This is a genomic window from Wukongibacter baidiensis (assembly GCF_050888315.1).
Taxonomy (GTDB): Bacteria; Bacillota; Clostridia; order Peptostreptococcales; family Caminicellaceae; genus Wukongibacter; species Wukongibacter baidiensis.
Map to the genome: position 1 here is coordinate 1,384,112 of NZ_CP138202.1, position 57,671 is coordinate 1,441,782.

Below are 57,671 nucleotides of genomic sequence, written 5' to 3' on the forward strand. Positions count from 1 at the left end.
GAACTTTAATGTAGATAATACTGGGTTAGGTGCTGTCTGCCCAAGTCCACATAATGATGCTGACTTGATTGTTTCTGCTAAGCTTTCTAGCTTATCAAGATCCGCTGGCACACCTTTCCCTTCAGTTATCCTCTCAAGTATCTCTAGCATTCTCTTTGTACCTTCTCTACATGGTGTACACTTTCCACATGACTCTTCTACTGTAAAGTCTAAGAAGAATCTTGCGATGTCAACCATACAGTTATCTTCATCCATTACGATCATACCACCTGAACCCATCATTGATCCTAGAGCTACTAGGTTATCGTAGTCGATTGGTGTATCTAGATGCTCTTCCTTTAAACATCCTCCTGATGGTCCACCTGTTTGTACTGCCTTAAACTTCTTACCGTTAGGGATTCCTCCACCTATTTCGAAGATTACTTCTCTTAGTGTTGTTCCCATTGGGATTTCTAGTAATCCTGTGTTAACTATCTTTCCACCTAGAGCAAATACCTTTGTTCCCTTTGACTTTTCTGTCCCTATTGATGAATACCAATCTGCTCCATTTAGGATGATTTGTGGTATGTTTGCGTATGTCTCAACGTTGTTAAGTAGCGTCGGTTTGTTCCAAAGTCCTTTTACCGCTGGGAATGGTGGTCTTGGCTTTGGCATACCTCTCTTACCTTCGATTGATTGTAGAAGTGCTGTTTCCTCTCCACATACGAAGGCCCCTGCTCCTAGTCTTACTTCTAGGTCAAAGTTAAATCCTGTTCCGAATATGTCCTTTCCTAATAGTCCATATTCCTTTGCTTGCTCTATTGCTATTTCTAATCTATTTACTGCTATTGGATACTCTGCTCTTACATATACGTATCCTTGGTCTGATCCAATTGCGTATCCTGCTATTGCCATCGCTTCTATTAATGCATGAGGGTCTCCCTCAAGTACACTTCTATCCATGAATGCACCTGGGTCTCCTTCATCGGCGTTACATGCTACATATTTCTTGTCATTCTTTGATCCGTATGCAAACTGCCACTTAAGTCCAGTAGGGAATCCTCCACCACCACGGCCTCTAAGTCCAGATCCCTTTACTTCTTCTATTACTTGCTCTGGTGTCATTTCTGTAAGTACTTTTCCAAGTGCCTTGTATCCATCCATCGCAATGTATTCGTCTATAATTTCAGGGTTGATTACACCACAGTTTCTTAATGCTACTCTCATTTGCTTCTTGTAGAATCCTACTTCGTCTATTGACTTTATAGTATCTTCTTCTACTGACTCTTGGTGTAGTAAGTCCTTAACTATTCTTCCCTTTAATAAATGCTCTTCAACTATTTTTTCTACATCTTCTGTTGCTATTTGACTATAAAATGATCCTTCTGGGTATACTATTACTATCGGTCCTGCTTCACAAAGTCCAAAACATCCTGTTTTTACTAGTTTTACTTCTTTTGTAAGGTCGTGCTTTTCAAGCTCTGTAATGAATTTTTCTTCTATGCTAAGAGATCCTGATGATGTACATCCTGTTCCTGCACAGATCAGTACGTGCGATCTATATAATTCCATTTTTTTACCTCCCTTTAGTCTTTGTGGTATTCCTTAAGGGTCAGCCAACAGCTAATTGCCCACAGCTGACAGCAAATTCTTAATTTCTAGGCTTTCATTCTGGTAGCCCTATATCATTATTTACTTCTCATATGCTCCAATTGTAAACTCTGATACTACTTTTCCGTTTACTATATGCTCTGCAATTACTCTTATAGCTTTTTCAGCACTCATATCTACGTATGTTACCTTTTCTTCGCCTTCTTTGTATACTTCTACTAATGGCTCAAGCTTACATACTCCTATACATCCTGTTTGAGTTACCTCTACGTCTGCTAGGTTTCTCTTATTTACTTCTTCTAATAAAGCAGTTAATACCGGTCTTGCTCCTGCAGATATTCCACAAGTCGCCATACCTACTACTATTCTTGTTCCTTTTCTTTCTTTTCTTATATCTACTTTCTTTAGGGCTTCTTCCCTTATCTTAGCTAATTCTGCTAATGATTTCATTCTTTAACCTCCCTAAGTAGTTATTTATTATATTTAGATTTAAACTCTATTAGTCCATTTCTCACATAATGTCTGTTTTTTTCTATGTTTTGCAAATTTTTTTCCTATCCTATTTAGCAGTTTGTTAAATATTAAATTAATATGTCTAAATGTTAATTAGTTTGTTAAATATCAAATTAGTATTTCTTTAAAATGTCAGGAACATCTGCTTCTACTAATTTACCATATACATCTTCATTTACAGTAAGTACTGGTGCAAGTCCACATGCCCCTATACATCTTGTAGCTTCTAATGTATATTTACCGTCCGGTGATGTTCCACCTACTTCTACATCTATGTCTCTACTAATTCTGTCGATTATAGCTTGAGCTCCCTTAACATAACATGCTGTTCCTAGACATACTCCTATTACATAATCTCCCTTTGGTTCAAGTGAGAATTGTGAATAAAAGGTTACTACACCATAAATCTCTGCTACTGGTATGTTTAGTGCCTTTGAGATTGTCTTTTGTACTTCTAATGGTACTGCTCCAAATATATTTTGAGCTTCATTAAGTACTGGCATTAACGCACCTTTTCTTCCTTTGTTGGCTTCGATCACTTCGTGCAATTTGTCGAAATTCTCTTTAGTTAAAATATTCTTAGCCATGTCACCTCTCCTTTCATATTTATTAAAAATAAAAATTAATCCTCTCCATCGTATACATTGTACTATTCCTACTACCAAAAATCAATTATAGATATAAAATATTTTTATGGTATATAGGTATACTTCTAGTATATTGTATACACGGAAATTCAAATTTTGAAACCTTGTAAAATAGTATTACATTACCCCATTGTCGTATTCTGTCGACTTTTGTTAAAATTATATCATTTCCCACTTTTTATTACAACTAGTTTTGTAATAAATATGTAGTAGAAAATCTTACTAATAAGAATTTATCAAAAAAAACACAAGGTATCAACTAAAAAATTGTTAATACCTTGTAATTTTTTCATTTTTTTTGCTTAATCTTGATTATGTTTTAATCATGGATATTATATAACTTTATTTAAAGTTCAAGCCAACAACTTTAAATCTTTACAATCTTCTATTTTCAACGCTTTATATATCATCTTATTGATATAAGATATGAATCCCTACTATAATTTAATATTCTTAAAAACTTTTAATGCCATATTTCAATAAGATACTCAATTAAAAGCATTACTTACGCAGCTAAGGCCTTCTTATCATCCTTAAGGAAAATCAGATAATAAAATATCGGCACAATTACGGCTCCACCTATTAAGTTTCCAATTGTTACAGGAATTATATTATTCATCCATATCTGAGCTCCAGTAATTTCTGCTCCTACAAACTTTCCTACATAGATGAAAAACATATTTGCTATACTATGTTCGTATCCTGATAATACGAATAACATTATTGGAAACCAACAAGCAAATATCTTACTAGTTATATCCTTTGCTCCTGTAGCTAGCCAAATGGCAAGTACGACTATAATATTACAAAGAATTGCTCTTGCTAGTACGGCTCCAAGGCCTAAGCTAGTCATAATAGTTGCTTTCTTAGTTGCAATCGCTATTGCCTTATCAGCAACTGCTCCTGTATAAAGCCCTGTCTTAGCAATAAGTATCGCTATTATTATTGATCCAATAAAGTTTCCTATATACACAAGTACCCAGTTTCTAAGCATATCCTTAAAATTGTATTTCCCCGTCATAAGACCTAAGGTCATCAAGTTATTTCCTGTAAAAAGCTCAGCGCCAGCCATAACAACAAGCATAAGTCCAACTGGAAAAACTGCAGCTCCAATTAATTTTGCTAATCCTATATCTCCTACTAAGGCTCCCATAGTAGTTGCACCAACAGCTCCAAAGGCAATAAATGCTCCAGCTAAAATACCTAATAAAAGTAGTGATAGCGATGATTTTGTTGCCTTAGCATATCCAACATTAACCGTTACTTCAGCTATTTCTTTTGAGGACAACATTCTCTTATCCATTAACAGTTTCTCCTTTTCGTTATTTAATTATCAATTTCCATCAAAAATTTAGGCATAATTTATTTATGCACTATTATAAATATAATTTAATGTCTTCTCTTTCAAATCTCATGGATTTTTCAGCTAAATCAACACGTCTGGTATCCATTCACGTAAAAACCATAACCTCATATTTAGCATACTCACCTATAGTCTTATCCTGCTCTATTTTTCGAATACTAACTTTCCATTATACTCTAAAATACTTTTTACATTAACATTTGAGATGTTGAAAAAGTCAGTCTCTGATATACATTAATAGTCTATAATATTCTTTCCTCATGGGAGTATATATTCATTTTTTTCCCTCTTGCAAAACCTACTAAAGTAATTCCAAGTTTATTAGCAATATCTACTGCTAAATCCGTAGCAGCTGATCTTGACACAACAACAGGTACACCTACCTTTGCAGACTTAAGTAACATTTCAGAAGATATTCTACCACTTGTTAAAATAATCTTATCCTTTAAGTCAATATCCTTAACAAAGGCTTCTCCTATGATTTTATCAATAGCATTGTGTCTTCCTACATCCTCATGGAATATAAGTTCATCTTCTTTACTGCACAAAAGGCAGCTATGCACCCCTCCTGTCTTAATAAACAGCTCTGACCTTTTATTAAGTCCATTTGAAATTTGAAAGATGTATTCCTTCTTCACATCAAAGTCATTATATATCTTTTTCGTCTTTAAAGCGTCTATTACGCTATAAAAAATTGTACCTTTTCCACATCCCGTCGTCATAGTTCTTTTCCCATACAGTTTCTTGGTTAATAAATCTTTTCCCTTTATCTCCACACGGGCTGTTCCTTTTATCTCATCAATTCTCATACTTTTTATATCTTCTTTTCTTTTGATAAGTCCTTCTGAAATCAAAAAACCTATTGTCAGATAATCTAAAGATTGTGGAGTACAAAGAAGGGTTATAAATTCTTCATCATTAATGAATATTGTTAGTGGATATTCCTTTATTACCATATCTTCTTTTTCATATATCTTATCATCTTCAATTTTTGTAATTGTAACTTCTTTATATACCTGCATACTTAGTCTCCAGTCTTTTTAGTTCTATATGACATCTTCTCAAATCTTCTTTTGTATTAAGATTTTCAAACATTCTCCAATCAGGACTAAAACATCTAGCTGCTCTTTCTTCAATGTAAGCTACGTTTAACTTTTTCATAAGAGAATATATACTTTTTTGATTAGATTTAATGTGATCCTCTATATTATTTACAATATTTTTTGAATAGAAACAATTAAAGGGCTCAATCCAGTCCCCAAATCTAGTAATTAACGCATCAGCTTTGTCACATTGCTTTAAAAACTTCTTCATATAATTTATATACTGGTTATTTATATAGGGCATATCACAGGCGATTACGTAGCTATATAAGCTACTGGCCTTTCCTAGTCCCGCATGCAATCCTCCTAAAGGCCCTAAATCTTTAATTTTATCTTCAACAACTGCTACATTGCGGTAATTATGAATACCTTTAACATTACTAACTACTATTATCTCCTCAAAGGATTTACTTAAATTTTCAATTATTATATCTATTAAGTATCTATCTTCTATCTTTATTAGCTGTTTATCAAAACCCATTCTTGAACTTTTTCCACCAGCCATAATAATAGCAGTACCTAACTTTTTCATATTTTCTCCTATCCTTTTATATAGACGTAATTATATAGAAAGAGTGGAAATAGGAAAGAGGCGAAATTTAATATTTTGTCTCAATCCTACTCCTTTTCCACATCCTGTTTTAACCCGAATTATTTATGAAAAGTTTAAAAGTGTGCAAGTAATTTTGAATTTTTCATGAATAATTTGAGGCTTAATTATATTTTCTCTACTTTCACAGCACAAACCTTAAGTTCTGGAATATTACATACATCATCTAGTGCCGTATTGGTTAGAACATTTGCTGCTCCTTCTGCGAAGTGGAATGGCATAAATACTACTCCATCATCAACAATGTCAGTAACATTTACCTTTGTCGTTATTGTCCCTCTTCTTGAAGAAACTTTAACCATTTCATCCATTTCGATCTTTAACAGCTTTGCTGTTTCAGGAGAAATCTCTATATATCCTTCAGGGGCAATTTTATTTAATCCCTCAACTCTACCCGTCATACTTCTTGTATGATAATGATATAAAATACGTCCTGTTGTAAGAATTAAAGGATACTCCTCGTCAATCTGCTCCGCTGCAGGCTTATATTGTATTCCAGTAAATAGCCCTTTCCCTCTAGCAAATTTACCTTTATGGAGATATTGGGTTCCAGGGTGATCCATAGAAGGGCATGGCCACTGGAGTCCTTCTCCCTCAATTCTATCGTAACTTATACCACCATATTGTGGTGTTACTGAAGCTATTTCATCCATGACATCACTAGGATGATTGTATTGACTTTCATAACCTAGTTCATTCATTAGTTCCATGAATATAACCCAGTCAGCCTTAGCTTCCCCTGGTGCCTCAACAGCCTTTCTCAATCTTTGAATCCTTCTTTCAGAATTCGTAAAGGTCCCATCCTTTTCTGCAAAACATGCAGCTGGAAGCACAACATCTGCAAATTCAGCAGTCTCTGTTAGGAATATATCCTGAACCACTAAAAAGTCTAAGTTTTTAAGAGATTCTCTTACATGATTAATATCAGGGTCCGATACCATTGGATTTTCTCCCATGATATACATAAATTTAACATCTCCATGATGGGCACCATCCATCATTTTCGGAATTGTTAAACCTACCTCATCGGAGAGGTTTGCTCCCCATGCCTTCTCAAACTTTTCTCTTACCTCTGGATCAAATACTTTCTGATATCCTGGGTAGTTGTTTGGAAGTGCACCCATGTCGCAGGCACCTTGAACGTTGTTTTGCCCACGCAGTGGATTAACTCCGGCCGATTCCTTCCCAATATTACCGCATATCATAGCAAGATTAGCTATACTTTTAACGTGCTCAGTTCCTGAACTATGTTGTGTAATACCCATTGCATAGAATATACCAGCTTTATCCCCTGATGCATATATTCTAGCAGCCTCTACTATATCATCTGAATTAACTCCGCAGATTTCTGCAGCCATTTCTGGCGTAAAATCCTTTATCGCATCAACTAATTCATCAAAGTTTTCAGTTCTGCTATCAATATATTCTCTATCGTATAACCCTTCCTTAAATATTACATTCATCATTCCATTTAATAAAGCTACATTAGTACCTGGTTTAATCTGGATGAATACGTCGGCATCCTTAGCTAAATCTATTCTTCTAGGATCGGCTACTATTAACTTAGCCCCCCTGTTTATGGCTTGTCTCATTTTCGAACCAATTACTGGATGGGCTTCTGTTGTATTAGAACCTGTTACAAACAGCACATCAGCATTTACTATTTCACCAATACTATTAGTCATAGCACCGCTACCAAGAGTAGTTGCAAGACCTGCAACTGTAGATGAATGTCAGAGTCGTGCGCAGTGATCAACATTGTTCGTACCTATAACAGCTCTAAAAAGTTTTTGCATAAGGTAGTTTTCTTCTGTTGTACACCTAGCAGATGTTAAGCCAACAAAAGCATCTGCACCATGCTCACCTTTAATCTCTTTTGCTTTACTAGCTATAAGGTCATAGGCTTCATCCCATGTAGCCTGTACAAACTTTCCGTCTTTTTTTATCAAAGGAGTTTTAAGTCTATCGGGGTGACCTATAAAGTTAAATCCAAATTTCCCTTTAACACAAAGCAGTTCATTATTTGATGGCCCATCGGCAGGGTCAATTCTTACTACCTTGTTATCCTTAACTACTAAATCCATCTGACATCCAACACCACAGTATGAGCATGTTGTTCTAACCTTTTCAACTTGCCAATTTCTAAATTTTTCTTTGCTCTTAGGCATTAAAGCCCCAACAGGACATACAGAAACACAATTTCCACAGGATACACATGAGGACTGCTTCATTCCTTCTTCGAAAGGATGAGTTACGTGGGTCCTAAATCCTCTTTCACTAAATCCTATTGCACTAGTACACTGAAGTTCATCACATACTCTTACACATTTTCCACATAAAATACATTTGCTTTGGTCATTATCATAAAATATGTTACTTTCATCAACAGGTATGTTCCTTACCTCGCCTTTTGATAAGTTTTTATTCTCTACATCATACTCATAGCAATAATCTTGAAGCTTACATTCACCTGATTTCTCACATGTTAAACAATCATTCGGATGATTTAACATGGCAAACTCTAATATATTTTTTCTTGCTTTAATAACTATTGGACTATGGGTATGAATAACCATACCTTCTGATACTGGTGTCGTACATGCAGTTACAAGATTTCTAGCACATTCCACTTCTACAGCACAAATTCTACATGCTCCATGTGGCACTAGTCTTTTATCATGACAAAACGTAGGAATCTTTATTCCAAGTTTTTCGGCGGCTTGCAGTATAGTTAGACCTTCCTCAGTTTTAACTATTTCTCCGTTAATCGTTATATTAATCAATTACTATCCCTCCTTTATCTAATTACTTCTTAACAATGGCATCAAATGGGCATTTTTCCATACAAGCACCACACTTAATACACTCTGTCTGATCTATTTCATGTAATTTCTTAACTTCTCCACTTATACAATTTACAGGACATGCCTTTGCACATAATGTACATCCCTTACATGCATCCGTAATTGTGTATTGTAATAACGACTGACATACTCCTGCTGGACATTTCTTTTCATATATATGAGCTTCATATTCATCTCTAAAATATTTTAATGTTGAAAGTACTGGGTTCGGTGCTGTCTGTCCAAGACCACATAGTGAAGTTAATTTGATTGTTTCTGCGTAATCTATTAGCTTATCTATGTCTTGTGGTTCTCCATTTCCTTCTGTTATTTTATCTAAAATCTCTAGCATTCTCTTTGTGCCTTCTCTACATGGCATACATTTTCCGCATGACTCGTCCACTGTGAAATCCAAGAAAAATCTTGCTATATCTACCATGCAATTATCTTCATCCATTACAATCATACCACCAGAACCCATCATTGACCCTAGTGCTATTAGATTATCGTAGTCAATCGGTGTGTCTAAGTGTTCTTCTGTAATACATCCTCCAGAGGGCCCACCTGTTTGTACTGCTTTAAAATTCTTACCATTCGGAATTCCGCCACCTATTTCATAGATTACTTCTCTTAATGTTGTTCCCATTGGAATTTCTACTAATCCTGTGTTAACTATCTTTCCACCTAAGGCAAATACCTTTGTTCCCTTTGATTTTTCTGTTCCAATTGATGCAAACCATTCTGCTCCGTTTAAAATAATCTGTGGGATATTTGCATAGGTTTCAACGTTATTTAGCAACGTTGGCTTATTCCATAATCCTTTTACTGCTGGGAAAGGCGGTCTTGGTCTTGGCATCCCTCTCTTACCCTCAATTGATTGAAGTAACGCTGTCTCTTCTCCACATACAAAGGCTCCCGCTCCAAGCCTTACTTCTAGGTCAAAATTGAATCCTGTCCCAAATATATCTTTCCCTAACAACCCATATTCCTTTGCCTGCTTTATTGCTATTTCAAGCCTATTTACCGCTATTGGGTACTCTGCCCTTACATACACATAGCCTTGATCTGCTCCGATTGAATATGCAGCTATTGCCATTGCCTCTATTACTGAATGAGGGTCTCCCTCAAGTACACTTCTATCCATGAATGCACCTGGATCTCCTTCGTCGGCATTACATGCTACGTATTTCTGTTCTCCTTTTGAGTTATAGGCAAATTGCCATTTTAGTCCTGTAGAAAAGCCTCCGCCTCCACGACCTCTAAGACCTGATGCTTTTATCTCGTCTATTACTTCCTGAGGTGTCATTTCTGTAAGTACTTTTCCAAGGGCTTTGTATCCGTCCATTGCAATATATTCCTCAATATCCTCTGCACTTATTAAACCACAATTTCTTAGGGCAACCCTCTCTTGCTTCTTATAGAACCCTATTTCATGTATCGGCTTTATTGTATCTTCTTCTACTGACTCATTGTGCAGTAAATCCTTTACAACTATTCCCTTTAATAGATGCTCTTCTACTATTCTTTCTACATCTTCCATATTAATTTGACTATAAAATGATCCTTCAGGATATATTATTACTATCGGTCCCGCTTCACAAAGTCCAAAACATCCTGTTTTTACTAGTTTAACTTCTTTAGTTAATCCTTGTTTTTCAAGCTCTGTTTTGAATCTTTCTTCTATTCCAGTAGATCCTGACGATGTACATCCTGTTCCGCCGCAAATCAGTACGTGCGATCTATATAAATCCATTTCTTTACCTCCCTTTAATCTTTGTAGTTTTCCTTAAGAGTCAGCAAACAGCTAATCCCCCACAGTTGGCAGTAAGTTCTTCGGGTTCTTACTTCTCGTATGCTCCTATTGTATACTCTGTTACTACTTTTCCGTTTACTATATGATCTGCTATTACTTTTTTTGCTTTGTCGGCGCTCATGTCAACGTATGTTACTTTTTCTTCGCCTTCTTTGTATACTTCTACTAGTGGCTCTAGCTTGCATACTCCTATACATCCCGTTTGTGTCACTTCAACATCTCTTAGGTTTCTTTTTTTAACTTCTTCTAACAGTGCTGTTAGTACTGGTCTTGCTCCCGCTGATATGCCGCATGTAGCCATGCCAACTACTATTCTCGTCCCTTTTCTTTCTTTTCTTATATCCACTTTTTTTAAGGCTTCTTCTCTTATCTTAGCTAGTTCTGCTAATGATTTCATTGTTATACCTCCCTTGATTAGATACTTTATAACTATAGATAGACAACATTAATATTTAAAGGAAATCTCAAAAGAAATAGTGAGTGCTCGTACATTTTTTCTTTGAAATTTATTAAAGCTTAAAGTTGATTCTCTAATTAGTACTTTTTCAAAATATCAGGCACATCTTCTTCTACTAATTTACCATATACATCTTCATTTACAGTAAGTACTGGTGCAAGTCCACATGCCCCTATACATCTTGTAGCTTCTAATGTGAATTTGCCGTCAGGTGATGTTTCACCTACTTTTACATCTATGTCTCTACTAATTCTGTCAATTATTGCTTGAGCTCCCTTAACGTAACATGCTGTTCCTAAACATACTCCTATCACATAATCGCCCTTTGGTTCAAGTGAGAATTGTGAGTAAAAGGTTACTACGCCATAGATCTCAGCTACCGGGATATTCAGTGCATTTGAAATCACTTTCTGTACTTCTAATGGTACCGCTCCAAATATATTTTGAGCATCATTAAGTACTGGCATTAACGCACCTTTTCTTTCTTTGTTGGCTTCAATTACTTCGTGTAATTTGTCGAAATTCTCTTTTGTTAAGATATTCTTAGCCATGCTACATCTCCTTTCTCAATCCATATATTATATTTTAAATTATTAAAATCTAATAAACGTCGATTTCTTTCGGTCTTGGTCGTTTTTCTTTCTATTGTTGCTTACCTATTAATAAATCATCTACACAAAAGTGAATTTAATGTTATTTTTTATTATATTACATTATGTTTTTCTTTCCAACATTGAGAGATATAAAAATTTATTTTTATATTTATAAAGCAATAATTTACAGCTGAATACAGCTGAGTATTAAGAATTCACAATAACGAAAGACAATGTTACTCTTAACATCGTCTTTCATTATTGTGAATTTATATACATTTTTCTGTTATCATTCTCTATTTTTCTTAAAAATTCATAGAATTTTCTAAAAATTTGTATATAAATTAACAAACTTAACTTATATACAAATTTATAAAGAATTTTTAATAGGTTTATAATTTCCTATGTATTAAAAAAAGTCCCTAGTAGAACCAATAGATTCTCAGAGACTAAATTAACTTAAATAGTGTACTACTATATATAGTTTGTAAAAAAATTATCACACTTCAAAAATGTTGTTTTACACATCTTAATTATTTTGATTCATTAATCTAATATTTAATTCCTCGGCTGCATTATAGCCCATTTCTTTTTGGCGATGATTTCTCGCTGCAGCTTCTATTATTACAGCAAGATTTCTTCCTGGTCTAACAGGTATAGTTATTTTTGAAACATTAGTTCCTAATATTTCTATAAATTCCTCATCTAGTCCAAGTCTCTCATAGGTATTGGTATCATCGGTATCTAATTGTATTACTAGATCGATTTTCTTTTTATCTCTAACAGCCCCCATACCATAGAGCTTTGCCACATCTAATATACCTATGCCTCTTATTTCTAAAAAGTACTTTATAATTTCAGGAGCTGTTCCTAATAGGGTATATTGATCAACTTTTATAATTTGAACAGCATCATCGGCTACAAGCCGGTGGCCCCTTTTTACTAATTCCAGGGCCGTCTCAGACTTTCCTACTCCACTTTCACCTAATATTAAAATTCCTATACCATTAACCTCGACTAAAACTCCATGTAAAGTTGTAGTTGGTGCCAACTCATGTTCAAGATAAAATATAATTTTACTTGCAAACTTTGAGGTTGATAGATTAGTCCTTAAAATTGGTATATTATTCTTCTCAGCTTCATCAATTAACTCTTTATGAACCTCTAATCCTCTTGTAACAACTAAGCAAGGAATTTTTCTTTTCATCAGTTCCTCTGCTCTCGTTCTTTTCAAATCATCGCATAGTTCTGTAAAGTAGCTCCATTCAGCTTTGCCAATTATTTGAACTCTATCGAATCCATAATTTTCAAAGTATCCAGCTAAAGGAAGTCCAACTCTATTAATCTCACTAGTAGCAATCTCAATATCATCACCATTCCACTTACTCACCAATTCTAATCTCAATTCCTTTATCAATCTACTAATTGTCAGCTTTTTCAAGTTAAACACCACCTTATTGTTTTTACATCTGCTTATTTATAAAAAAGTCTTCGATAAAGATTCTCAAGGTTAACTTTTTTGAAATACATAACGGAAATTATATTTATCCACAATTTTAAGAGGTTTATAATTTCCTATGTATTATAAATAATCAAAGTTTATATAGGGTTATACTTTATAATCCTATCACTATTTTTCACGTTTTTTGAAAAATTCATAAACAGTATTTGCTATCTTTTCATTCATTCCTTCAACGTCCTTTAGTTCATCGATTGAAGCTTTTCTAATTCTTTCAATAGAACCAAAATGTTTTAAAAGTTCACTTTTTCTCTTTTTTCCTATACCAGTTATATCATCAAGTACTGATTGTATAAGTGATTTATCTCTTAAAGTTTTATGATAAGTTATTGCAAATCTATGAACTTCATCCTGAATTTTTGCAATAAGCCTAAATCCAAGGCTACGTTTATCTAAAACTATCTCTCTACCTTCAAATGTAATTCCCTTTGTTCTATGTTTGTCATCCTTTACCATTCCCGCTACTGGGATATTAACACCTAGTGCAGTAAGAACATCCTTTACTGCACTTACTTGTCCTTTTCCACCATCGGCTAAGATTAAGTCTGGGAAGAATGAAAACTTACCTTCAATATCGGACATTCCCTGTTTCTCAAGTGCCTCTTTTTCTTCAATACCGCGTTTGAATCTCCTAAACAGGACCTCTTGCATACTTCCATAATCGTTTGGTCCTTCGATTGTCCTTATCTTGAACCTTCTATAGGCGCTGTTTAATGGTTTCCCATTTTCGAAAACAACCATGGATCCAACTGAGAATACACCATAAATATTTGAAATATCATAGGCCTCAATTCGTTTTGGTACCTTGTCTAAGGATAGCAATTCCTTTAGCTCATTTAATACAGTTTCACTATAATCTCTTTCACTATTGATTTTTTGCTCAAATTTCACTAAATATTCTACTGCGTTTTTATGAACTAATTCCACCAGCTTTTTCTTTTCACCCTTTAAAGGCATTTTAACAGTGACCTTGTTTCCTCTTTTCTGTGTAAGCCAGCTTTCAATTAACTCTTCATCTTCTATCCCCTCATCGACTAATATCTCCTTCGGAATAAAGGCTGACCCAGAGTAAAACTGCTTTACAAACGTAGTTAATATCTCTTTTCTTTCTACATCCTCGGTCCCTTCTAAAACATGCTGCTCCCTACCTATCAGCTTGCCGTTTCGCACAAAGAAAATCATCATGCATGTCCTATCATTACTTCTAGCCATTGAAATATAGTCTTGATTTGCATCGGAGGTAGAGATTATCTTTTGACGCTCCATCAGGTTATTTAATGCTCCTATGCTATCTCTATATTTTGCCGCCCTCTCAAAATCTAACTGCTGTGAAGCTTCTAGCATTTTTTCTTCAAGTTTATTTACTAGTATATCATGTTTTCCGCCTAGAAGAAGTAGTATTTGATCCACTAACTCCATATATTCATTATGGGTTATGCCCTTATTACATGGACCTAAGCATTTCTTAATATGATAATTTAGACATGGTCTATCCTTATTCGTTTCTAAATTTCTGTTGCACTTTCTCAAAGGAAATAGTTCTTCAATAATTTGCAAGGTTTTATTTACAGCATCTACATTTATATATGGACCAAAGTATTTAGCGTTATCCTTAATAATCTTTCTAGTTTTTAGTACTCTAGGATATTTATCTTTTATCGTCACCTTGATATATGGATAATTCTTATCGTCCTTTAAGGCAATATTATACCTTGGCTTATGCTTCTTTATTAGGTTCGCCTCTAAAATTAATGCCTCAACTTCTGTATCTGTAATTATATATTCGAACTCTTTAATGCATTTAACCATAGCTTGTACCTTAGGAAGGTGGCTTTTTTGAGAACGAAAATATTGACTAACCCTTTTTTTCAATGATTTGGATTTCCCTATATATATTATGTCTTCCATCTCATCCTTCATAATATATACACCAGGTTTTTCCGGTAACTTCTTTAATTGTTCTTTTATGTCAAACATATACGCACCTCTAGTCAAAAGTATTTATATTTACTATTTTATCAAAATATGACGTTTTTCGAAACTTAAATCCGGGTTAACCCCAGATTATTCATAGAAAGCTTTAAGGTATACACTACTTTTAAATTTTCTATAGATAAACCGGATTTAACTATTATTACGAAAATGTTGAATATACTCAATTGCTAAACAATTTGAAATACAATATAATTATATTGTTATTCCCGCATTATTCATACGTATAGAACCAAGCTTATAAAACTACAATACTAAATATATTAAGTAGGTTCTATAAACGCATAACTATAGATGTATAACTTAAAAACTTGAGTGTGATAAACTTTTCAGTTACACATCTGTATATAATTCTCTAGGAGTTGATAAAATGAACAATACTAAAAGAAGTATCAATTTTGCAATAGCTTTTATGGCTGTTATCTCTATTTTCACCTTTATTGTACCAACGATTGACTTTCAGGCCTTAGGAGAAAATACAGAAATAGTATTTCCAAACCTATTATTTCTCTTGTTTATTGTTTTATTTTCTTCATTTCAATTGTTATTTAGAATACTAACAACTTCAAAGTACTATGTTAAGGACAAGCTATTCTTTACCTTAAGTATGAAATCTTCGAAGATGAAGAATAGAACAATTCCATATTTAGGGGCCATTGCATTATTCCTATGGCCAGTAATAGTTTCAAAAAATATTTCACTAATAAAGCTAGGTACTATAATAAATTTTCTTATTTGGATTTTAGTAATTGAAGGACTTCTATATGTTACCAATAAATACACTAAAATTCACTTTATGTCTGATGGAATACTTATTAGAGGGTTAGATTTTAGAATCGATATTCCTCTGGGCGATTCCCTACTTAATCATTCGGGTTTTTATACTTATTATGACATTCAAAGCTACTTTATTGAAAATAATTGTTTAGAATTAGTATTATTTAATGATGTTGGTATAATACAAGGATATATATCTTCTGATAGAGTCCCTCCTGTATCCGCATTTTTTGAATCAAAAGAAATAAGAAAAGCTGTTAAATAAGCCTATTATTTCATCTTATCTTTTACAAATACTTTTAATTTGTAATAAAATATGGTAAAATCATATTATAAAAATTTAATTTGTGGTATCTTTTATTGTAGCTATAGCATATAATGAAAGATTATTCTATTAAGGAGTGTGGTTTTTACTTATGTCTAGTGACAGGCCTGCCGTCGTCTCGCCTAAAGTTAAGGGCTTTTTAGCTTGTATTGTAGTTTTGCTTACAATTTACTTTTTACAGTCACTATTTTCATCATTTTTTACGGTTGGTTTTAAATTTATTAATCAGCTAGGGTACTTACGACTTTAAAAAAATTTATATATAATTATAAGAGAGATAACTTTCAAAGGTTGTCTCTTTTTTTGTTATTGGTTACTTGAGTTAGGCAAATTTCTCAACCATACATCTATAATCTGACTTATATGTATACTTTTATCTATTCTTGCTTATACTCCAAACAAAATTATTATAGAGATTCGGGTAAAACTACTAGAGCTCTATATAGGAGGTATAAGGATATGAATAATAAATCAAAAATCGCTATCGGAATTATTTTGTTTTTTGCTATCTCAACTCTTGGTGTTGTAGCTGCTGAAAACTTTGAAGAGATTAAGGTATTATACAAAGATATAAAGGTGTATGTTAATCAAAAGCACGTTCCACTGGACAGTGAACCTTTTTTACATAATAATAGGGTCTATGTTCCTATAAGATTTATATCCGAGTCTTTAAATTCTTCGGTTCTGTGGGACAATGAAGAAAATACTGTATCAATCTTTACCTTTAAGGATTTTGAAGAAGCTAAGCCACTAGATGGTGAAAGGTTCTTGTATGGCGAAATATTATCTATTGATAGAGATAAGAGAACTCTAGATATTTATCAACATATTGATGACAACTCTGTTCATGAAGACAAGAATCTAAAGGTCTCTAAAAATGTAATAATCGTTCTACAAAGAAACAATGTGAAAGTGAATCTAGGTTTTGATGATTTGAAAATTGGCGATATTGCAGGCATGGTAGTTAATAATGATAATGAGGTTCGGGGTATAATAATTAGTATCTAAATTAACAGAGGTGTCTTAGAATGAATTTTAAAACTCATTCTAAGACACCTAGTTTATAAACGCATGAAAATCTTTTATGCAAATGCTCTCTTTACCTTTCTAAGAATATATATCTGAAAACTCTACATTTATCCTTTCAACTAAATTGGACGAATAATCATTATAATTACGTTTTACGTTCTTCTCATCAACTAGACTAGCAGGAAGTTCAATAAAAAACTGCGTTCCCTCACCAATTCTACTTTCAGCCCATATTCTACCACCATGCAATTCTACAAAGGATTTAACTAATGATAGCCCTATACCACTTCCTTCTTTTTTTCTACTCAAGGAAGAATCTATCTGTTCAAACCTTTCGAAGATTGTCTTAAGCTTATCTTCGGGAATACCTATTCCAGTATCTATAACTGAAATGATGATTTTCTCTTCAAGATCATGGACATTTACATATATATCTCCTCCATTTTCAGTATACTTAATAGAGTTTGAAAGTAAATTTAGCATTATCCTTTCAATTTTATCTACATCGCATGAAATAATTTTTTCTTCCACTTCAGTGTCAAATATTAATCTCAATCCTTTGTTTTTTCCAAAATCTGCAACAGATAAAGTTATATCTTCAATTATATGTACTATATCATGATTGCAAAATTTAGCCTCAAGAAATTTGCTATCTGCTTTATTTATATCAATTAGATTATTAATTAACCTCAATAATCTATAACAATTTTGCTTCATAATACTTATATATTTATATATACTTATGAAGTCCTCTTCGAACTCAATATTCTTTTTTAAGTTTTCTAGTAATTGTATACTTCCTAAAATAACATTTAGTGGAGTCTTAAATTCATGAGAAATATTAGAAAAGAATTCTGTTCTTTGCTTATCCAGTTCAATAGCTTTTTCTAGTAGTCTTCTATTATCCTTCAATGTCTCACTTAGCATTCTTTCCCACTTTTTTCTTTCGGTTATATCTCTGATAACACTTAGAATAGCACAGTCACCATTAAATTTAATTGGTGCTGACGCTACTTCTACATCAATTATCTGTCCATCAGCTCTAACAACTTTCTGCTCGAGGGCTGGAGCACTGCTTTTTTCCTTACGCATTATATTTCCACGTTTTATGGAGATTTTTTGGTAATCAGGATGAGTAAATTCTTTATCGTATCTCCCTATTATTTTCTCTTTATAATCATAACCCAATAATTTCGCACCAGCTTCATTAGAAAATACTATCTTTCCATTATATTTAACATGAACTGCATCAGGTAGTAGCTCTACTAGTTTTCTATAACGTTCTTCTGTTTCCTCATAGACCTTTTCTGCTAAGTTTATCACTTTTTTTCTTTCAAGGATATTGTGTGCTGTTACAATTATGACTCTTTTCTCACTCAGATCAAAAATATAGTTGCTAATTTCTATAATGTATTTCTCTCCGCTTTCCCTGGTATAGGTTATATCAGCATTTATTTTCCCTTTATATAAAAGATTTTCAAGTATATCTTCTATTTCTTCCTTATCTATTCCAGCAATTTCATAAGGAGTCATTTTTAAAAACTCATCTTTTGAATAGCTCAATTTTCTAGATAGTATATCGTCCACGTCTAGAAAACATCCTAAGGTTCCATTCTTTTTTAGCTCCACCATGACAAAAAAGTTTTTGATACTATTGAAAAATTGTTTAAATGTGCTTAGGTTTCCTTTATAGTTTATTCCAACATTATCTCCCTTACATTTTACTAATTCCTTTTCAATCGAATCATCTATTTCTATCACCCTATATATCCCCCTTGATAATAATATACATGTATCTAATTTTTATAAGTTTCTACATATATTGGAGAGTTCCTTCTTTATAAATTGGCAAATTTTGTCGTTTTATTTTATATTTCCTTGCCCCCTATAACATCATCATATCAATATGATAAAAAAAATAGCCCTCGAAAGGGCTATTTACTTAGTTTTTTTAATACATCTATAACTTCATTACCAGTGACTTCTTCCTTAGGATTAAAATATCCATCTTTACATTGGAAGACTCCGTTATCCACAAGAATTTGTATTATTCTTCTATTTTCAGCTTTATCTATATCTAGGACTTCTTTGTTTTCATCTTTGCCCTTGTAATCTCCCATTACAAATATTATCTTTGCGAGTTCATCTCTTGTTATAGTCCTGTCTGGATAGAAGTACTCTTTATCTCCATCTTTAAATCCACTCATATAACCAGACATAACAGCTGTTTCAACGTAATCGAAGTATTCTTCAGTATATTTTACATCTTGAAAATATCCATAGGTATGACCTTTATGAGAGCTTTTATAGTATTTTGAGCTTGGTACATACATCTCTTTATGTTTATACTTCACAGCTACTTCTGCCATTTCTCTTCTAGTTATTTTATTCTCTGTACTATATTCCTCTATATTATCAAAAATGTCGGGATACATCATCCTAGCTATTTCCCTTACCCCTTTATAATACCTAAAGGTAGGACTTGAAATCATTTTTTGATTTATAACATAGACCCTGTCATTTTGAACAGCCTTGAGTGTATCAAAACCAGGTCTAATAACAATCGAGTGATAATTACCACCAGCATTCATAACTCCTCTTTGTGATACAAAAACATCTATCTTTTCCGCATTTTCTAATAGTTTTTCTACACCATATGGGGCTATAGAGCTTCCCTCTTTAATCGGCTTTACATCACTGGCTATATTTATTCCACCAGCATATTCTATAGCTTTAGCTGGCATTGAGTCAGTAGTTACAGTCTTATATCCATTTTCTGATGATTCGAAGTAAACGGTCATTTTATCATCAATATCTTTAGTGGTTTCATTTATTGCTTTGATATCACTGTGAAATTTCGTTAGTAGTTCCGAGGCTTTTTCAGTTTTGCCTGTTAAACTCGCCAATTTCATGATGTAGTTATCAAATTCCTCAAACTTTTCTGGATAAAGGGATACTACAGTTATTCCAGCTCTTTTCAATGTTTCTACAAAGTCTGGCACCTTTCTATTTATAAAGGGTCTTATCAATACTAAGTCCGGCTCTGCAGCAATAATTTTTTCTGGGTCAGATTTATAATCATAAATATCCTTTTCAATGGCATCTACTGGATATATGTCAGACTTACCTACACCTATAATTTCATTTTCAAGCCCTAGGGTAAATAGGTTTTCTGTGTGAGCAGAATATAGCGAAATAATTTTTTCACATGGTTCTTTAAGTTTTATTTCTTCACCCATATCATCAATAAAGCTTATGGCAAATTCTTCACTTTTAACTTCTTGTTTGTCGGTTTGAACTACTTCACTTTTATCCTTAGCACACCCTGCTAAGGATACTAACAATGCTAAGATAGAAATAAATATAATGGCTTTCTTATGAAACACTCTCTTCGCCCCTTTCTACGATACACTACCTGAAGTAATAATTATAATGAGTCATAATTTTTACGAATAACATTTAATGCCTAAAGGCTTAGTATAATTTAATACTAAGCCTTTAGGTAAATGCTAGTGAGATTCTCCTGCCATAGCAGTCTTTAAATGTTCTATATATAAGTCTTGTATCTTAGGGAACTCACCTAGTCCACGAAGAATTGTTTCGACTTCATATCCCTTTCCTTTAAGGATTATTTTCCAAGAATCTTCTTCATCTCCAGCCATATCATTTTGAGCATGATCACCGGCAACAAGCATTAGTGGCATAAGTGTTACTTTTTCTATATTTTTCTTTTCAAGACCTTTGATAACTGTTTCTATAGTTGGGAATCCTTCAACTGTACCAACAAATACATTGTTTTGTCCTTCATCTTCAAACACATAGTCTAGGCAAGCATATGCTGCGTTGGCATCGTGGTGAGTACCGTGTCCCATAAATACAACTGCTTCTTTCTCTGATCTTTCTGGCATTTCTTCAGCTAAGGCTTGAACAACCTTTCTATAATCTTCTACACTAGTTAGTAGAGGCCTACCAAGTACTAGCTTATCAAATGCGTCTTCAAATTCACTGGCTTCTGCAACTATATCATCATATTCAGAACCGTTTATAACATGTAAGGGCTGAATATATACCTCAGAAAATCCTTCATTTTTTAGTTTTGTTAAAGCTTCTGTTGGATTATCCACTAGGATATTATCTCTTTCCTTTAGCTTATTTATAATTATTTGTGAAGTAAATGCTCTTCTAACATCGTATTCTGGAAAAGCCTTAGTAATCTTCTCTTCACAAGCTTCAATGGTAACCTTTCTTGTGTCAGCATAGCTTGTTCCGAAGCTAACAACAACAATTGCTTTTTTATTTGGGTCCTTTTCCACTTTCTTATCACCTGCTTCTTTATTTTCTTGTTCTTTAGTATTTGTCGTTGGTGAAGCTTCAGTTTTAGCAGCACATCCAACGAGAGAACCAATTACTAGTATAGCACATAAAAGTAAAGCCATAGTTTTTTTCATTTAAGTTCCTCCTAATTTTTTATACCTTAACAAAAAAGCCTTTTTTATCAACCTTTTCTACCTCAATGTTAAAAACATCGTAGATAAATTCCTCAGTGATGAATTCGTCAGGTTTGCCAAACCCGTGCAATCTGCCTAGTTTCAAGGCACATACTTCATCGCTAAAATTATAGGCTATATTTATGTCATGCATGATGGAAACAACGGTTAAGCCTTCTTCTTTAACAAGTCTTTTAATAAGTTTTATTGCGTTGATTTTGTAGGATATATCCATGGCGGAAAATGCTTCATCTAAAAAAAGTACCCTAGGATTTTGAGCTAAAGCCCTGGCCAAAATAATTCTTTGAAACTCTCCTCCACTGATTTCAGTAACCAATGAGTTTGCAAACTTTAAGGTATTTGTTTTCTTCATAACATCAATAACTAACTCTAAATCCTTTTCGCTTAAGGAGTTCAATCTATTTTTATATGGATTTCTACCCATCATTACGACTTCCATACATGTAAAGGGAAAATCTATCCCATTCTTTTGACTTATAATTGAAAAATTCTTAGATCTTTCAGTTACTTTGTAGCTGGATAAATCTCTATCTAAGTATTTAACACTGCCAGAATAATCTGTATTCATTCCATTTAGCAAGTTTATCAAGGTAGTTTTTCCTGATCCATTTTGGCCTATTATGGATAGAAATGTCCCTTCTTTTATTCCAAAATTTATATCCTGCAGTATTTTCTTATTACCATAGCTAAAATATACACTTTCTACTTTAAACATATAGTCCACCTTTATTTATGAATTATATTATCTTGTTTTTCTTTATAAAGATGTAAATGAAAAACGGTCCACCTAACAGGGTTGTTAACACTCCAACTGGAATCTCAGTCTGAAACATTATTCTTGATATATTATCTGCGGAGACTAGTATAACGCCCCCAAGTAGTCCTGATAATGGAATAAGAGCTCTATTATCGGAGGTAACTGAAAATCTTAGTAAGTGTGGGATAATTAATCCTATAAAGCCAATAATACCACTTACTGATACACATACAGCCGTGATCATTGCTCCCATTATCAAAAATATCTTTCTCATCTTATCAATATCTACACCAAGTCCTCTTGCATCCTTTTCACCTAGACAAAGTAAGTTTAAGTCATCTGAATAATAAGTACATACTATAATAGCTATCAATATAATTGGATACGAAATTAGAACATGGCTCCAAGTTCTAGATGCAAGACTTCCCATCAACCAGAATATAATAGCTGAAACTTGTTCACCAGCAGCATTTTTTAAAAAACTAATTCCTGCTGAAAGTATAGAACTTACGATGATACCAGCTATAATTAAGTTGCTGGAATTTATAATTCCACCTCTATTAGCTATCTTTAGAACTAATAATAGTGTTATAAATGCTCCTAAAAAAGCAAAGGGGCTTATAGGAATCTGAATACTTGATATAAAAAGATTTATATATATGATAAGGGACGCACCGAAGGCAGCCCCCGTCGACACTCCAATAGTGTATGGATCAGCTAAAGGATTCATTAGTAATGATTGAAACACTGTACCAGCAACTGCAAGTCCCGTTCCAACTATTACTCCTATTAGTATCCTTGGTAATCTTATATCCCAAACAATGGCTACCTTATATGGCTTTATATGACTATATAAGGACTGATTAGCTGTAAGCTTTCCTGCTATTATGTTTATAATATCTTTTATAGAAATATGTGCCTTTCCAATGCTTATTGATATAAGGGCTATTGATATTAATGTTAAGAAAAGTAATATTCCTATACTTATATATTTTCTTCTCTTAAGTTTAACCTGATTTATTAAAATTGAGCTAGCTTGGTCCATATAACCTCCTAGATTAAATAGCTTTTCTGCATCTTTTTAAGGCTAATTTCTAATCAAAAACAATAAAAAACCTAGCCTATCGGCTAGATTTTAATAATGTACTAGTTGAACACATACATCAATAACTCCCCACCCGAAGCATTAATTACTCTATTACACAGGCAGGTTTCCTGGCTCATACGTCATCCCAATAAATCGCCTTCCTATTATTATAGTGGCCTAATGATTTATTAGTAGTATTTACAGTAGCGGGGGCTGCGTTGGTTTTTCACCAAACTTCCCTTTTACCCTTGCTTAGCAAGGCACCCATGTATAATTACACTTATTAAATTGACTATATCTTATCCGATTTCATTGTAACACAATTAACATATATAGACAATAGAATATTTTAAATTTAAAGATATATAAACTACATAATATTTATTATCGAAATTTTCGACTTATGAAAATGGGGCTGTCTCATAAATAAATCTCAAAAGTTCAGCCCCGTAGTGTATTAATATGAGTTACGCAAAGGTTTCTTTTATAAACGCTTCAATCTCTTTAGCACTATCTAAACTCATTACTTTATTTGCAAACGGCTTCACTTCTTCATATTTTAATGATTTAATTAACTTCCTTGCCGGAAGTATTGATATTGGGCTCATGCTGAATTCATCCAACCCTAGTCCAAGAAGTATAGGTATCATTCTTTTATCTCCTGCCATTTCTCCACACATTCCAACCCAAATACCTTCTTTATGCCCATTATCTATTACCATCTTTATAAGCCTTAAAACAGCTGGATTAAATGGATTATATAGGTGGTGAATCTTTTCATTCATTCTATCTACTGCTGTAGTATACTGAATCAGATCATTAGTTCCAATACTAAAGAAGTCTACATGTTTTGCCAAAATATCACTGGCAATCGCAGCAGAAGGAACTTCAATCATCATTCCTACTTCTATATCTGAGGAAAAGTCTATTTCCTCTTTAGTTAAATCTTTTTTTACTCCTTCAAGTACTTTCTTCGCTTCCAACAGCTCTTCTAAACTCGAAATCATAGGGAACATAATCTTTAGGTTTCCGTATATGCTGGCTCTCAGTAATGCTCTTAATTGCGTCTTAAATATATCTTGTCTGTCTAAGCAAAGTCTTATAGCTCTATATCCTAAGAATGGATTCATCTCTTCATCAAATTTCAAATATGAAAGTTCCTTATCTCCACCTATATCTAAGGTTCTTATTACCGCTGGTTTCGGATTAATCGACTCTAGAACTTCTTTATATGCATTAAACTGTTCTTCTTCAGTCGGTAGAGAGTCTCTATCCATATATATAAACTCTGTTCTGTACAGGCCTACTCCCTCAGCGTCATTTCTTAAAAGTCCCTTTACATCCTTTGGAGTTCCGATATTTCCAGCTAGTTCTACTTCTCTTCCGTCCATCGTTATGCTGGCTTGTCCCTTTAATGATTCTAATTCTTTCTTTTCTTCTTCATATTTCTCTTTTAAATCCCTATAATAATTAATATCTTTCTCCTCAGGATTAATTAAAACTTCACCCATTTCACCGTTGAAGACTACAAAATCTCCATTCTTTAGAATCTCGGTGATATTCTTTAGCCCAACAATAGCAGGTATTTCCAGGGATCTAGCCATTATAGCAGTATGGGATGTTCTCCCCCCAATGTTTGTAAGAAAACCTAATACTTTTTCTTTATCCATAGTTGCTGTTTCTGATGGAGTTAGGTCATTTGAGACTAATATAACCTCTTCATCTAAAACCGATAGGTCTATTACATTAATACCTAGTAGATTTCTAAGCACTCTGTCGGATACATCTCTAATGTCTGCAGCTCTTTCTCTCATATAATCGTTATCCATAGATTCGAAAATAGTTACAAATTGATTTATTATTTCTTTAAAGCTGTATTCTGCATTTAGTCCTTCAGCTTCAATCTTATTTATGGTGTTTGAAATTAGTTCTGGATCTTCTAGAACCAGTAAATGTGCATCAAATATAGCAGCCTTTTCTGATCCGAATTCTTTCATAGCTTTGTCTCTAATCTTTGATAATTCTATTTTTGATTTTTCAATAGCTTTAGAAAATCTATTTTTCTCATTTGCTACACTTTCTACCTGTTTTTTTTCAACAACTAATTCTTCATTTTGTATTATTAGAACCTTACCCAATGCTATTCCTGGAGATGCGCCTGTACCATTCACTGTAACTCCCCCTTTTTTTATGCTTCGCCAAACTTTGATTCAATAAGCTTAACTAGAGTTTCAATAGCTTCTTCTTCATCTGTACCGTTAACTATGATTTTTATTTCATCACCTTTTTTAAGCCCTAAGCTCAATATGTTCATTATAGATTTTGCATTTAATGATGAGCCATTAAATTCAATATTAATCCCTGAATTAAACTGTGATGCTGTTTTGACGAAGATCGCAGCTGGTCTTGCGTGCAAACCACTTTCATTTGATATTTTGATTACCCTTTCCATTTCACTTCCTCCTTATTTTTTTATATATTTTTGTTTCTATTACTTATTTGATTTTTATTATGTCTTTTTGCCCAGCTTTTACTTCTTTTCCTGGATTAAAAGACACTGCTTCTCCTTCTGAAAGATTTGTAAAAATAATTGGTGTAATAACAGAAGGTGCTTTATCATTTACTTTGTTTAAATCTACACGAAGTATTGGTTGGCCTGCCTTTATAGTTTCTCCCTGCTCAACAAGGATTTCAAAACCTTCTCCTTCAAGCTTTACAGTATCAATACCAAAATGGATTAGAATCTCACGATTATTCTCTGCAACAATGCCTATAGCATGTTTAGTTGGGAACACAGTGGCTACTTTCCCATTTACAGGTGATACAACTTCTCCTTTTTTAGGCTCTATAGCAAATCCATCTCCCATCATTTTACCTGAAAATACTTGATCAGGTACATCTTTTAAATCTAATAGCCTTCCACTTAAGGGAGAAACAAATTCATCTTCACCTACAACTTTATTATCTGTTATTAGTGTTTCTTCTATTGATGTTATTGTCTTACCTGACATGACATCTTTAATCTGCGTCTTTAATTGATCGGATTTTGGTCCAAATATAGCTTGTATATTGTTTCCAACTTCTAAAACTCCTGCTGCACCCAAAGCCTTTATACGTTCTTTATCTACTTTCTTTATATCGTTTACTGTTACACGTAGACGAGTAATACACGCATCTAAGTTTTTAATATTTTGCTTTCCACCTAGTGCTTCTAATACATTTGTTGCAAGATCCCCTGCTTCAACATCTACATTAACGTCTGCTTCATCGTCTTCACGTCCTGGTGTTTTTATATTCCATTTTCTGATTGCAAATCGGAAACCAAAGTAATAGATAACAAAGAATGCTATTCCCACTGGAATCACTAAATACCAAGCAGTCCTATTTGGAAGCACTCCGAATAGTAAATAGTCAATGATTCCACCAGAGAAAGTCATACCAATCTTAATATTCAATATGTGCATAATCATGAATGACAATCCTGCAAATAATGCATGTACTGCAAATAGTACAGGCGCTACAAATAGAAATGTAAATTCGATTGGCTCGGTAATACCCGTTAAGAACGAAGTAAGAGCTGCTGATGCCATAATTCCTGCAACCATTTTTTTCTTTTCTGGTTTTGCTTCTTTGTACATTGCTAATGCTGCTCCTGGTAAACCAAACATCATGAATGGAAATTTACCTGTCATAAAGGTACCTGCAGTAAAAGGTACATTGTCCATTAATTGCTTGAAGAAAATTGCTTGATCCCCTCTAACTAATTCTCCAGCCTTTGTTGTATATTCACCAAATTCGAACCAAAAAGGCGAGTAGAAAATATGATGAAGTCCAAATGGAATCAAAGAACGCTCTATAACACCAAATACAAAGGCAGCTAAAGTTTTGTTTGTATCAATCATACTACGTGAGAATGTGTCTAATGCCCCTTGAATTACAGGCCATATAAAAATCATAGCAAGACCCAAAACAATTGATGATGCTGCCGTAATAATTGGAACAAATCTTTTTCCAGCAAAGAATCCTAGGTATGGCGGTAATTCAATATTATAATATTTTTTATAAAGACTGGCTGCCATAATACCTACGATAACACCACCGAACACTCCTGTTTGAAGGGTTGGAATTCCTAATATTTCTGTAAATGCACGAGTATTTTCAACGATTTCTGGTTTAAAAGCTTGAGCTAAGACGCCCATTGTAACATTCATAATTAGATATCCAATTGTTGCAGCTATTCCTGCTACACCTTCACCTCCAGCTAACCCTACGGCTACCCCTATTGCAAATAACAGCGGAAGATTTCCGAATACTATACCACCAGTTTGCTGCATTAAATTAGCTATTAATTGAAATCCAGATCCACTTAGAGCTGGAATTTTTTCTAATAAAAATGGATTTTGAATTGTGGCACCAAGTGCTAATAATATTCCAGCAGCAGGTAACAGTGCCACTGGCAGCATTAATGCCTTCCCAACTTGTTGTAAAACTCCAAATATTTTTTTAAACATTTCTACATCTCCTTATCTTTTTTAGATAAACAAAAAAGGCACGAGCAAAAGAGTGAAATAACTATAGTTATTATTTCACAGAAGTCTTTTACTCATGCCTGATCGAATCAGTAACATGTAAAATCATATTTATTTTGATCAAAATTTGCAAAACTACTATTAAAATCTTCTAGCAAAATTCATACTTAAGTACATATGAATTTTACCATAAAACGTTTTCTTAATCAATAACTTTCTAATTATTTCTGATTTTTTTCTACATAATTCGACACAAGTTTATGAATTCATCTTATGTAGATGTATAGCTATATATCCAAGTTCCCCTTCAGGTATTTTGATTTTTAGAGTATTTTCTAGGATTTTTACTATATAATATGCTACATTAAACTCCTTCTTAAGATCCTCCTCTAATTTGTGTAAAAATTTGTTTTCATAGAACTTTTTACTATATGCTCTGTCTATTACTCCCATTAAGTGCATAACAAATCTTCTACAAAGAAAGGAATTTTTCTCTAATTTTATTTGTAGTTTTTTTTCTACTAAGTCTAATATTTCACTTATCATCCTTGAGTGCTCTAAGGCCTCATTTTTGCTTCTGTCTTTTCTAACTCCATAAATATGTAGAGTTAAAAAGCCAATTTCTGCTTCTGGTATATCAGTTTTTAGGTCTTCCTCTAGTATTAATACTGCCTTTTTAGCCAATTCATATTCTTCTGGATATAGAAGCTCTATTTCAAATAAAAAAGGATTTACAATCTCAATTCCTTCTTTTAACCTCTTTATAGCAAAATTTATATGATCAACAAGTGCAACATAGGCATGGGTTTCCACAGCTTCTTCCATCTCAGCTTTAAGTATTTCAATTATCTTTTGAGTTGTTTCTATCACTTGAGGGTCTACCGTTGTTATAAAGCTTTCATATTCATCATTGTCCAGTCCCTTTAAGGCTATAAACTTTTCTTCAATATTTTCAAGGTCTTTAATTAATGTACCCTTTTTTCGGCCAAATCCGATTCCTTTGCCAACGAGAATATAGCTTTGATTGTTTCTTTGTACCAATAGAACATTGTTGTTCAAGACCTTTTTTATTAAATATCCTTCCATAATATACCCCCAATTAGCTTTGTCAAATTGTACGATCTCTGATATTTATGTCTTAAAAAATGCAGCTTCAACTATGATTATTATGCAATTTACTTAATTATTTGTCAATAAGTATTTCACATTCATAATAGTTCTACCCATTATAAATATGAAATATTTTATTTTCTCAAAAAAGAGAAGATGCCTCAGAATAATAAATTTCTGAGACACCTAGGGCTAAGTTGAAAAATGTCTTTGTAAGACAATCATTCAAATGCTTCTATAAAACTTTTTTCAAAAACTGACCTGTATAGGAGCCTTCTACAGCAGCAATCTCTTCTGGAGTACCAGTTGCAACTATAGTTCCGCCTCGGTCTCCCCCTTCAGGTCCAAGATCAATAATATGATCACAGGATTTTATAACATCAAGATTGTGCTCTATAACTACTACTGTGTTTCCGCCTTCAACAAGACGCATTAATAGACCAATTAATCTCTCTATATCGGCCATATGAAGGCCAGTAGTAGGCTCATCAAGAATATACAAAGTCTTTCCGGTACTTCTCTTACTAAGTTCGGAAGCCAACTTAATTCTTTGGGCTTCACCACCAGAAAGCTGTGTTGATGGTTGTCCTAGTCTTATATATCCTAAACCAACATCGTTCAGAGTTTCTAGTTTCCTCTTTATCTTAGGAATATTTTCAAAGAAATCTAAGGACTCTTCAACTGTCATATTAAGTACATCGGATATAGTCTTTCCTTTGTACTTAACTTCTAATGTTTCTCTGTTATATCTTTTACCTTTGCAAACATCACATTGAACGTATACATCTGGTAAGAAGTGCATTTCAATCTTGAGTATACCATCACCCTTACACGCTTCACACCTACCGCCTTTTACATTAAAACTAAATCTACCTTTTTGGTAGCCACGTACCTTCGCCTCTGGTACCTGAGCGAATAAATCTCTAATATGGTCAAATACTCCCGTATAGGTTGCAGGATTTGATCTAGGTGTTCTACCTATTGGAGACTGATCTATGTCAATAACCTTATCGATATGCTCAATCCCTTTTATACTCTTATGACTTCCTGGCTTCTTTTTAGCTCTATGAAGCTCCATTGCTATCTTTTTATATAATATTTCATTGATAAGAGTACTTTTTCCAGATCCTGAAACCCCTGTGACACATGTAAATACACCAAGTGGGAATTCAGCGCTTATTTTTTTCAGATTATTTTCTCTTGCACCAATTACCTTGATAGCCTTTCCATTTGGAGTCCTTCTATTTTCAGGTATTTCTATTCCCCTTCTACCACTTAAATACTGTCCAGTTATAGAGTTTTCATTATCCTTTATTTCTTCAACTGTACCTTCAGCTATTATATGTCCACCGTGCTCTCCTGCACCTGGTCCTATATCGATAACGTGATCAGCTGCATAAATAGTGTCTTCGTCATGCTCAACTACAATTAGTGTATTTCCTATATCAGTAAGGTTCCTTAAGGTCTTAAGTAGTCTTTCATTATCCCTTTGATGAAGCCCTATACTTGGCTCGTCCAGTATATAAAGTACTCCAACAAGGCCAGAACCTATCTGGGTAGCAAGTCTTATTCTTTGAGACTCTCCACCGGAAAGAGTACCTGCTGAACGGGATAATGTCAAGTAATCCAACCCAACATCAGCTAGAAAGTCAAGTCTGCCTCTTATTTCCTTTAATATTTGCTCAGCAATAATTTGATTTTTTTCATTAAGCTCCAAGCCATTAAAAAACTCTACAGCCTTCCTAACCGATAAATCCGTCACATCAGAAATATTTCTACTTCCTACTGTTACAGCTAGTGATTCATCGCTAAGCCTTGCCCCTTTACATGTTCCACAGGCATTAAGACTCATATATTCTTCAATCTTATTTCTAATATAGTCTGAGTTTGTCTCCCTATATCTTCTTTCAAGATTCTTAATTATTCCTTCAAATGGGGCCTTATATTTTCTAGTACCGTACTTGCTCTCATAACTAAACTGAATTGTTCTATCTTTAGTACCATATAATAGTTCATCAACGAAAGTCTCTGGAAGGTCATTAATAGCAGACCCTAAGTCTATCTTATGGTCCTTAGCTAATGCTTCTACCATTTGCTGATAGTAAGTACCTTCTCCACTATTTGCTATAGGTGCAACCGCTCCTTCCCTTATAGACAATGCTCTATTAGGTATTACTAGTTCAGGGTCCACCTTAAGAAGATATCCTATACCCTTACAGGATGGGCATGCTCCATAGGGACTATTAAATGAGAACATTCTTGGTTCAAGCTCTCCAATACCTATTCCATGCTCCGGACAAGAAAATTTTGTATTAAAAAGCATATCTTCACCATCAATAATATTAATAATTACCAGGCCTTCAGAAAGCTTTAGAGCCGTCTCTAGTGAATCTGCAAGTCTTTTTTCAATACCTTCTTTAATAACCAGTCTATCGACTACAACTTCGATGGTATGCTTTTTATTCTTCTCTAGTTCAATTTCTTCGAATACCTCTCTAAGCTGACCATCTACTCTGATTCTAACGTAGCCATCCTTCTTTATTCTTTCTAACTCTCTCTTATGCTCACCCTTTTTTCCTCTAATTACAGGTGATAGAATTTGAATCTTAGTCCTTTCTTCTAGCTCCAATACCTTATCAACTATCTGATCTACAGTTTGCTGTGATATTTCTACCCCACACTTTGGACAATGAGGAGTACCAATTCTAGCATATAGCAATCTTAAGTAATCATAAATTTCCGTTACCGTACCTACTGTTGATCGTGGATTTTTACTTGTAGTCTTTTGGTCTATTGATATAGCAGGTGATAACCCTTCAATATATTCAACATTTGGCTTCTCCATCTGCCCTAAGAACTGTCTAGCATAGGCAGATAGACTTTCAACATATCTCCTTTGTCCCTCGGCATATATAGTATCAAATGCAAGGGATGATTTCCCAGAACCACTAAGGCCTGTAACTACTACTAGCTTGTCCCTAGGAATTTTTACATCAATGTTTTTTAGATTATGCTCTTTGGCACCCCTGACATATATATGATTTTTAGACATTTTCACACCTCACAAATTCTCAATATATAAATTTTCTATATTAACTAAGTATAGAAATCGCAATAAATCTTTTACATTTTAATCCCTTGAAAAGCCTTGAAACGTTGGCTATTCAAGAAACCAAAATGTAGATTTATAAGTGGGTTCTATATAGTTGTTTAATTCTAAATATTTTCCGTTTGCTCCTTAAGCTCTGAAATCTTATCTCTAAGCTCCGCTGCCCTTTCAAATTGTAAATCGACTGCAGCCTGCCTCATCTCCGCTTCAAGATCACTAATAAGCTTAAGCAGCTCATCCTTACTTAACTTCTCATCCTTATTAACACCATATTTTACTTCTTCCTCTGCAACCATAGTTGCCTCTATTACGCCTCTTACGTCCTTTTTAATAGTCATAGGAGTAATTCCATGTTCTTCATTATAGGCTTCTTGTATATCTCTTCTTCTATTGGTTTCATCTATTGCATACTTCATGGACTTGGTAATCCTATCGGCATACATTATAACCTTACCTTCAGCATTTCTGGCAGCTCTACCAATTGTCTGAACAAGTGAAGTTTCAGAACGTAAAAAACCTTCCTTATCAGCATCAAGAATTGCAACCAAAGTAACTTCCGGCAGATCAAGTCCCTCTCTCAATAGGTTTATACCCACAAGAACATCAAACTTACCGAGTCTTAGATCTCTAATAATTTCCATTCTTTCAAGTGTCTCTATGTCGGAATGCATGTATTTTACTTTTATCCCAACCTCTTTAAAATAGTCGGTTAAGTTCTCCGACATCTTTTTTGTTAAAGTAGTTACTAGGACTCTTTGTTTCTTCTCTACTCGCTTATTTATTTCACCTATTAAATCATCTATCTGTCCTTCAACCGGTCTGACATCTATATGAGGGTCAACCAAACCTGTGGGTCTGATTATTTGTTCAACTACTTTTTTACTATGTTCCTTTTCATATGGACCCGGCGTAGCACTAACATATACGGCCTGATTCACCAGACTCTCAAACTCTCCAAAATTAAGAGGTCTATTATCAAAGGCCGATGGCAACCTAAATCCATATTCTACTAGATTTTCTTTCCTAGAACGGTCTCCACCATACATAGCCCTTACCTGAGGTATAGTAACATGTGACTCATCTATTACTAACAGAAAATCATCAGGAAAATAATCTATCAAAGTATACGGTCTACTACCAGCTTTTCTTGATGAAATATGTCTTGAATAATTTTCTATCCCTTGGCAAAATCCAACTTCTCGGAGCATTTCAATATCGTATTTTGTACGCTGATATATTCTCTGGGCTTCAATAAGTTTTCCTTGGTCTTTAAACTCTACAACTCTCTTCTCAAGCTCACTTTCAATATCTATAATTGCTCTTTCAAGCTTCTCCTTTTCAGTTACATAGTGGGATGCTGGAAAAATACCAATGTGTTTTCTTAGTCCCACAATCTCACCAGTTAATGCATTTACTTCTGTAATTCTATCTATTTCATCGCCAAATAGCTCTACTCTTATGGCATTTTCTGAGGATGAAACAGGGAATATTTCTATTATATCTCCCCTAACCCTAAAGGTACCTCTAGTAAAGTTTATATCATTTCTCATATATTGTATATCCACAAGTTTTTCCAATATTTCGTCCCTACTTTTTGCCATTCCAGGCCTAAGGGATAAACATAGATTTTTGTAATCTATCGGGTCACCAAGTCCATATATACATGATACACTGGCTACTATTATTACATCTCTTCTTTCAAATAGCGACATTGTGGCGGAGTGACGAAGTTTATCTATTTCATCATTAATGGATGCGTCCTTTTCTATAAAGGTATCACTATGAACTACATATGCTTCAGGCTGATAATAATCATAATAGCTTACAAAGAATTCTACAGCATTATCAGGAAAAAATTCTTTAAACTCAGCACATAGTTGAGCCGCTAGTGTTTTATTGTGGGCTATCACTAGCGTTGGCTTTTGCACTTTCTCAATAATATTGGCAACAGTAAATGTTTTACCTGAACCCGTAACCCCAAGTAATGTCTGATGTTTTAAATCTTCATTAATACCTTTACTTAGTTCCTTTATTGCATTAGGTTGATCACCAGTAGGTTTATAATTTGAAACAATCTTAAATTCACCCATAAAAACACCTCATATAATGGAAGTTGAAAGTTTTTTACTCTTTTCCGTATAACAAACATTAGTTCGTATCTTCGAGTAAATTATATACTTCTTTTTACCCCAAGTCAAATAAATTATCCCAGTTATTTAAAATTTAATAGCAAAACTATATCTGACTGCATATTATGTAATTATCAGCTTTATTCTTTTGCCCGTTAACTTTAAACCCGTATTAATCATGAAAATTTCAAAACTCTTCTGTTTTCTTTCAGACTTTTCATGAATAATACGGGTTTAAAAATATCTTGCCCGGAAGGTGAAAAAAATGATTTATGAAAATAATATTGAATACTTCAGGTCATTTGTTCACGGAGTTAATATTAAGATTCCCTTGCCAAATGGCAAATATGTTCCTGAAATCAATTTTGATAATGCTGCTACTACCCCACCTTTGAATTCTGTCCTATATGAAGTTCTAGCTTTTTCTCCGATGTACTCATCTATACATAGGGGAACAGGATTTAAATCCCGATATTCCTCAATGCTCTATGAAAAATCTAGAGAGTTAGTTTCAAAGTTTGTAGGTGCAGACCTCAACGAAGATGTAGTTATATATGTAAAAAATACCACTGAAGCTATTAATAAATTGTCCTATAGATTAGAAAGAAAGGGAAGAAGAAACATAATATTATCCACTGGAATGGAGCATCATTCTAATGATTTGCCATGGAGAAAAAGATTTAGAGTAGATTATATTGATATAGATAAAAAAGGCCGTATTTCTTTACAAGATTTAGAGTATAAGTTGAGAAAGTATGGCAATAATGTAAGACTTGTAGCCATAACTGGAGCTTCAAATGTAACTGGCTACTTGAATCCTATACACAAAATTGCGGAGTTAGTTCATAGCTATGGCTCGGATATATTAGTAGATGGTGCTCAAATGGCAGCTCATACTCCTCTAAACATGAAGCCTCATAATTCTAAACAGCATATAGATTACCTTGTATTTTCTGCACACAAAATGTATGCTCCCTTTGGAACAGGTGTATTAATTGGTCCAAAAACGTCCTTCGAAAGTGGGTCCCCGGACTACACTGGAGGCGGTACTGTAGATATTGTCACCCATGACTATGTAAGGTGGGCAGATCCTCCCCATAAAGAAGAAGCTGGATCTCCAAATATAATTGGAGTAATAGCTTTGTCTGCAGCTATAAGGTCTCTAATGTCACTGGGAATAAATAACATCCATAGACATGAAAAAGCTCTAACTAAATATGCCATTGAAAAACTTAAATCCGTACCAGATATTGAACTTTATGGTGATACTGAAAAATATGATGATAGAGTAGGTATAATCACTTTCAATATACAGGGTATACATCATGAAACCTTAGCTAATATGCTTTCCTTTGAGGCTGGTATAGCTGTCAGAAATGGATGTTTCTGTGCGCATCCATATCTTCACAACCTTTTGGATGTTAGTGATGAAGTTATCAAGCAGCGTATCAATGATCCTAGCCTACCTCACCCCGGAATGGTAAGAATCAGCTTTGGGATGTACAACAATGCAAATGAAGTAAATACACTTATCAGCACCCTTAAAAATATATCTTCGAACAAGAAGTACTTCTTAAAAAAATATGCTCACTTGAATAACGAAAAACGGATTATTAGCTGATGTTTTAAAGTTCATTACCTCCTGCATAATCAATCTAACCTGTTTAGACCATCTAGACAGGTTTTTTATTTGTAATTATTTTTCGAATAAACTAGAGCTTTTTTAGTCCTTTGAATTTTTCGTAGAAAAACATTTCATCGGACTTCTTTTCATATTTCAGCTTTTTTAGGAAAAAATAATTTGAAAGGAGGATTGATAGAATTGCCAAAGAAAATGAGCATGATTTTATTCAGTGGCGATTATGATAAAGCCTTAGCATCATTAATTCTGGCTAATTCAGCCAAGGAACTAGATATGGATGTTAGCATGTTCTTCGGTTTCTGGGGTCTTTTCTTATTAAGAGATCCAGAAAAAATATCTGACGAAGATAAAACTGCCTACGAAAAAATGTTTGCTATGATTTCGCCTAAGGGTCCTGAGGATCTACCACTATCTAAAATGAATTTCAGCGGACTTGGGAAAGTGCTTTTAAAGGAAATGATGAAAGATGATGAAGCTCCTCCTTTAGAAGCCTTCCTAAAGGGAGCTAGAAAAAAGGGTGTAAAGTTCTACGGCTGTAAGTTGTCAATGGAAGTTATGGGTTTTAAGAAGGATGAATTGATTCCTGAGTTAGAAGTAATAGATGCTAAGGGATATATTCAAGATGCTACTGAGTCGGATATACAGTTGTTTATCTAAAAAAGGGGGGCTGCCTCATAAGAAAATCTTATGAGTACAACCCCAGGGTGTTTCAGAATGAATGAAGTTCAAGGTTTTGAGATTTCAGCGGTTTGGCTAGTACTAGTGTACGTGCCAAGTCGATGAAATTTCAAATAACGCAGAAATTCGTCATTCTGAGACGCCCTCTTTAAAATTCAACATTTTTAGCTTCCAACCTTTTGTCTACATATTTTTCAAATACAGTCTTTATAAACGCCATTATTGGTACAGCTAGGAACATCCCTAAAACTCCGAACACTCCTCCTCCAATTATAATGGCTACAATTATCCAAAATGGAGATAAACCTACCTTGTCTCCAAGAATCTTTGGACCAAGGTATAAACCGTCAAATTGCTGCAAGAATATCATAAAAACTAACACCCATAACGCTTTTATCGGACTATAAAAAAGTGTTATTATAACAGCTGGTACTGCACCGATAAAAGGTCCAAAATATGGGATCATATTGGTAATTCCAACTATTAAGCTTAATAGTATTTTATACTTAGCCCCTATTATCATTAGTCCAACAAAGCATATAGCTCCAATTATACATGAATCTATGAATTTTCCAATAATAAATCGAGAAAATAATCTATCAAGTTCAGCCCCAAAATTAATAAAATTCTTCGCCCGTTCCTCATTTAAGAATGCATATACGGTCTTTTTCATACCTGAGATAAACTTTTCCTTATCCTTTAGGAAATATATAGATATAATCATGGACAAAATCGCCTTAAACAATGCCGATGTTAAATTTATTACCTGTGATACAGCCGATGATAAAATATCATTTATATAAACAGACATCTTATCTATAATTTTATCTAGGTTTTCATCTACATAGGGGGTTATTCCATATTTATCCAATAGCTTAAGATTGTCAATTTGCTCTGTTGCCCATTGTTGAGTCTGCCCAATATACTGGGGTAAATTTTTTGCAAGCTCACCAATACTATTTGCAATACTTGGTGAAACTACAGTTATGAAGAAGGTTATCATTCCCAGCACAAGTAAATATATAATGAGTATACTTAGGCCTCTTCTTAGTCTGAATTCTTTTTCAAGTATTTTCATAAGAGGATTAAGTAAGTATGCTATTCCAAAAGCCCATATAATAGGGCTAAAAATCGTTAGTAAGTTTCTATTCATAAACAGAAAAAAATCTACTCTATTTACAATTTTATATAGTACAAATGAAATAATTAGTAAAGGTATTAAATTGATATATTTAAACTTCCATCTAGTTCCCATTTCAGTCCCCCCCTTCTACAGGTTCATATAAATTATAACATATATTGACACCTTTTCACTGATAAATATCATTTTTTTTAAAATTCAGCTAGAGTTTGACGCATCAATTTTTAGCTAAAAACTCGGATGCATCAAACATCTTTGTTTTGGTCAGATTTCTCTCCTAAAAATGATCTAAAAAAAGAAAGGGACTGTCTCATAAAGGTTTCTCATGAGTTCAGCCCCGGGGTGTTTCAGAATGAGTGAAATTTCAAATAACGCAGAAATTCGCCATTCTGAGACACCCCCTTCTATTTTTTTAATATCCGATTGATTAATTTACCTATTATACTGACATTTTCACCAGAGGCAATTACAAAGCTTGAACTTCGTGGAATAATTATTGCACCAATTGATCCTATGCCATTCAACACATCTCTATATTCTAAAATAACACTGTTTCCCTTTTGATCTATACCCTCAAGTCTAAGATGAGAGGGGATTTGTCTTAAAACATATAGTAAATCATCCTTTTCATTAATATAGTAATCATTTGCCTTCAATAAAATATACCCAGGTTTTATCCCCATTTTCTCTCCAATACTGTTCTTTTTCACATCCAGTATTGTGAGTCCTCTATGAAATTTCTTGTAAATCGGTTTTCTTCTTTTTTCTTCTCTTTGACTATAAATAATTAATGCCTCATGGGCAACGGGTGCAAACAGCGCTGCAATAAATTTAAAAATATATATGTATGATGATATTGCTGTAAGTATGAGAAGTATTATGCTATAACCTGCAAGTCTTATTGAAGATTTCTTGCTTTTTTCCCTTGGAGAAGAGGTTATAGCTATATCTCCATAACCCAGGGCTGCTATAACAACTGTTAGCTGTAGACTAATATTATCTAAAGACAGACTGGATGAGATAAATAAAGGCCACCAATTTGGTAAGTCTGTAGCTGTAGATCCTTTTAATACAACTAGCAAAACAGCAAAAGGAATAGGCCAAAATCTTTGCAAGGTAAATCCACCAACAGTTCCGTATTTATTATGTTCAATGAAAACAGGAGTAGGGTCCTTATATCCATCTATCCATATCAATATGCTCTCAATAAGATGAAGTATTGCAACTAGCGCTATAATGCTAGATACATTGATATTGGGAAACCCAAATATCAAGCTTGAAAGAGAGATAATTCCACCTGCATAGGAAAAACAGATATATCTCACGTTGATAAGCATTAAAAATATCGCTAAAGGTAAAATAAATTGAAAGTCCTTTAGTTCCACTGCAACTCCTAAGGTTGAAACTATTATCGTTCCTAGTAATCCCCCAATCAATCCAACTCCTAGCGATGCAAATACTCTTGCCTTAGCTGAAGTTTTTACCTTTCCCAAAAGTCTAGCTTCCATCTTAGCTACTTTTCTGTATTGTATGTATATCAGTAACAACACTATCCAAAAAAGCGGATTAATTATTATCGTCAATACAGATTTCAAAGATACCGTTATAAGCTCTATCCACCCCATTACCTTTTCACCTACCCCTAAAGGATATATAAGGGGTGTCTCAGAATAACGAATTTCTGTACTATTTGAAATTCTTATATTCTGAAACACCCCACAGCTAAACTCATAAAGTGTTTTTATGAGTTTAGCCTCAGTTATTATCGTGTTTTGAATTTAAAGGTTAATCTATCTTCCCTCTAATAACCTCTAAGGCCTTCTGTAGTTGCACATCTTCTTCATCAGTTAAGTCAACTTTATCCTTTAACTCATCAGGTAATTCAACTACTATATCCGGTTCTATCCCCTTCCCATGTATATAATTTCCATCTGGTGTGAAATATTGGGAAATAGTAAGTTTAAACCCAGTACCATCTGATAATTCTCTAACGGCTTGAACTAGACCTTTACCAAAGGTAGTAGTTCCGATTATGACTCCTGACTCTGTATCCTTGGTAGCCCCGGTCAATATTTCTGATGCACTAGCACTTCCCTTATTTACTAAGATAACAAAGGGATAGTCAACCTTTTTAGCATCCGAGTTTAAAAATTCTTCTTTACCATCTCTGGTTTTAGTATATACAACAACTTGTTTACCAAGTAAATGATCAGCTATTTCAACACATTCTCTAAGTGATCCTCCTGGATTATTTCTAAGGTCAATTACCAGACCCTTTATATCCTTTTCTTCTAGCTCTTTTAAGTGTTTCTTAAAGTCATCGGCAGTTTTATCGTCAAACATTGTTAGTCTTATATATCCAATCTCATTGCCTATTTTTCTAGATTTAACAGTGTTTAGTCTTATTTCTTCTCTCTTGATTGTAATCTTTAGTGGTTCTTTTCTATTATCTCTTATTATGGTCAAATCCACTTTAGTTCCAGGCTTTCCCTTCATCATTGAAACTGCTTCATCAAGCTTTGCAGCTGTAACTTCCTTATCATTCACCTTTACTATTTTGTCTCCTGTAATTATCCCAGCTCTTTCTCCTGGAGTATCTTCAATTGGTGATACAACAGTTATATATCCATCTTCACCTGGGCTTACTATAATTCCTATACCACCATAGGTACCCTGAGTGTGAGCTTTAAAGCTGGAAAATTCCGATTTAGTCATATATTCAGAATATGGGTCTTCTAGAGAACTAAAAAGTCCTTTTAAAATACCATCTTCAAATTTATCTTCTTTCGTGGTCAAATAGTAATTATCTTCTATATAGCTTTGTAAATATAGTGCCTTCTGAAATTTTTCATCTACTTCTTTCATTTTGTTATACTCTGTTTCCGAGATTAATATCTTATCTCCAACTTTAAACTGTATCAGATTACCAAATACAAAGGTTCCTAGGCTCGTAACTATTATTAAAACCAAGGCTCCAATAAACGCTGTTGTCTTTCTGATCATTAACTTCACCTCTAAGTCATTTTTGTTTGTATCCAGGGTCATATAGTAAAACTTAATTTATATGTTAGGCAATTGTATAGTTATAACTTTACACAATTGTATAATAAATAGGGTATAGCTTTAAGGATTTTAAAACTATCTATTCTTACATTCTTTACGTTGAGTATTTCTTTTTTGAAGATTGAAATCTTTACAGAATAGCTCTATTCAAAGATTCTCAAGGTTGGCTTTGTTTAAATACATAACTGAAATTATATTTATTTATAGTTTTGAGAAGTTTATAATTTCCTATGTATTGTAAAAAATACCTCGATATTTTATTCTATTAATTTTCATTATCCATTATACCATCTTTGCTATGATTACTCAAAATTTTGGTAAATTTCTAGTAGAAATTCAGGGATATCGAGGCCATTTATATTGACCATATCTCTCTTAGAGAAATTACCTCAATAAAAAAAGGAATCCTAACTTAAAGCTAGGAGCCCTTGCAGGCTGTTGAGAAACCCGAATTTCTTCGTTGCTGCTTCAATCAAGAATCCTTACGTATGTCTGTATACGCTGCGGTCTCTCACTTTCAGCGCGCCTCGAACTTCGCCTTTCTCAACAGCCTGTCATTTTGTTGACTTTGTCAACAATCTGACAGGACTCCTAACTTAGAGTTAGGAGTCCTTGTTAATCTAATATCTATTATTTAATATACTTACTTTGGATTGGGTTTACATATTTACCATTTTCACGAACCTCAAAGTGTAGATGAGGTCCCGTTGACATACCTGTACTTCCACTTTTTGCTATTGATTGCTGCTTTGTGACTTTTTGTCCCTCTTTAACAAGTAATTTGTTGTTATGGGCATATAGTGTGACTATTCCACCACCATGGTCTATCATTACTACTTTTCCGTAGCCTCCCAGCCATCCAGCATGAATAACTGTTCCACTCTGGGCTGCTACAATGTTGTTATTTGATGGAACCCTAATATCTATTCCTGTATGTAGCTTCTTCTTCTTTAAAATAGGATGTACTCTATATCCATAGGGAGATGTTATTGTTTTGTACCCAGGTGCTGGCCAAGACATTTTTCCTCCCGTGTATTTTGCAGAAGATTGCTTTCTCATTATCTCTTTTTCAAGTTTCTTTGCCAAATCGTTTAATTTGTCTTCTTCGCTTTCAAGGACCTTATGATCCTTTACAAGCTGTTCCTTGGCTCTTTGCATTTGACCTCTTGAAACCTTTAAATTCTCTTGCTTACGTTTTTCATTATTCAATAGTGCAACAAGTTCTGCCTTTTGACTTTCTAGAGTATTCTTTTTGATTTCAATTAGATCTCTTTGTTCCTTTAAATATTTGATAAGGTCCACGTCATGATTAAATATCTTTTTAACCATATCTACTCTTGTTAACAAGTCTTCAAAATTATTAGAATCAAGAAGCACTTCAACATAACCTACATCTCCGTTTTTATACATTACATTTAATCTTGAATTTAAAGTATCTTTTTTATCACCTATATTTTCTTCTGCAACAACTAATTCACCCTGAGTTACCTCTATTTTATTCTTAGTATCTACTATGTTACCATTTAAATTCTTGATTTCAGATTCAAGGTTTTGGATAGTTGATTGTAGTTTTTCTATTTTTTGTGTGATTTCCTTCTGCTCTTTTTCATTTTGTCTTTTATCCTGAGTTACTTGACTTTTTTTACTATTTGTATCATTCAGTTTATTTTTGAGATCACTTACACCCTCGAATGCAAATGATTGCAAAGCCATTAAAAGAACTGTCAAAATTGCTAACAATGAGATAAATAATTTTTTCCTTCTCATCTCCCTGTATATCCCCCTTTGCTTTAACAAATTTTATACTTTCAAATATTTTTTCATGGAAGTTATACTGCCTAATGCTCCTATTCCTGAACCTAGTACTATGAACATAAGTAATAGGTTGTCCAATATCTTCTTAACTGGTATTAAATATGCGGTCATCATAACATAAAGGTTTGCTGTAGCCATATTATAAAGATATCTATATGTGAAGAATATCAGTAAAAGTGCAAAGGCTGCACCAAACAACCCTAACATTGTTCCCTCGATAAAAAATGGCCATCTTACAAACCAATTTGTTGCTCCAACATATTTCATTATGTTTATCTCTCTTTTTCTAGCTGCAACTGTAAGTTTTATAGTATTACCTATAATAAATACCGAAATAGATATTAATACAACTATTACTATCAAACCAACTAATCTAATAAAATTAGTCATACTAATAAGTTTGTCTACTATGTCCTTATGAAACTTCACTTCATCGATATTCTCAATAGGTACAATTTTCTCGACAATCGCCTCACTAGTTTCAATGTTAGTCAAATGTATTATGTATGAATTTGGCAGTGGGTTAGTTTCTAGATCTTCCAGAAGATAACCGTATTCACCCCAACGATCTTTCATTTTTTCAAGTGCATCATTACTTGATTCAAATTCTATGTCCTGTACGTTATCTATTGCTTTTATTGTCTTACCTATTTCATCTACTCTTTCTTGGCTAATACCTTCTTCTAAGTATACCTGTATAGTATCAAACTGTTCTTTGGCACCCTCGGCCATGCTATTTATATTGAATATTAGTATGAATATCATTCCGAGAATAATAAGGGTCGCTGTAACGGACCCTATAGAGGCCAAGCTCATCATTCTATTTCTCCAGAGGTTTTTAAGTCCTTCCTTTACCATATAGCCTAAAGTCCTAATCTTCATAACCATAGCCCCCTCTTTGCTCATCCCTTGCTACAAGTCCTTTTTCGAGTGCTATAACTCTTTGCTGCATCATATCTACTATATCCTTAGCGTGGGTAGCCATGACTATTGTTGTTCCTCTTCTATTAATCTGTCTTAAGAGCCTCATAATCTCCCAGGATGTTTCAGGATCAAGATTCCCAGTAGGCTCATCGGCAATAAGTATGGGGGGATTATTTATTATGGATCGAGCAATTGATACTCTTTGTTGTTCTCCACCTGATAATTGTTCTGGATACATCTTAGCCTTACTACTAAGTCCGACTAAGCTAAGTATAGTCGGTACATTTCTCCTTATTTCCTTAGGGGTAGCTTCGACAATTTCCATAGCAAAAGCTACATTTTCATAAACCGTTTTATTGGGAAGTAGCCTAAAGTCTTGAAAAACTACGCCAATTTTTCTTCTCAGAAGAGGAACCTTCCTTCTATGAATTTTTGTAATATTTTGTCTGTCTATTACAATCTTCCCTTGGGTAGGCTCAGTTTCCTTTAAGAGCATTTTTATTAGAGTAGACTTTCCAGCCCCACTTGCTCCAACAAGAAATACAAATTCTCCCTTTTCAATTTTTATATTTATATTTGAAAGTGCCATCACACCACTTTTATATCTTTTTGAAACATTTCTTATCTCAATCATCGCATCAACTCCTATCATTATTCTTATTTCGATATTTCTCCTTCATTTCCTCCATTTTTTTTACGATAAATTCTAGTATTTTTTGACTATTTTTCCTACAATTCTTATTATATATTAAATTCCACTAAAAAAAATCTTAAAGAGAAATTTTTTAAGTAATTCTCTTTAAGATTTTTTAATAAATTAATTCTAGCTTTCTTTTTTATCTTTTTCTTTATCTTTTTGATCAGCCTTAGCTAATTCCTTGAGTTTCTTAGTTACAAGATAATGTATAGTATTTTCAGGGTAATTTCCACTTTCGTCAATTTCTCCAGCGGCTACTCCTGTAAGTATTTCTATTCCTTCATCAATTGTCTTTACTGAGTAAATATGGAACTTTCCATCTTTAACGGCTTCAATTATTTCATCTTTAAGCATCAGATTCTTTACATTTTGGTGAGGAATCATAACTCCCTGTTTACCTGTTAGACCTTTTAATTTACAGACCTTAAAGAATCCTTCAATTTTTTCGTTGACTCCACCTATTGGTTGAATACATCCACGCTGATTAACTGATCCTGTCACTGCTATATATTGTCTAATAGGAACCTTAGATATACTAGAGAGAATAGCATAAAGCTCGGTACTTGAAGCACTGTCTCCATCAACTCCTGAATATAACTGTTCAAATACTACACTAGCTGATAATGCTAAAGGCTTTTCTTGAGCATACTTTCCACCCAGATATCCACTTATTATCATTACTCCCTTGTCATGTATCTTTCCACTAGTTTTAGCTTCTCTCTCAATATTGATTATACCTGCTTTTCCTCTATAGGTGGAAACCGTAATTTTGCTTGGTTTACCAAAACTGTATTCCCCTGTCCCTGTAACGGCCAAGCCATTTATTTCACCTATCTTTTCTCCGTCAACATCAAGTAGGTAATCTCCTTCTTCAAACATTTCTATTACTTTTTCTTCGTACTTATTATTTCTAAATATTTTTTCAGCAATGGCTTTTTCAATATGCTCTACCTTAACAATATCACTGCCACTTACCTCTGCCCAACTATCAGCCTCATATAGTATCTCAACTATTTGATTAAATCTCGAACTTAACTTCTTTTGATTCGATGCTAATCTTGAACTATATTCAATAATTTTTCCTACTGCTTCACGATTAAAATGCCTAAGGTTTTCCTTTTCGCAATGGGTCGCTATAAACCTCGCCATTTTAAGCATATTCTCTTCATCCCTTGACATCTCGGTGTCAAAATCAGCCATTATTTTGAATAGCTTCTTGAACTGCTCATCATAATTGTAAAGTAGATAATAGGTATATGGATCTCCTATTAAAATAATCTTTAGCTTAATAGGTATTGGTTGTGGCTTTAGAGATGTTGTAACTACATATCCTAGCTGTTTACCTAGTCCTTCAATATTTATTTCACCTGTAACAAGGGCTCTCTTGAGTCCATTCCAAGCAAAGTTATTACTTAATAAATCTTTTGCATGAAGAATCAAATAGCCTCCATTCGCTTCATGTAAAGCACCAGGCTTGATTTGTGTGAAGTCAGTCTTCATTACACCCATTTCATTCTTATATTCTACACTCCCGACTAAATTATAGTAGGTTGGATTAGATTCCATAATTACAGGAGCGCATTTTCTTTCGCTATTATCTATAAAAAGATTTACTTTATATCTATCAAAGAAACCAACATTTGATTTCATTTGGAACATAGCTAATGGGTTATTTGAAGGTTCATCATTATCTTTTTTGAACTTATCAATATGCTCAACAATATCATTCTGAAGCATATGAAAATAGTCGGTTGTTTTGTCATTGTAATTGAATTTCTTTTTTAGTTTTTCTATATGAAAATCAACAACTTTGCGAGCCGTTTCAGCGTCCAACTCTTTAAGCTTTCCTCTATAATCTTCCTCTAATTCCCTAAGTTCATTAAAAATATCCAACGATTCTAGGCTTAATTTATTGCCTTTCTTCTTTAATTCTTCGAAGGCTTCAGGAGCAAGTCCCCTATAGTCTTCTTCACTCATAGGCTGTCCTTCTTTAAGTGGCAAGCTTATTAAGCCTTTATCGGTCTGGGTGAATCTGAAATCATATTTCGCTGCAATCTCGTTAAGTTTTTTCATATACTGTTCTGTAATGCTCTCATATTGCTGTATTAAAATATTTCTTGTATTTTCATAATCTTTACTAATAAAAGCATTTTCAACTTCTTTCTTAAGCTTTTTTATTATGTCTTCTATATCCTTTACAAATGTCTTACCTTGTCCTGCTTTAAGATTTAGCGCTAGTGGACTATGGGGGTTTTTAAAATTATATACGTATACCCAATCATCTGGTACTTCTTTTTTAGAAGCCTTTTCATCGGCTATTAATTTCACATAGCTATTTCTTCCAGTACCACTTTGGCCAGATACAAAAATGTTGTAGCCCTTTTTCTTTATTGACAAACCAAAGTCTAATGCATTTGATGCTCTTTCTTGACCTATAATACCTTGAAGTGGAGTTAAATCAGCGGTACTATCAAAATTGAAGCACTTTGTATCACATTGATTATTCAATTTGCTTAAAGGAACTTTAAATCTGTCTATCATAAAAACACTCCCTTTTTAAACAACTATGTATTTTTTGAATATTCTATAGTTTTTTATACCCCTTTGTATTTATATCTACACAATTTATTTGTCTTTTCTTCATAAAACGCTTCTTATATTCTAAACTTATTAATTATTTAGTATTTTACTTATGATGCTTTTATAATTTAATATTTGTCATTGCCTACAAAAAAATTATTATATCTGCAAAGTTTGTATTCCAATTATTTGCATTTCTTTTAATTTTTATCACAACATTAGGTAAATTTTGTCGCCTATTTAATTTTTTTGTTATATAATTATATCAAACCCAGATTATACGATATTTTTTTGAAGGAGTTGACACTATGGAAAACAGTAATACAAGAATAATTGACTCTTTTATTGAAGTAGGCAGATATTTAAAAGACATACTTGACGAAGATGCTATAGTATCCGTATCTGATACACAGCATATCTTAAAATATTATCCTGGAGATGAGCTGGATATTAAAGATGAAGAAGGCACTGCTTTAAAAAGCGGAGATGTAATGTTCGAATGTATTAATAATAATAGTAAAATAGTAAAAAATGTTCCGGCAGAAGTCTTTGGAATTCCCTTTAAATCAATAGTGATTCCTATAAGAAATAATAATGGAATCTGCATAGGTAGTATTGGCATAGGTAGGAGTCTTAAAAAACAAGATAGACTTAATAATCTTTCTGAGAGCGTCTCCTCAGCTTTACAAGAAATAACCACTAGCATAGATACGATTTCCTTAGGAGCCCACAAAATCGCAGAATCTTCAAGTGATATCTCTCTAAAAAGTGAGGATGCAAAGAAACAGGTAGGTCAAACTGATGCGATTTTACAATACATAAAGAATATTTCAGATCAGACCAATATGCTAGGTTTAAATGCTGCTATAGAAGCTGCTAGGGCAGGCGAACACGGTAGAGGCTTTTCGGTAGTTGCTGAGGAAATTAGGAAGCTTTCCGATGAAACTAAAAAAGCTGTTGGTAATATAAAAAATATTTTAGAAAGTATAAAATTATCCGTTGACGATATGTCTTTATCCGTAAGCAATACAAGCTCCGTTACAAAAACTCAAGCTGAAACTACTGAGCAGATCGTAGCAGCAATTGAAGAACTTAATTCTACATCTCAGCTTTTAGCTGATTTAGCTAAGGATTTATAAAACTTAATAAATCAACATATTTTTGTATCAATTCCAATTTTCAACGTTATTATTTGTAAATTTTTCAATCTTATAATGTACGTGTCGATTTTTCTTAATATTTGTTATATTATTAATCCAATAACTAATTTCGTTGAAAGGGAGTTGTTTCATTTGATTGAGAAAGAAAGTAATATTTTAGATTCTTTTATTGATGTTGCTGATTATCTTAAAGATATGTTTAATGAAGATGTTCTTATCACTATATCTGATCGAAATTTAATATTAAAACATATTCCTGGCGATGAATTGAAATTTGATGAGGAAGTAGAAAACACCCATGTACGAGAAGAAGATTCAATGCATGATTGTATTATGGATAATAAGAAAATCATAGAAATTATTCCAGAAGAACTTTTTGGTATACCTTTAAAATCTATTTCAATACCTATTAGAGATAATGAAGGCAACTGCATAGGAAGCATCGCTATAGGAAAAAGTCTAAAAAAGCAAAATAAACTTATCGACCTTTCTCAAAATACTGCTGCCGCTCTACAAGAAATAACTGCAAGTATTGACGAAATATCCCATGGAGCCCATAAAATCGCTGAATCTTCAAATGATATATCTTTAAAAAGTGAGGATGCAAAAAAACAAGTGGGTCAAACCGATGCAATTTTACAATACATAAAGAATATTTCAGATCAGACCAATATGCTGGGTTTAAATGCTGCTATAGAAGCAGCTAGAGCAGGCGAACACGGCAGGGGCTTTTCAGTGGTTGCTGAAGAAATTAGAAAGCTTTCCGATGAAACTAAAAAAGCTGTTGGTAATATCAAAAATATTTTAGAAAGTATAAAATTATCTGTTGACGACATGTCTTTATCAGTAAGTAATACAAACTCAGTTACAAAGACTCAAGCTGAAACTACTGAGCAGATCGTAGCAGCAATTGAAGAACTTAATTCTACATCTCAGCTTTTAGCTGATTTGGCTAAGGATTTATAAGAGTTGATAATTTAGAATCTAAAAACGGCTAAACCAATTTAACCGCTTTTAGTAGTTACAAATATATTCAAGTTCTTACCTAACTTGGGGTCTTTGGATATTTCATTTGAGTGATTTTTATCAGTCTGTTTTTTCCTACAAAGCTATATAGAAAAACAGGCTGATTGCATGAACGAAAAGGAAATATCCAAAGTCCTCGAAGTATGAACTATCGCAAGAAGTTAGTTTATTTCTACTTTTTCTCCATCCACTATATATATAATCCTCTCACATATATTCGTTATGTGATCAGCCATTCTTTCTAAATATCTTCCTACAAATAGGAGTTTTGTACCTTGATTAATATTTCGAGAATCTGAGTGTATCATCATTAGTATTTCAGTATAGATATCTTTGTATAAATTGTCTATCAATTCGTCTTCTCTTCCAACCCTATACGCTAAACCAGCATCTTCATTAACAAAGCTAGTTTTAGAATTCTGTAGCATACCTAATATTATATCTCTCATCTTAGGTATATCTACTAGAGGTTTAATATGGGCTTCATCACCTATCTTTATTGTTTCCTTAGATATATTAACACAAAAGTCTCCAACTCTTTCTAGATCCGTAATTATTTTAGATATAGAAAAAATTATTCTCAAGTGTTTAGCCATCGGCTGTTGAAGTGCAATGAGTTCTATGGTCTTTTCTTCAATACTTTCTAGTAATTCATCTATATTATCGTCAAGTCTTATAACTTCACGGGCTAAATTCACATCCTTACTGGTAAGAGAATCAACGGATTGTATAATTAATTCTTCAACACTTTCCATCATCTTTACTACTTCTTCTTTCAGTGACGTAATTGACGCCTCAAAATTATTTCTAACCAATTGCATAACCTCCCTTAAATTTTCTACCCAAATCTACCTGTAATGTAGTCCTCGGTTCTCTTATCTTCAGGTGTCGTAAATATTCTGCTTGTTTCACCAAACTCAACTAATTCTCCCATTAGGAAAAATGCAGTATTGTCAGATATTCTAGCCGCTTGCTGCATAGAGTGGGTAACAATTACAATAGTATAATCCTTTTTAAGTGATTGTATTAGGTTTTCTATCTTTGAGGTAGCTATAGGATCTAGTGCCGATGTTGGCTCATCCATTAAAAGAACCTCTGGTTCTACGGCAAGAGCTCTAGCAATACAAAGTCTCTGTTGTTGTCCACCAGAAAGTCCTAGTGCATTAGTCTTTAAACGATCTTTAACTTCATCCCATAGGGCTGCACCCGTCAAGCTTTTCTCAACTATTTCATCTAAAACAGATTTCTTTCTAATTCCATGGCTTCTTGGTCCATAGGCAATATTATCATAAATACTCATTGGAAAAGGATTTGGTTTTTGAAATACCATTCCTACTCTCTTCCTAAGTTTAATTACATCTATATTTTTATAAATATCCTGCCCTTCAAGCTTAACTTCTCCATTTATAGTTACACCCTCAATTAGATCATTCATACGATTTAATGTTCTTAAAAAGGTAGATTTTCCACATCCCGATGGTCCAATGAAAGCTGTAACCATTTTCTCCTTTATATCCATATCTATACCGTGCAGAGCCTGGAAAGTTCCATAAAATAGATCCAAATTTCTTATAGTTAATTTATTCATAGTTTTAATTCCACTCCTCTATTCTTTCAAGTATTATGCCTTACCTTTGCTGAACTTGGCAGCTAAGCGGTTTGCAGTAAGGTTTATAAGAGCAACAATAATTACTAGAATGGTTGCAGTAGCATAGGCCTTGTTAAATGATATACCTTCCTTTGCTAAAAGATATAGATGTACCGTCAAGGTTCTTCCCGATGCCTTTATCCCATTTGGTATTCTTGGCGCCATCCCGGCTGTCATATATACTGCTGCGGTTTCACCAACAATCCTTCCTACACTTAGGATGACAGCAGTAATTATCCCTGGCATAGCTGTAGGAAGAATTACTTTGAAAATTGTCCTCAGTTTAGATGTTCCAAGAGCTAAGCTACCCTCTCTATATGCCTTTGGTACAGATTTTAATGCTTCCTCAGTAGTACGAACTATTGTTGGAAGTACCATTATGCTCAAAGTAATTGCTCCTGCTAAAATTGAAAAACCTAATTTTAGAGTAACTACAAGAAAAATCATTCCAAACAAACCAAATATAATTGAAGGAATACCTGCAAGACTCTCTGTTGCAAATCTTATTATACGTACTATCTTACCTGGCTTAGCATATTCAACTAAATATATAGCTGCACATACTCCTATAGGTGTTGATATTACAACCGATAATAGTACTATATATATTGTACTTATTATCATTGGGAAGATTCCGCCTTCTTCACCCTTTGGGGCAGTAGTAAGATATTCTAGATTGATTTCACCTATTCCGTTTTTTATTACATATACCAGTATCCATACTAAAATCCCTACTGTTATAAGTGACGATGCCCAAATAATAATTTTTATCACATTATCTATGAATCTACTTTGTTTCAATCTACTCACCTGCCTTATGGGTAACTACATTTAAGAATATGTTTAAGATCATTATAAAGATAAACAATATTACACCAGTAGCAAACAACGCTTCTTGATGCAGTCCAAATGCATATCCCATCTCTATAGCTATGTTCGCAGTCATAGGACGTACTCGATCAAGTAACGAGCTAGGTATTAAAGAAGTATTTCCTGCCACAAGTATTACAGCCATGGTTTCTCCTATTGCTCTTCCTATCCCTAATACTACTGCAGCTAAAATTCCTGATTTAGCAGCTGGTATAATAACTTTAAAAATTGTTTGAATATGAGAAGCCCCTAAAGCTAAGGAGCCCTGCTTATACTCCTTTGGTACCGCTCTGATAGATGTTTCCGATATATTTACAACCGTTGGCAAAATCATAATCGATAGAATAATTATAGCCGCCAACAAACTATTTCCTCCGCCTCCCCAGACATCATCTATAATTGGTACGATTACAACGAGTCCAAAAAAACCATATACTACTGAAGGAATACCTGCTAGCAGTTCTACTGCTGGACGAATTATCTTAGCCAACCAATCAGGAGCAATTTCTGCTAAGAACACCGCTGTTAAAATTCCAATCGGAACACCTAGTATAATTGCACCTAATGTTGCGTATATAGATGCTACTATCATTGGAAATATACCAAAGATATCTGCTTCTGGCATCCATTCCTTCCCAAATAAAAAGTCAACTAAACCAATTTTAAATATTGCAGGACCACCTTTGATAAATATAAATAGGGTTATTATCACTACGGATAATATTGCTACACAGGCACATATCAAAAATAATTTTTCAATGATTCCTTCAAATATTTTTCTCTTTTTATTTTCTTCCATCTTTATTTCTGAGTTATTTCCTATCGTTTCCTTTAAAATACCTGTACTCATCTATTACCACCTCCACAATATGCAATAGAAGTTAATTTAAACACGCAGACAGACCCCACCTAAATTGTGGAGTCTCAGATTGTCGACTTTGTCGACAAGATGACAGGCTGTTGAGAAATCTGAAGTTCGAGGCGTGCTGAGACTAAGAGACCGTAGCGTATATAAACATACGTAAGGGTTCTTAGTTGAAGCAACAACGAAGAAATTCTGATTTATCATCAGCCTGAAACTCCACCTCATCTGTGGAGTCTCTTTACTGCTCTTAATCATATGTTCACTAGGATATCTATTATTTTACTGTAATTAATTTTTCTCCAACTATCTTTTGACCTTCATCGCTTAATATGAAATCTAAGTATGCTTTAGCTGCTGGGCTTGGTTCACCCTTTGTAAGCATTAAGAATGGTCTAAATACAGAGTACTTTTCTGCTTTAATATTTTCAACCGTAGGCTCAACTCCATCAACCTTTAATCCCTTTACTGACTCATCTAAATATGATAAAGATACATATCCAATTGAATATTCTTTCTTAGCTACGTTAGCCTTAACCGCACCATTTCCTTCTGCAATCAAAGCATCTTTTCTAACTACAGTTACTTTCTTACCATCAGCATTCTTTTCTTGTAGCTTCATTATTCCTTCGAAAGCTCCTCTAGTTCCTGAACCAGATTCTCTACTTACAACAAGGATTTCCTTGTCTTCTCCACCAATTTCTTTCCAATTCTTGATTTCGCCTTTAAATATCTTAGTAACTTGTTCTTTAGTAAGGTCTTCAATCTTGTTACTTGGGTGAACAACTACTGCAATCCCATCGTATGCTATAACATGCTCAGTAAATCCCCACTCTTTTTCTGCAGATTTCAGGTTACGTGAAGCCATTCCTATGTCTGCACTTCCATCATTTGCAGCCTTAACACCTGCAGTTGATCCAACACCTTGAACATCTATTTGTACGCCAGGCTCTACTACTGAAAAAGCATCAGCTAAATTTTGTGCTACTGGTGTTACAGAAGTAGATCCAACAACTGATACTGTACCCTCTAACTTTGATTCTTCTTTCTTTTCTTCACTTTGATTCTCTTGTGCCTTAGATTGCTCAACTGGCTTTTCCTTTGCACAACCAGCAAATACACCCATTGCTAAAACAACAATTAATAGTAGCGATAATATCTTTTTCATTTAAAAATTTCTCCCTTCACGTTTCATGATTTTGTCAATCCCCAATCTCATATATAATTTAACATTTTTTGCTTTAGCTTTTGTTATGTGAATGTTAATCCATCGTTAACTCTATGTTAAGTAATGTATAGGACAAATACTTATCACAAATACTATATGTTTGCACGAAAAAACGTTGGCTTTACACTAGGCCAACGTCTTGATGAGTATCTCTTATCAAAAATGTGTCATTTTTTTTATCTTTATAAGAAGTCTTTTCAGTTTTATTTTTTAACCTTTTTAAGTAATGCTAAGTATTTAAATCTCTTTTTATATCTCCCAAAATCTATTCCCTTTAAATTCAACTTTTTAGCTGTAATACTTTTAAATTTATAAAATCTAATAATGCTTCTGAGAGCCTCAAAGTATTTTACCGTTTCTCTTTTACTCTTTACATCTATAGCATTAGAAGATGATTCTATACCACCAACCGTAGAAAAAACACTGATCTTTTCTTCTAATCCTTTAGCCATATTCACCAGTTCTTCGCTATTATGGGATACCTGTTCAATGTTCTTTGACTGATTTTCAACTCCAACTGAGACCTCCTTCACTAGTTCTGTCGACTGTTCTGTAACGGTTGCAATTTTATTAACTCCTTCAAGTATTTTTTCCTTCTTTGGACTCATCTCATCTATAGACTGATTCAAATATTCCATTTCGTTGGCTATCATATTTGATGATTCTTCTATATTCTTAAATATTTCTTCGGCCTCTATTTTCAATTGCCTTTTCGAACCACGCAAATTCTTGGTTTTTTTCCCTTTTATCACCATCTAATGATTTAGTGGATTGAAAAATTTGTCTGCAACTAAAATATTTGTAACACTGTTTTCTCTAGATATTCCTTGTAATGTCATTTCCATTGTAGAAAACAAGACCTCAGCAGATTGCTCTATTTGGTTTGATAATAATTTCTGAGTTTCCACAGCAGTTTCAAGTAATCTCTGTTTTGTAGCAATTGAATCATATGTAGTAATTCCAGCTAACGAGAAAAGTAGAATAATAAAGAATACTGAAAGTATTTTGACTAAGATGCTTTTTCTGAAAAAATTCATAATTATCCTCCTCTAAAAAAACAGATATCTGATTCTGAATTAAGAAAATCATATAACTTTATTCATAATTTAATAGGAGTTTTATAATTTCCTCAATTATAATAATAACTATATTTACCAGACTGTTAGTTAAATCCATGTTAATATTTTCACAAATGAGAAATAGAGTGAAAATTTAGTGACATCGAATACCTTCTTTTGAGTCTGAGTTTACTTCAAGAATTATCACACAAAAAAAGAATCCTTTTTAATAAGGATTCTTTAAACTGTGATTATTTATGAATAATCCAGATTTAATACTATGTTATCCGATTTTCCCTTCAATCAAATCATCTATAGGTTTTCCTGCAGGTACAATAGGATATACACCTTGATTTTTATCAATTTTACATTCAATAACAGCTGATTGTCTTTTCTGAACAACTTCCTTTAATACTTCTGCCAAACTGTCTAACTCTTCAACCCTATACCCTTCTATTCCATAGGCATCAGCAAGTTTAACATAATTAACTTCGTTTCCTATATCGGTTTGAGAATACCTTTCATTTTGGAATAGTTTTTGCCACTGTCTTACCATTCCAAGGGTATTGTTATTTAATAACAAGGTGATAGTTGGAAGATTATATTTTGTAACTGTCGCTAATTCATTGCAGTTCATTCTAAAACTTCCATCTCCTGTTACATGCAATATTGTTCCATCAGGCTTCGCTACCTGAGCTCCTATTGCTGCTCCAAGACCGTATCCCATGGTTCCTAAACCACCCGAAGATAAAAAGCTTCTAGGTTTTGTGAACTTCCAATATTGAGCAGTCCACATCTGATGTTGACCTACATCAGTTACTACAATTGTATCATCTCCAAGTATATCTTGAGCTGTCTTCATTATATTTTTTGCAGTGAACTCTTTTTCTGCTAATCTACCGTCGGACTTCCATTGATTTATTTCCTTAAGCCATGGGCTTCTATCCTTAGAATCTACTCTCTCAACTAATTTATTTAGTATTTTTTTAACATCACCAATTATTGATAGATTGGCCTTTTTATTTTTATTAATCTCGGTTTTATCAATATCTATATGAATTATCTGTGCTCGTGGAGCAAACTTATTCACCTTTCCTACAACTCTATCACTAAATCTTGCTCCAACTGCAATAACTAAATCGCTATTTGTTACTGCTAAATTTGCTTCTTTAAGGCCATGCATACCAACTAACCCAAGTGATAATTCATTATTTCTAGGAAAACAACCAAGTCCCATCAAAGTGTTGACCACTGGAACCTCCGCTTTGGTTGCAAATTTAGAAAATTCCTCAGAGGCGTTAGATATTATAACTCCTCCCCCAGCATAAATTACTGGTTTTACGGATTTATTAATGACACTTGCCACCTCATCGATAAGCTTTTCATCTATTTCTTCTGAGTTAGACTGTTTTGCCTCAATATTCTCATTTCTATAGCTTGTTTTTTCGATGAATATATTTTTAGGTACATCTATTAAAACAGGACCAGGCCTTCCAGTTTGCGCCGTTTCAAAAGCTTCCCTTATAATATCTGATAAATCATCTACATCCTCAACAAGATAATTATGCTTTGTAATAGGAAGTGATATACCCGTAATATCAACTTCCTGAAAGGAATCCTTACCTAGTAAGGATCTCGGCACTTGTCCTGTAAATACAACCATAGGAACCGAATCCAGATATGCTGTGGCAATTCCCGTAATAGTATTTGTTGCTCCAGGTCCAGAGGTTGCAAAGCATACTCCAACCTTACCAGTTGTACGAGCATAGCCATCTGCTCCGTGAACTGCTCCCTGCTCATGGGATGTCAGAATATGTGTAAAGGTATCAAAGTTATCATATAAGGCATCATATAATGGTATAACTGCTCCACCTGGATATCCAAATATAGTATCTACACCCTGTTCCTTTAAACATTCCAGTACAATTTGTGCTCCACTAAGCTCCATCTTTTCACCTTCTTTCCTTCATAGTCCTACAATCCTTTATAGGTTGCGCCCTTGCTTGCCGATGTAACCATTTTGCTGTATTTATCAAGATACCCTTGACTAGCAGTCTTTTCAATCTTGGATAACTCTTTTCTTCTATTTTCCAGTTCTTTTTCATCAACAAGTAAGTCTAGTCTTCCCTCTATCATATCTATATCAATAATATCTCCATCTTTAACTAAAGCAATTGCTCCTCCATCGACTGCCTCAGGTGATACATGACCAATTGCCGCTCCTCTTGTTCCCCCTGAAAATCTTCCATCGGTTATTAAAGCCACGTACTTATCAAGCCCCATACCTGCTAGAGACGATGTTGGTGTTAACATCTCTCTCATTCCAGGGCCACCCTTTGGACCTTCATATCTTATTACAATAATTTCGCCTTTTTGAATTCTTCCGCCAAGAATTGCCTCAACGGCCTCTTCTTCCGCATTAAATACTTTTGCCTTGCCTTTGTTAATAAACATTTCCTGAGCAACAGCTGATTTTTTAACCACTGCACCTTCAGGAGCAAGACTACCCTTTAGAACCTTTATTCCTCCGGTTTCACTATATGGATTTTCGACTGAAGCAATTACTTTATCTCCAACCTTTTCACATCCATCTATAAGTTCACCTATTGTTCTACCCGATGTAGTTAGCGCCTCTAAGTTTAACAAGTCCTTTTTCTTTAGTTCATTCATCACAGCCATTATTCCACCGGCTTCGTATAAATCCTCCATATGATAAGGACCAGCAGGACTCAATTTACATAGATTCGGAGTTCTTTGGCTTATTTCATTTATTTTATCCAGATTTACTTCAACATTTGCTTCCTTTGCAATCGCTGTTAAATGTAATACCGTATTTGTAGAGCATCCCAATGCCATATCTACAGTTAGAGCATTTT

45 protein-coding genes and 1 riboswitch (2 of these 46 running past the window's edge) are annotated in these 57,671 nt (G+C 33.8%); of the genes, 6 read left to right on the plus strand and 39 right to left on the minus strand.

Annotation, left to right across the window (positions count from 1 at the left end; all coding sequences use genetic code 11):
* From nuoF (R9X47_RS06510) to uvrC, 12 genes are all read right to left on the minus strand, one after another.
* Positions 1–1,551 carry the 5' portion of an NADH-quinone oxidoreductase subunit NuoF gene (gene nuoF, locus R9X47_RS06510; protein WP_432665931.1) on the minus strand. Its footprint begins 240 nt before the window's first position, so 1,551 of the gene's 1,791 nt are visible here — the first part of the coding sequence; its start codon is at positions 1,549–1,551; the stop codon falls past the left edge of the window.
* Between the two features lie 120 nt (positions 1,552–1,671).
* Positions 1,672–2,040 (minus strand): (2Fe-2S) ferredoxin domain-containing protein, encoded by a 369-nt coding sequence (locus R9X47_RS06515; RefSeq protein WP_432665932.1) that lies wholly within the window; start codon positions 2,038–2,040, stop codon positions 1,672–1,674.
* Positions 2,041–2,216: 176 nt separating this feature from the next.
* On the minus strand, positions 2,217–2,690 hold the full coding sequence (locus R9X47_RS06520) for an NAD(P)H-dependent oxidoreductase subunit E (RefSeq protein ID WP_432665933.1): 474 nt from the start codon (positions 2,688–2,690) through the stop codon (positions 2,217–2,219).
* 565 nt (positions 2,691–3,255) lie between these two features.
* The gene (locus R9X47_RS06525) at positions 3,256–4,053 is read right to left on the minus strand and encodes a formate/nitrite transporter family protein (RefSeq protein ID WP_432665934.1); all 798 of its coding nucleotides are present in this window, start codon (positions 4,051–4,053) and stop codon (positions 3,256–3,258) included.
* A 302-nt stretch (positions 4,054–4,355) separates the two neighbouring features.
* Positions 4,356–5,135 carry a formate dehydrogenase accessory sulfurtransferase FdhD gene (gene fdhD / locus R9X47_RS06530; protein WP_432665935.1) on the minus strand — a complete coding sequence of 260 codons (780 nt, stop codon included), beginning with the start codon at positions 5,133–5,135 and terminating at the stop codon, positions 4,356–4,358.
* On the minus strand, positions 5,122–5,748 hold the full coding sequence (mobA, locus tag R9X47_RS06535; RefSeq protein ID WP_432665936.1) for a molybdenum cofactor guanylyltransferase: 627 nt from the start codon (positions 5,746–5,748) through the stop codon (positions 5,122–5,124). The genes fdhD and mobA overlap by 14 nt, the downstream gene beginning before the upstream one ends.
* A gap of 185 nt (positions 5,749–5,933) precedes the next feature.
* Positions 5,934–8,609 carry a formate dehydrogenase subunit alpha gene (gene fdhF / locus R9X47_RS06540; protein ID WP_432665937.1) on the minus strand — a complete coding sequence of 892 codons (2,676 nt, stop codon included), beginning with the start codon at positions 8,607–8,609 and terminating at the stop codon, positions 5,934–5,936.
* A 22-nt stretch (positions 8,610–8,631) separates the two neighbouring features.
* Positions 8,632–10,422 (minus strand): NADH-quinone oxidoreductase subunit NuoF, encoded by a 1,791-nt coding sequence (gene nuoF, locus R9X47_RS06545; RefSeq protein ID WP_432665938.1) that lies wholly within the window; start codon positions 10,420–10,422, stop codon positions 8,632–8,634.
* A gap of 88 nt (positions 10,423–10,510) precedes the next feature.
* Positions 10,511–10,879, minus strand: coding sequence for a (2Fe-2S) ferredoxin domain-containing protein (locus R9X47_RS06550; RefSeq protein ID WP_432665939.1), 369 nt, complete (start codon positions 10,877–10,879; stop codon positions 10,511–10,513).
* Between the two features lie 137 nt (positions 10,880–11,016).
* Positions 11,017–11,490: an NAD(P)H-dependent oxidoreductase subunit E gene (locus tag R9X47_RS06555; protein ID WP_432665940.1), complete on the minus strand. Its 474-nt coding sequence runs from the start codon at positions 11,488–11,490 to the stop codon at positions 11,017–11,019.
* Positions 11,491–12,061: 571 nt separating this feature from the next.
* On the minus strand, positions 12,062–12,973 hold the full coding sequence (gene hprK / locus R9X47_RS06560; RefSeq protein ID WP_432665941.1) for an HPr(Ser) kinase/phosphatase: 912 nt from the start codon (positions 12,971–12,973) through the stop codon (positions 12,062–12,064).
* A gap of 189 nt (positions 12,974–13,162) precedes the next feature.
* Positions 13,163–15,028, minus strand: coding sequence for an excinuclease ABC subunit UvrC (uvrC, locus tag R9X47_RS06565; RefSeq protein WP_432665942.1), 1,866 nt, complete (start codon positions 15,026–15,028; stop codon positions 13,163–13,165).
* Positions 15,029–15,413: 385 nt separating this feature from the next.
* On the opposite strand from uvrC, the gene R9X47_RS06570 reads away from it, so the two are divergent.
* Positions 15,414–16,085 carry a hypothetical protein gene (locus tag R9X47_RS06570; RefSeq protein ID WP_432665943.1) on the plus strand — a complete coding sequence of 224 codons (672 nt, stop codon included), beginning with the start codon at positions 15,414–15,416 and terminating at the stop codon, positions 16,083–16,085.
* 519 nt (positions 16,086–16,604) lie between these two features.
* Positions 16,605–17,153 carry a copper amine oxidase N-terminal domain-containing protein gene (locus R9X47_RS06575; protein ID WP_432665944.1) on the plus strand — a complete coding sequence of 183 codons (549 nt, stop codon included), beginning with the start codon at positions 16,605–16,607 and terminating at the stop codon, positions 17,151–17,153.
* A 99-nt stretch (positions 17,154–17,252) separates the two neighbouring features.
* On the opposite strand, the gene R9X47_RS06580 is transcribed toward R9X47_RS06575, so the two are convergent.
* From R9X47_RS06580 to uvrB, 11 genes are all read right to left on the minus strand, one after another.
* Positions 17,253–18,935, minus strand: coding sequence for a PAS domain-containing sensor histidine kinase (locus R9X47_RS06580; protein ID WP_432665945.1), 1,683 nt, complete (start codon positions 18,933–18,935; stop codon positions 17,253–17,255).
* A 173-nt stretch (positions 18,936–19,108) separates the two neighbouring features.
* Positions 19,109–20,560, minus strand: coding sequence for an ABC transporter substrate-binding protein (locus R9X47_RS06585; RefSeq protein ID WP_432665946.1), 1,452 nt, complete (start codon positions 20,558–20,560; stop codon positions 19,109–19,111).
* A gap of 123 nt (positions 20,561–20,683) precedes the next feature.
* Positions 20,684–21,622 (minus strand): sirohydrochlorin cobaltochelatase, encoded by a 939-nt coding sequence (locus tag R9X47_RS06590; RefSeq protein ID WP_432665947.1) that lies wholly within the window; start codon positions 21,620–21,622, stop codon positions 20,684–20,686.
* 19 nt (positions 21,623–21,641) lie between these two features.
* Positions 21,642–22,397, minus strand: a complete 756-nt coding sequence (locus tag R9X47_RS06595; RefSeq protein ID WP_432665948.1) for an ABC transporter ATP-binding protein — start codon at positions 22,395–22,397, stop codon at positions 21,642–21,644.
* A gap of 22 nt (positions 22,398–22,419) precedes the next feature.
* Complete coding sequence (locus R9X47_RS06600; RefSeq protein ID WP_432665949.1) at positions 22,420–23,484, minus strand: FecCD family ABC transporter permease; 1,065 nt, start codon at positions 23,482–23,484, stop codon at positions 22,420–22,422.
* Between the two features lie 143 nt (positions 23,485–23,627).
* A riboswitch (cobalamin riboswitch) is annotated at positions 23,628–23,809 on the minus strand.
* A 184-nt stretch (positions 23,810–23,993) separates the two neighbouring features.
* Positions 23,994–25,697 carry a phosphoenolpyruvate--protein phosphotransferase gene (gene ptsP, locus R9X47_RS06605; RefSeq protein ID WP_432665951.1) on the minus strand — a complete coding sequence of 568 codons (1,704 nt, stop codon included), beginning with the start codon at positions 25,695–25,697 and terminating at the stop codon, positions 23,994–23,996.
* Between the two features lie 17 nt (positions 25,698–25,714).
* Positions 25,715–25,978: an HPr family phosphocarrier protein gene (locus R9X47_RS06610; protein ID WP_432665952.1), complete on the minus strand. Its 264-nt coding sequence runs from the start codon at positions 25,976–25,978 to the stop codon at positions 25,715–25,717.
* A gap of 43 nt (positions 25,979–26,021) precedes the next feature.
* Entirely contained in the window at positions 26,022–28,037 is a 2,016-nt protein-coding gene (gene ptsG, locus R9X47_RS06615; RefSeq protein WP_432665953.1) for a glucose-specific PTS transporter subunit IIBC, read from the minus strand.
* A 276-nt stretch (positions 28,038–28,313) separates the two neighbouring features.
* On the minus strand, positions 28,314–29,141 hold the full coding sequence (locus R9X47_RS06620) for a PRD domain-containing protein (protein WP_432665954.1): 828 nt from the start codon (positions 29,139–29,141) through the stop codon (positions 28,314–28,316).
* A 259-nt stretch (positions 29,142–29,400) separates the two neighbouring features.
* On the minus strand, positions 29,401–32,217 hold the full coding sequence (uvrA, locus tag R9X47_RS06625) for an excinuclease ABC subunit UvrA (protein ID WP_432665955.1): 2,817 nt from the start codon (positions 32,215–32,217) through the stop codon (positions 29,401–29,403).
* A 164-nt stretch (positions 32,218–32,381) separates the two neighbouring features.
* Positions 32,382–34,364 carry an excinuclease ABC subunit UvrB gene (uvrB, locus tag R9X47_RS06630; protein ID WP_432665957.1) on the minus strand — a complete coding sequence of 661 codons (1,983 nt, stop codon included), beginning with the start codon at positions 34,362–34,364 and terminating at the stop codon, positions 32,382–32,384.
* Between the two features lie 307 nt (positions 34,365–34,671).
* Between uvrB and R9X47_RS06635 the strand changes: the two genes are divergently transcribed.
* Positions 34,672–36,024, plus strand: coding sequence for an aminotransferase class V-fold PLP-dependent enzyme (locus R9X47_RS06635; protein ID WP_432667594.1), 1,353 nt, complete (start codon positions 34,672–34,674; stop codon positions 36,022–36,024).
* A gap of 201 nt (positions 36,025–36,225) precedes the next feature.
* Positions 36,226–36,702 (plus strand): DsrE/DsrF/DrsH-like family protein, encoded by a 477-nt coding sequence (locus tag R9X47_RS06640; protein WP_432665958.1) that lies wholly within the window; start codon positions 36,226–36,228, stop codon positions 36,700–36,702.
* Positions 36,703–36,871: 169 nt separating this feature from the next.
* Here R9X47_RS06640 and R9X47_RS06645 read toward each other — a convergent pair whose 3' ends face one another.
* The 7 genes from R9X47_RS06645 to R9X47_RS06675 form a co-directional block, all read right to left on the minus strand.
* On the minus strand, positions 36,872–37,978 hold the full coding sequence (locus tag R9X47_RS06645; RefSeq protein ID WP_432665959.1) for an AI-2E family transporter: 1,107 nt from the start codon (positions 37,976–37,978) through the stop codon (positions 36,872–36,874).
* Positions 37,979–38,268: 290 nt separating this feature from the next.
* Positions 38,269–39,489 (minus strand): hypothetical protein, encoded by a 1,221-nt coding sequence (locus R9X47_RS06650; RefSeq protein ID WP_432665960.1) that lies wholly within the window; start codon positions 39,487–39,489, stop codon positions 38,269–38,271.
* A 160-nt stretch (positions 39,490–39,649) separates the two neighbouring features.
* On the minus strand, positions 39,650–40,867 hold the full coding sequence (locus R9X47_RS06655) for a S41 family peptidase (protein WP_432665961.1): 1,218 nt from the start codon (positions 40,865–40,867) through the stop codon (positions 39,650–39,652).
* A 690-nt stretch (positions 40,868–41,557) separates the two neighbouring features.
* Entirely contained in the window at positions 41,558–42,694 is a 1,137-nt protein-coding gene (locus R9X47_RS06660) for a murein hydrolase activator EnvC family protein (RefSeq protein ID WP_432665962.1), read from the minus strand.
* Between the two features lie 33 nt (positions 42,695–42,727).
* The gene (gene ftsX, locus R9X47_RS06665) at positions 42,728–43,624 is read right to left on the minus strand and encodes a permease-like cell division protein FtsX (protein WP_432665963.1); all 897 of its coding nucleotides are present in this window, start codon (positions 43,622–43,624) and stop codon (positions 42,728–42,730) included.
* Positions 43,614–44,300: a cell division ATP-binding protein FtsE gene (gene ftsE, locus R9X47_RS06670; RefSeq protein WP_432665964.1), complete on the minus strand. Its 687-nt coding sequence runs from the start codon at positions 44,298–44,300 to the stop codon at positions 43,614–43,616. Before ftsE ends, ftsX begins: the two co-directional genes overlap by 11 nt.
* 189 nt (positions 44,301–44,489) lie before the next feature.
* Positions 44,490–46,904: a Lon protease family protein gene (locus R9X47_RS06675; protein WP_432665965.1), complete on the minus strand. Its 2,415-nt coding sequence runs from the start codon at positions 46,902–46,904 to the stop codon at positions 44,490–44,492.
* A gap of 347 nt (positions 46,905–47,251) precedes the next feature.
* On the opposite strand from R9X47_RS06675, the gene R9X47_RS06680 reads away from it, so the two are divergent.
* Together R9X47_RS06680 and R9X47_RS06685 are read left to right on the plus strand one after the other, a co-directional pair.
* Positions 47,252–48,082 carry a methyl-accepting chemotaxis protein gene (locus tag R9X47_RS06680; RefSeq protein WP_432665966.1) on the plus strand — a complete coding sequence of 277 codons (831 nt, stop codon included), beginning with the start codon at positions 47,252–47,254 and terminating at the stop codon, positions 48,080–48,082.
* A gap of 153 nt (positions 48,083–48,235) precedes the next feature.
* Positions 48,236–49,069, plus strand: coding sequence for a methyl-accepting chemotaxis protein (locus tag R9X47_RS06685; RefSeq protein WP_432665967.1), 834 nt, complete (start codon positions 48,236–48,238; stop codon positions 49,067–49,069).
* 221 nt (positions 49,070–49,290) lie between these two features.
* On the opposite strand, the gene phoU is transcribed toward R9X47_RS06685, so the two are convergent.
* From phoU to ilvD, 9 genes are all read right to left on the minus strand, one after another.
* Complete coding sequence (gene phoU, locus R9X47_RS06690; protein WP_432665968.1) at positions 49,291–49,944, minus strand: phosphate signaling complex protein PhoU; 654 nt, start codon at positions 49,942–49,944, stop codon at positions 49,291–49,293.
* Positions 49,945–49,967: 23 nt separating this feature from the next.
* Positions 49,968–50,717, minus strand: a complete 750-nt coding sequence (gene pstB, locus R9X47_RS06695; RefSeq protein WP_432665969.1) for a phosphate ABC transporter ATP-binding protein PstB — start codon at positions 50,715–50,717, stop codon at positions 49,968–49,970.
* A 33-nt stretch (positions 50,718–50,750) separates the two neighbouring features.
* Entirely contained in the window at positions 50,751–51,578 is an 828-nt protein-coding gene (gene pstA / locus R9X47_RS06700; RefSeq protein WP_432665970.1) for a phosphate ABC transporter permease PstA, read from the minus strand.
* A 1-nt stretch (position 51,579) separates the two neighbouring features.
* Positions 51,580–52,446: a phosphate ABC transporter permease subunit PstC gene (gene pstC / locus R9X47_RS06705; RefSeq protein ID WP_432667595.1), complete on the minus strand. Its 867-nt coding sequence runs from the start codon at positions 52,444–52,446 to the stop codon at positions 51,580–51,582.
* Positions 52,447–52,786: 340 nt separating this feature from the next.
* Complete coding sequence (locus tag R9X47_RS06710) at positions 52,787–53,677, minus strand: phosphate ABC transporter substrate-binding protein (RefSeq protein WP_432665971.1); 891 nt, start codon at positions 53,675–53,677, stop codon at positions 52,787–52,789.
* A 263-nt stretch (positions 53,678–53,940) separates the two neighbouring features.
* Complete coding sequence (locus R9X47_RS06715; RefSeq protein ID WP_432665972.1) at positions 53,941–54,462, minus strand: hypothetical protein; 522 nt, start codon at positions 54,460–54,462, stop codon at positions 53,941–53,943.
* Positions 54,463–54,492: 30 nt separating this feature from the next.
* Positions 54,493–54,774 (minus strand): hypothetical protein, encoded by a 282-nt coding sequence (locus R9X47_RS06720; RefSeq protein ID WP_432665973.1) that lies wholly within the window; start codon positions 54,772–54,774, stop codon positions 54,493–54,495.
* Between the two features lie 304 nt (positions 54,775–55,078).
* Positions 55,079–56,743 (minus strand): biosynthetic-type acetolactate synthase large subunit, encoded by a 1,665-nt coding sequence (gene ilvB, locus R9X47_RS06725; protein WP_432665974.1) that lies wholly within the window; start codon positions 56,741–56,743, stop codon positions 55,079–55,081.
* 26 nt (positions 56,744–56,769) lie between these two features.
* Positions 56,770–57,671 carry the 3' portion of a dihydroxy-acid dehydratase gene (gene ilvD, locus R9X47_RS06730; RefSeq protein WP_432665975.1) on the minus strand. The gene runs 763 nt beyond the window's last position, so the window shows 902 of its 1,665 coding nt (coding positions 764–1,665); the start codon falls outside the window, past its right edge — the gene reads right to left on this strand; it ends in the stop codon at positions 56,770–56,772.

Bases quoted from the DNA above. Each gene is read 5' to 3' on its own strand.
- R9X47_RS06515 (WP_432665932.1), bottom strand. From the start codon at position 2,040: ATGAAATCATTAGCAGAATTAGCTAAGATAAGGGAAGAAGCCCTAAAG.
- R9X47_RS06520 (WP_432665933.1), bottom strand. From the start codon at position 2,690: ATGGCTAAGAATATTTTAACTAAAGAGAATTTCGACAAATTGCACGAA.
- R9X47_RS06525 (WP_432665934.1), bottom strand. From the start codon at position 4,053: ATGGATAAGAGAATGTTGTCCTCAAAAGAAATAGCTGAAGTAACGGTT.
- fdhD (WP_432665935.1), bottom strand. From the start codon at position 5,135: ATGCAGGTATATAAAGAAGTTACAATTACAAAAATTGAAGATGATAAG.
- mobA (WP_432665936.1), bottom strand. From the start codon at position 5,748: ATGAAAAAGTTAGGTACTGCTATTATTATGGCTGGTGGAAAAAGTTCA.
- nuoF (WP_432665938.1), bottom strand. From the start codon at position 10,422: ATGGATTTATATAGATCGCACGTACTGATTTGCGGCGGAACAGGATGT.
- R9X47_RS06550 (WP_432665939.1), bottom strand. From the start codon at position 10,879: ATGAAATCATTAGCAGAACTAGCTAAGATAAGAGAAGAAGCCTTAAAA.
- R9X47_RS06555 (WP_432665940.1), bottom strand. From the start codon at position 11,490: ATGGCTAAGAATATCTTAACAAAAGAGAATTTCGACAAATTACACGAA.
- uvrC (WP_432665942.1), bottom strand. From the start codon at position 15,028: ATGTTTGACATAAAAGAACAATTAAAGAAGTTACCGGAAAAACCTGGT.
- R9X47_RS06570 (WP_432665943.1), top strand. From the start codon at position 15,414: ATGAACAATACTAAAAGAAGTATCAATTTTGCAATAGCTTTTATGGCT.
- R9X47_RS06575 (WP_432665944.1), top strand. From the start codon at position 16,605: ATGAATAATAAATCAAAAATCGCTATCGGAATTATTTTGTTTTTTGCT.
- R9X47_RS06590 (WP_432665947.1), bottom strand. From the start codon at position 21,622: ATGAAAAAAACTATGGCTTTACTTTTATGTGCTATACTAGTAATTGGT.
- R9X47_RS06595 (WP_432665948.1), bottom strand. From the start codon at position 22,397: ATGTTTAAAGTAGAAAGTGTATATTTTAGCTATGGTAATAAGAAAATA.
- R9X47_RS06600 (WP_432665949.1), bottom strand. From the start codon at position 23,484: ATGGACCAAGCTAGCTCAATTTTAATAAATCAGGTTAAACTTAAGAGA.
- R9X47_RS06610 (WP_432665952.1), bottom strand. From the start codon at position 25,978: ATGGAAAGGGTAATCAAAATATCAAATGAAAGTGGTTTGCACGCAAGA.
- ptsG (WP_432665953.1), bottom strand. From the start codon at position 28,037: ATGTTTAAAAAAATATTTGGAGTTTTACAACAAGTTGGGAAGGCATTA.
- R9X47_RS06620 (WP_432665954.1), bottom strand. From the start codon at position 29,141: ATGGAAGGATATTTAATAAAAAAGGTCTTGAACAACAATGTTCTATTG.
- uvrA (WP_432665955.1), bottom strand. From the start codon at position 32,217: ATGTCTAAAAATCATATATATGTCAGGGGTGCCAAAGAGCATAATCTA.
- uvrB (WP_432665957.1), bottom strand. From the start codon at position 34,364: ATGGGTGAATTTAAGATTGTTTCAAATTATAAACCTACTGGTGATCAA.
- R9X47_RS06645 (WP_432665959.1), bottom strand. From the start codon at position 37,978: ATGGGAACTAGATGGAAGTTTAAATATATCAATTTAATACCTTTACTA.
- R9X47_RS06650 (WP_432665960.1), bottom strand. From the start codon at position 39,489: ATGGGGTGGATAGAGCTTATAACGGTATCTTTGAAATCTGTATTGACG.
- R9X47_RS06655 (WP_432665961.1), bottom strand. From the start codon at position 40,867: ATGATCAGAAAGACAACAGCGTTTATTGGAGCCTTGGTTTTAATAATA.
- R9X47_RS06660 (WP_432665962.1), bottom strand. From the start codon at position 42,694: ATGAGAAGGAAAAAATTATTTATCTCATTGTTAGCAATTTTGACAGTT.
- ftsX (WP_432665963.1), bottom strand. From the start codon at position 43,624: ATGAAGATTAGGACTTTAGGCTATATGGTAAAGGAAGGACTTAAAAAC.
- ftsE (WP_432665964.1), bottom strand. From the start codon at position 44,300: ATGATTGAGATAAGAAATGTTTCAAAAAGATATAAAAGTGGTGTGATG.
- R9X47_RS06675 (WP_432665965.1), bottom strand. From the start codon at position 46,904: ATGATAGACAGATTTAAAGTTCCTTTAAGCAAATTGAATAATCAATGT.
- R9X47_RS06680 (WP_432665966.1), top strand. From the start codon at position 47,252: ATGGAAAACAGTAATACAAGAATAATTGACTCTTTTATTGAAGTAGGC.
- pstB (WP_432665969.1), bottom strand. From the start codon at position 50,717: ATGAATAAATTAACTATAAGAAATTTGGATCTATTTTATGGAACTTTC.
- pstC (WP_432667595.1), bottom strand. From the start codon at position 52,446: ATGGAAGAAAATAAAAAGAGAAAAATATTTGAAGGAATCATTGAAAAA.
- R9X47_RS06710 (WP_432665971.1), bottom strand. From the start codon at position 53,677: ATGAAAAAGATATTATCGCTACTATTAATTGTTGTTTTAGCAATGGGT.
- R9X47_RS06720 (WP_432665973.1), bottom strand. From the start codon at position 54,774: ATGAATTTTTTCAGAAAAAGCATCTTAGTCAAAATACTTTCAGTATTC.
- ilvB (WP_432665974.1), bottom strand. From the start codon at position 56,743: ATGGAGCTTAGTGGAGCACAAATTGTACTGGAATGTTTAAAGGAACAG.